Raw genomic sequence first — 55,034 nt, 5'->3', positions numbered from 1 at the left:
CGGTCATCTTCCAGATTTCGGGCGAAGGTGAGGTCTTGCGCGCTATTCACGCCATGGTGCCTGCCCACGCTCGCGAGCTGGACAAGATCGACGATTGGCGGGTGAGCGCGGAAGCAATCCCGGAAGGAGCAATTCTGAAGGTCAGCACGGAAAACGCCGCTGAACAGGAAAAGGTTGCGGCCCTCGGCTTTTTCGGCCTGATGGCCACGGGCTCCCACCACCAGCCGCATCACATGGCAATGGCCAAGGGCGACATGATGAGCCACTGAAGCGGGAGCGGCGCTTGGAAAGGGTCCGCGCGATGTCTTTGCACAAGCGCTGCATACTTAAAAAAACGGCGTTTGAGCGCTGTCCATACGAGATTTGCCGCCAGACAAGACCGGCTTCTGTCTTGCCCAAACACCTCTGCAAGTCCTATACCGGGACTCATTGTCGATGGAGATCCGGACATGACCCTGAAAACACTGATTCTTGCCATGGCGCTTGCTTTCGCGGGATTTGCAACGCCAGCTTCAGCTTTCAGTGGCGGCAGCTTCCCCGCGTGCGATGCGCCGCAGGTGCTCAATTACATCCAGAAACGCTTTCACTGGACAGACCGGGTGCTGCTCAAGCGCGGGCTGGCGATCGAAAGCATCGAACGTGCGCACCAGAATCGCAGCCGCTATGGCAACGAGTACTGGTCGATCCCGCGGCTTTACTGCCATGGCACCGCACATATGAATGATGGCCACAAGCGGCAGATCTGGTGGCTGATCGAAGGCGGCCAGGGCTTTGCCGGACTGCGCGACAATCTCGAATTCTGCATATCCGGGCTTGATCCGCTCAAGGTACACGGCTCCTGGTGCCGGTCGGTGCGCTGATTGCCGCCATGGCCAGGTCCGGCGCCATTGTATTTCTGACAGCGCTGCCATTGCTGGCGCTGTTGTCTGGTTGTTCGGAGGAGTCCGGACCTTTCGCCAATGACGGCCAGACCGCCTTTCCGGTTTCGAGCGCCGCCGCGGCGGGTGAGCTGCCTTTGGGCGAGGGTTTTGATTTCTATGTTCTGGCACTGTCCTGGTCGCCAGCCTATTGCCTGGTCACAGGCGAGCGCGCCAACAAGCAGCAATGCGCCGAAGATCGGGACCTCGCCTTCGTGGTGCATGGGCTCTGGCCGCAGAATGAGACCGGCTACCCCGAATTCTGCCGCTCGCGCGAACCGGAACGTGTGCCCTCGCAGCTGGGCCGGGACTATCTCGACCTGCTGCCCTCAATGGGGCTGATCGGGCACCAGTGGCGCAAGCATGGCTCATGCTCCGGGCTCACCCAGAGAGACTATTTCGAAGTCACCCGCGCAGCGCGTGAACGGATCTCGATCCCAGAGCAGTTTGCGCTTGAAAGTTTGCCAGGCGAAATCGATGCCGTTGAGGCCGAAGAGGCTTTCATTGAGGTCAATCCGGGGCTTTCGCGCGACGCCATCGCGGTCAAGTGTGAGCGCGGTATGCTGCGTGAAATTCGCATCTGCATGACCTCGACGCTCGATTTCCGCGGTTGCCGGGAGGTCGACCGCAAAGGCTGCAAGCTCGATAATCTTGATGTCCCCGAGCCAGGCTAGACCCGGCTCAGGCGTCCCCCTCCATTCCCACTCCGTGCTCTGTGCACAATTCAGGAAAGATCTCCCGATGAAAATTCTCTACTCACCCGCCTCCCCCTATTCGGCCAAGGTGCGCATGGGTGCCCATCTTGCGGGTCTTTCCGCAGATGCCGTGTTGACCGACTCCAACGCCGCGCCTGCCGAGCTCATCGACAACAATCCGCTCGGCAAGATTCCCGTTCTTGTCACCGATGACGGCCTGTCGGTCTATGACAGCCGTGCGATCATGCAATTTCTCGATCGCAGCGGTTCAAAGCGGCTTTATCCGCGAAACGCGGCCAAGCGCACCGAGGTCGAAGTGTTCGAAGCGCTTTGCGACGGGACCTGCGATTGCCTTCTGGCGATCATGTATGAACGCCGGTTCCGGCCCGCGGAGATCGTTCACCAGGAGTGGATCGACAAGCAGTGGGCAAAGGTTGTCCGGGCGCTTGACCATCTTGAGGCGAACCTGCCGCGGCTGACCAAGGCGCCCAATGGCGGACATCTGGCGCTGGCGGCGCTGACCGGATACCTAGCCCTGCGGTTTCCGGGCCAGTGGGAACGTGGCCGGCCAAAGCTCAAGCGCTGGAGCGCGAAGTTTGCAACCAGCTTCCCCGAACTTGATGAAATGCGGCCCAAAGCGTGAATGAACGGCCCGAAAAACAGCATGGCATCGGACACGTGTTCGCCGCTGCGCGTTATTCGCTCGGCGGTGTTCGCCGGCTGTGGGGCGAGACCGCGTTTCGCCACGAAACACTCGCCTTCGTCATCATCATGGTGCTGTTCCTCTATGAGGGCGTGGCGGCATGGGCCTATGTCGGCGCGGTGCTGCTCTATCTCCTGACCGTGTCCATCGAGGCGTTGAACACGGCTGTCGAGGAAATGGTCGATCACGTCTCACCCGGCTATTCGGAAATGGGCAAACACGCCAAGGATCTGGGATCTTTTGCTGTGTTCTGCCTGCTTCTGGCAAACGGCGTCTGGGCGGCTTTCGTGCTGGCCGCCAGCTGGGGTTGGATCAGCAACTGACGCTTTTCCATAAAACGTGACAGTCCTTTTGCGCATTGGCCGGCGCGAGGCTATGGCCCAATGGAAAAGGCCCGGACAGTTTCCTGCCCGGGCCTTGGCGAGAGTTCTGATCAGGATGGGGAAATGATCAGAACTTCATGCCTATACCGAGGCGAACCGAGTGGTCGTCAAAGCCTGACGACACATTGGTGCCGCCAAGATTGTAGGTTTCCGAACCGTAGTCGGTGTAGCGGTACTCGAGCCGGGTGGTGATGTTCTCGGTCACGAAAGCTTCCGCGCCCGCGCCGGCGGTCCAACCGAGGTGGGTGTTGGTGTCAGAACCCGCAGCACTTGTGACCTCGGCGCGCGTTGCTGCAAGACCACCGGTGGCATAGAGCAGGAACGGATTGATGTCATAGCCGAGCCGGGCGCGCAGCGAACCGTTGAAGCCCTGCTCCCCGGTCACGCCGCCGAGACTGGCATCTGCGCCCGAGTAGCCCAGATCGCCTTCAACACCATAGACGATGTTGTCTGACTGCCAGTTGTAGCCGCCATAAACACCGCCGCCAAAGCCATCGGCGTCGTCACCGGCGAGAGCGTCGAATTCGCCCCATTTGTACTCGCCATAACCACCGACATAACCTCCGGTCCAGATAAAGCTCTGCGGCAGGGTTTCGGCCACCGGCGGCACCGGAGGTTGCTCGAGGATAGCGTCCGCGGCCAGCACGGGGGTGGCGAGCGGTACGGAGAGAGCTGCGGCCAGCAGTGCCAGTTTACGAATACGCATGTGTTACTCCTTGTTGGTTCCGATCCTGCCTGCGGGATGAGGCATCAAGCCTTTGACCCGTGCATGCCGGAACGATGTGTTTGGGCGCCCCCAACAACCTCAAGATGGAGATCGAATGCGGCGTTGCAGCAGCGGGAATGTGAAAACACAGCGGCGGAAACATGGCGTGGTGTGTTGTTGCTTTTCAGCAACAAATTCGCATCAGGCTCCGCCCGGCTCCATTGCGCACCACCCATGCACACCTATATGAGATCAGGTACGATCTATCTTGCGAGTGTTGATTCCCCGGTATGTTGAGCATCCTGACCCTGATTGCGGGCCTCGTCGTCCTTGTGTTCGCAGGCGACTACCTGGTTCGTGGTGCTGTTGCGCTCGCAGAGAAACTCTGTATCGACCCACTCATCATCGGCCTGACAATTGTGGCATTCGGGACATCTGCGCCGGAATTGTTCGTCTCGTTGCAGGCCGCTTTTGATGGCGTGTCCGGAATCGCGATCGGCAATGTGGTCGGTTCCAACATTGCCAATGTGCTGCTGGTGCTCGGTGCGCCCGCACTTTTGATGACCATCAATTGCCGTGAGGATGGGATCGGCAAATCGCTCGCGGTGATGATCGGCATGACGGTTGTGCTGATGGCGATGATGGCTTTTGGCAGCCTGAGCCGGCTCGACGGAGCGATTTTGCTCTCGATGATCGTGCTTTATCTTGGCTGGCAGATCAGGACCGCACGCAGCGGAGACGCGGTGGAGGTTCATGACTATCATGATGATGTCCCCGAAGTTCCCCAGGAAACCTGGAAGACAGCGCTGTTCATTGTCGGCGGTTTGATTGGCCTGCCGATCGGCGCCTGGCTGACCGTTGAGGGCGCATCGCATCTCGCACGTATGCTGGGCGCCAGCGAGACGGTGATCGGCCTGACGATCGTGGCCATCGGCACATCGCTGCCGGAACTGGTCACCTCGGTGATGGCGGCGTGGCGCAGATCGGCAGCCGTTGCGATCGGCAATGTGGTTGGCTCCAACATCTTCAACATGGGCCTCATTCTCGGCGGCACCGCCGTCATCCTGCCGCTTGATGTCGACAGCCGGATCGTCAGCATCGACATGTGGGTGATGCTGGCCGCAAGCCTGTTGGTTGTGGCGCTGGCCCATTGGAACGTACCCATCAAAAAGCTTGGTGGCGCCGCTATGCTTGCGGTTTTTACCGCCTATATCCTCTCGGTGTTTTGATGTTTGCCTTGCGCGGCCAAAACCGCCGCGCAGGTAAACTCATTGTGTGTGCCATAACTCACAATGTCTCGCGTCAGCTCTGACGCCGGGCATTGCGGGACAACGCGCCGTTCACCGGAAGACGGCTGCAAACCGGGATATCGATGACTGCTACCAACAAAATTGCACTTGTTACCGGCGCCGCGCGCCGGATCGGCGAAGCCATTGCGCTTGATCTTGCCGCCCACGGCTTCAGCGTGGCGGTTCATGCCAATTCCAGCCGCGCGGAAGCGGAAGCGGTGGCCGGCACCATCCGGACTCAGGGCGGCACGGCAGAGGTGTTCACCGCAGACCTGTCGGAGACGGCGCAGGTGCGCAAGCTGTACGCCGATGTGGTAGCGCATCTGGGCTCACCGGAGCTGATCGTCAACAATGCTTCGGTGTTCGAGGATGATGAGGTGAGCCGTTTCGATGAGGATCTGTTCGATCGGCATTTCGCGATTCATCTGAAGGCGCCGGCGATCCTTGCGGAGGCCATGGCCAACGGCCTGCCAGACGGACGCGAGGGCCTGATCGTCAACATCATCGATCAAAGGGTCTGGAGACTCACGCCGCGGTTCTTTTCCTACACGCTGTCAAAATCAGCGCTCTGGACCGCAACGCAGACCATGGCACAGGCGCTGGCGCCACGCATCCGGGTCAACGCGATCGGACCAGGTCCGACGCTCGCAAACGAGCGCCAGAAGGCCGATGACTTTGCCCGACAGGCGGAGGCGGTGCCGCTCGAACGAGGGCCCGACCTCTCGGAATTCGGCGCCACCATCCGCTATCTCCATGCGGCGCGCTCGGTGACCGGACAGATGATCGCGCTCGACGGCGGCCAGCATCTGGCGTGGGAAACGCCGGATGTGAGCGGTGTTGGGGAATAAATGTGTCAATCCGTGTCAGCAGCCTGAGCGGAGACGGAACAGATGTTCAGGAACCGTCTTCGACGCGCGTTGAAGACCTTGCCCTGCCGCTACGGGACGTTGATAAGATCGCTTAATGACTCGCACGCCGCCCACCTCGCCCAGAAAACCATCCAAGGCCGAAAGCCCGGTTGATGGCGGCGTTCTGTATGATGATACAGGTACGGATGAGGACGAGACTACCGAGATCTTGGAAGGTTCCTCCTCCCCCTCACCCGCCGATGTCGCAAATGTCGCGGGCATCGAGTGGAACGAAAGCCCTGTCGCCACGCCTGGTCTGAAAGGCGCGGAGGTCATTCAGGCTTTCGTCAAGCACCTTCCCAATCAACCCGGTGTCTACCGGATGATCAACGAGGCCGGTGACGTCCTCTATGTCGGCAAGGCGCGCAGCCTGAAGAAGCGGGTGACGAATTACGCGCAGGGCCGCGGGCACTCCAACCGGATCACGCGGATGATCGCGCAGACGGCGAACATGGAGTTCGTCACCACCCGCACCGAGACCGAGGCGCTGCTGCTTGAAGCAAACCTCATCAAGCGGCTGAAGCCGCGCTTCAATGTGCTGATGCGCGACGACAAGTCGTTTCCCTATATTCTGGTGACAGCAGACCACGAGGCGCCCGCGATCTTCAAGCATCGCGGTGCACGCTCGCGAAAAGGGTCCTATTTCGGCCCCTTTGCTTCTGCGGGTGCGGTCGGACGCACCATCAATGCGTTGCAGCGCGCGTTCCTTCTGCGCACCTGCACCGACAGCGTTTATGAAAGCCGGACAAGGCCCTGCCTGCTCTACCAGATCAAGCGCTGTGCCGGCCCGTGCACCGGCGAGATCGATGCCGAGGGCTATGCGCGGCTGGTGAGCGAAGCCAAGGATTTTCTCTCGGGCCGCAGCCAAACGGTGAAGGCGCAGCTGTCGAGGGCCATGCAGGACGCCTCCGAGGATCTCGATTTCGAACGCGCCGCTGTCTATCGCGACCGCCTTTCGGCCCTCAGCCATGTGCAGAGCCACCAGGGCATCAATCCGCAAACGGTTGAAGAGGCCGATGTGTTTGCCATCCACCATGATGCGGGCATGGCCTGCATCCAGGTGTTCTTCTTCCGCACCGGGCAGAACTGGGGCAACCGCGCCTATTTCCCCAAGGCCGACCCATCGCTGGCGCCGGGCGAGATCCTGGGCGCCTTCATCGGCCAGTTCTATGATGACAAGCCGACGCCGCGGATGATCCTCGTCTCGAACGATTTTGAGGACAGGCCGCTGCTGGCGGAAGCACTTTCGGTGCGCATGGAGCGCAAGGTCACAATCAGCGAGCCGCAACGCGGCGAAAAGCGCGAGCTCGTCGACCAGGTTCTCTCCAATGCGCGCGAAGCCCATGGACGGCATCTGGCCGAGACCGCAAGCCAGGCACGGCTTCTCGAAGGACTGGCCGAAACCTTCGCCCTGCCCCGGCCGCCCAGGCGCATCGAGGTCTATGACAACTCCCACATCATGGGCACCAATGCGGTGGGCGGCATGATCGTCGCGGGACCCGAAGGGTTCGTGAAAAACCAGTACCGGAAGTTCAACATCAAATCGACGGACATCACCCCGGGCGACGACTTCGGCATGATGCGCGAAGTCATGCAGCGCCGCTTCTCGCGGCTGATCAAGGATCATGGCGAGGAAGGCCCGAACCAGCCCGACAGCGCGGATGACGCCGATACGGACGCCGCGGCCCAGGCTGGAATGCCGGCCTGGCCGGACCTGGTGCTGATCGATGGCGGCAAGGGGCAGATGAGCGCGGTCCGCAAGATCCTCGAAGAGCTTGGCATCGCCGGCAAGATTACCGCCATCGGGGTGGCCAAGGGCATGGACCGTGAAGCCGGACGCGAGCGGTTCTTTGTCGAAGGCAAACCCGATTTCACGCTGCCGCCGCGCGATCCGGTGCTGTACTTCGTTCAGCGCCTGCGTGACGAGGCGCACCGGTTTGCCATAGGCACCCACCGGGCGCGGCGCAAGAAGGAGATGATCAAGAACCCGCTCGACGAAATCGGCGGGATCGGCCCGTCGCGCAAGCGGGCACTGCTGCACCATTTCGGCACGGCGAAGGCGGTCTCGCGCGCCGGTGTCGATGACCTGATCAAGGTCGAGGGGATCTCTGAGGCCGTGGCGGAACTGATCTACAATCATTTCCACGAAGACAAGCGGTGAATGCCCGCTGAATTTCGCCCATTATCTGCGATAAACCGCCGCGAACCGGCTTGTTGGCGGTTGACCTGACAGGCCGCTCCCGCGCATCTTGCAGCACATTCTCCAACGGGGCATCCCATGGCATCGCCAGCACTCAATATCCCGAATCTGCTCACCTATGGCCGTATCCTGGCGGTCCCCCTGATTGTGCTGTGCTTCTTCATCGAAGGCCGGCTGCACGGGTCGGACGCAGCACGCTGGTGGGCGCTGACAATCTTCTTCATTGCCTCAGTCACGGACTTCCTGGACGGCTATCTGGCCCGCGCCTGGGACCAGACGTCGAACATCGGCCGCATGCTCGATCCGATAGCCGACAAGCTGTTGGTGGCCTCGATCCTGTTGCTGGTCGCCGCGGACGGAACCATTGCCGGCTGGACGATCTGGGCCGCGATCATCATCCTGTGCCGTGAAATCCTGGTCTCGGGCCTTCGCGAATATTTGGCGGCGCTCAAGGTTTCGGTCCCGGTGACATGGATCGCCAAGTGGAAAACCGCATTGCAGATGGTCGCACTCGGCTTTCTGCTTGCGGGCCCCGCGGGCGACAAGGTTCTGCCCTACACGACCCAGATCGGCATCGGGCTTTTGTGGGTTGCGGCCGTCATCACGATTTACACCGGTTACGACTATTTCCGCGCCGGGCTGCGCCATGTGGTGGATGAATGAGCATGCGAGTTGTCTATTTCGCCTGGGTGCGCGAACGCCTCGGCAAGGGATCGGAAGAGCTTGAGCTTCCCGAAAACGTCAAGACCGTGGGCGATCTGATCGCCCACCTTGCGACGCTTGGCGAAGAGTACGAAGCGGTGTTTGCGGTTCCGCAAGTGATCCGGGCCGCGATCGACGAGGAACATGCCGATCATGATGAAGCCATCGGCGCTGCGCGGGAAATAGCACTGTTCCCGCCTATGACGGGTGGCTGAGATGAGCGGCGGCGTTCGCGGCGACAGTGACAAACATTCGGCGGCAACTGTCACGGTCCGCATTCAGGCTGAAGACTTTGACATCGCCTCGGAAATCGCCGCCCTTGCCGAAGGACGGGCGGATATTGGCGCGGTGGCGACTTTCACCGGGCTTTGCCGCGATGAAGGCGGGCGGCTGTCGAGCCTTGAACTCGAGCATTATCCCGGCATGGCCGAGCGCGCGATCCGCACCATCGCCAATGAGGCGGCAAAGCGCTTCGCTCTGACAGGCATTACCGCGATCCACCGCTATGGCAAAATCGCGCCGGGCTGCAACATCGTGCTGGTGGTCGCCACAGCACCGCACCGGCAGGCAGCCTTTGACGGCGCGTCCTTCCTGATGGACTACCTCAAGACCGAGGCACCGTTCTGGAAGAAGGAACATCGCAAAGGCGGCGGCGCGGGCGAATGGGTTTCGGCCAAGGATTCCGATGACCGGGCCAAGGCGCGCTGGGACAAGAGGTGACGAGATGCCGGTGCTGACAACGATGCGATCCGCAGCCTTCGGCTTGGCCTTGTGCGTTGGCACAGCGGTGCCGTTGCAGCCCGGACTGGCCCAAACCGAATCCGAGCAGGCAGGCCCGGCAACCGATTTCGACATCGCGCTGAGCAACATCATCCTGATTCTGCATCACGAGATCGGGCATGCGTTGATTGACCAGTTCGCACTCCCGGTGATTGGCCAGGAAGAAGATGCGGTCGATGCTTTCGCCACGCTGATGGTGCTTGAAACCTATGATGATCCTGCTCCAATCCTGCTCGATTCCGCAGCGATGTGGTTTGCATTTGACCGGATCTTCAAGGCGGATGGCGGTGAGCACGCCTATTACGGCGAGCACGATCTCGACATTCAGCGGGCTTACCGGATCCTTTGCATTGCCCATGGGTACGACCCGGACAGCTATGCCGAGGAGGCCCGAAAGCGCGCCATTCCCGATGAGCGTCTGGAGACTTGCGAATATGATGCTGAACTGGCGCTCGATTCGTGGGACGTTCTGCTTGAAGACGCCCTGCGCGACAGCGACAAACCCCAGGGCATGGTTTCGGTCGAGCTGAAGCCGAGCGATGATTTCGACGATCTGCGCATCGGCCTCGAAGACAGCGGCGTTCTCGCCGACATCGCGGAATGGATCGACACCCACTACAACTGGCCCAATCCGGTGATGCTGGAAGCCGCTGAATGCGGCGAGGTCAACGCCTTCTACGATCCCCAGGATGTCAAGATCACCATGTGTTATGAGATGGTGGACGAGTTGCTCGTGGTGGCGGAAACGCTGGACCGGTAGTCGTCGGCTGACGATCGTCTGGCAGTTGGCGACACTCAAAACAGAAACGGCCCCCTCTCGGGAGCCGTTTCGCATTCAATCGATGTGCAGAAGGTCTCAGCCGACGATTTCGGTGCCGGAGAACCAGTAGGAGATTTCCTGGGCTGCGGTTTCGGGAGCGTCCGAACCGTGCACCGAATTCTCGCCGATCGACAGCGCGTAGGTCTTGCGGATGGTGCCTTCAGCAGCGTCGGCAGGGTTGGTGGCGCCCATGATTTCGCGGTTCTTGAGGATCGCGTTTTCGCCTTCGAGAACCTGAACGATGGTCGGGCCGGAGGTCATGCCTTCAACCAGTTCGCCGAAGAAAGGACGTTCCTTGTGGACAGCATAGAAGCCCTCGGCTTCGCGCTTGCTCATCCAGACGCGCTTGGAGGCGACGATGCGCAGGCCGTTGTCTTCGAATACCTTGGTGATGGCGCCAGTCAGGTTGCGCTTGGTGGCATCGGGCTTGATCATCGAAAATGTGCGTTCAATCGCCATGGTCTTGTTCCTTTAGCGGTTACCCGCAAACAAGCGGGAGAAATCGGGTGCAAAAATCCGGGCAGAAGCGGTTCCGGCCCGGAGTTGCGGCCTAAATAGCCGCATGCCCTGTCATCCGCAAGAGGCGATGCGCGTATCGGGCCATCCCTCTTCGTCCGCAAGCGTTTTGCGCAGCCATTGCGCCACACGCTCAACTGGCCTGCGCCGCGCGGTTGCCGGATTTTCAATCAGCCATATCGAATCCGGCAAGCTGATCGACTTGTCGCCAAATGGAGCGACAAGCAGGCCGGCAGTCAAACTGTCGCGCGTCTGGGAAAGCCGCGCCAGAGCCACCCCTTCCCCGCATTCCGCCGCCCGCAAAAGAATGTCTCCTGAATTGTAGCGCGGACCTTGCTCGCAATCGGCGTCCGCCGGACCATGAAGACCAACCCATTGGCGCCACTGGGCGCATGGATCGCGATCATGCAGCAACCGCATTTCCGTAATCATGCGCACCGGCCCGATCGACCGCAGATAACCGGGGCTTGCCACCGGCAGCAGCCAGTCGTTGCACAGGGCGGTGGCACGGCTTTCAGACCAGGGTCCATTGCCCATTCGAACCACCAGGTCAGCGCCCTGGGACTGAGGCGGCGCCACTTCCCGGCTGACTTTGACCGACACATCAAGGCCATCAAGCATCCCCTTCGCTTCATTCATGCGCGGAAACAACCAACGGGCGGCAAAGGATGCGGTGGTGGCAATGACCACGCCGTTGCGGCTCTGCGGACTGGATATGTCACTCACCGCGGCCTCAAGCCCCGAGATCGCGGCTATGGTAGCCTTGCCCAGGACCCGCCCCTCGGGCGTCAATTCGAGCTTTCTTCCCTGCGTCTGGCGCTGGATCATCGCAACACCGGTCGTCGCTTCAATCTCGCTCAAGGAACGGCTGATGGCGGAGTGTGAAATGCCCAGCCGCTTTGATGCGGCGCGAACGCCGCCTTCTTCCATGACAGCGGCGAGCGCGCGCAAATGTACAAAGCCTGGCAACATGGTCTCTCTATTAGACCACTTTTGCTGTTTTTTGAACCAGTCAACTGGAGAGTTTTTTGATATTCAAGACCCTACTCTAACGCTGGTTTTGACACACGAAATCAATCAGGTATCGCAATGGGCTTATTGATCAACGGAAAATGGCAAGATGCGGCACAAAAACTGCCAGCCGGTGTTAATGCCGGATCACGTCCGTACTGGTCATCATTCGGCACCAATGATGACCATGGTTTTGAACCCGGCAGACATGTTCTTGTGGCCTCCCTGAGCTGCCCATGGTCCCACGCCACTCTTGTTGCACGCGCCATACTGGGCTTGCAGGAAACCGTTCCGCTTCATATCGCGGGTGGGCCGCGCATCGAAGGCTACGGGCTCCTGCCCGAAGGCCCGCTCAACGGCCAGACGTACGAAGACCCGGTCTTTCGCCATGTGCATCAGCTCTACACGGCCACCAATCCGCACTATTCCGGAAGGGTGACTGTCCCCGTCCTTTGGGACAGGTTCAGCCAACGCCTGGCCCTGGCTGATTCATCGGATGTTCTGCACTGGCTCGACAATCAGCCCGGTCAGCCGGCATCCCGGTTGCATCCGGAGAGGTTTCAAGACGGCATGACGAGCACGCTTGAATTGCTCAAGAGCGATCTGATTGAACCGATCTACCGGGCCGGACTGGCCAGAAGGCAGGCAGACTATGACCAATCGGTCGGGACCGTCTTTGCCACACTTGCGGAACTTGAAACCCGATTGAGCGCGCAGCGCTTCCTGCTCGGCCCCACGCTGTCGGTCTGCGATATCCGGCTGTTCTGCATTCTGGTGCGGTTCGATACGGTTTACGGGCCGTTTTTCCGCTGCATCCGCAAGCGCCTGTGTGATCATACAGCGCTGTGGGCCTACGCACGCGACATCATGTCGATGCCGGGAGTGCGCGAAACGGTCAATATGCGGGTCATACAGGAGGGCTATTACCTCAATGACGGCGACACCAATCCACATGGCATTGTTGCGGAAGCGCCCGAACTGGACTGGACTCCGGATGCGTCACGCCTCGCTTTTTCCCAGAAGGCTCCACTGGAGTGGATGTCATGAAAGAACCTTTGGCAGAGTCTCATTTTAGGTTAGGATCAGCCCATGTCTGAAGCCATCGTTACTTCAGGAGTGATTGCCGTCGTGGCTCTCGGGTTTGGCACCCAGAACCGCGCCATGCTGGCTGCGGGCGCCGCAAGGTCGCTGCGTCCGGTGGTCGACGGTATGGTTGCCAGCATCGGCGGCGAGGTGATGCTGTTTGCGCTGGCCTTTGGTGCCCTTCACCTGTTTGCGCCCTGGGTGAGCAGCACAACAATGATCATCGCGGCGCTGCTGCTGGCCTTGTCGGGCCTTGGGCGCTATGTCGCGGCACCGCCAGGAGGCAGCGGTCCCGGCCAGGCCGATGAGGCAGACATGGCGAGAGTGCTCGCCTTCAGGCCCAATGCTGCCCTGCTGCCGATGGGCCACTTCAAAAGCGCAGAAAGCTGGGCGCTGGCGCTTTTTCTGGCCGGCGCCGCCAGCAGCGGGTCGGTTTCGCTGTCCGGCGCTTTTGCCGCCCTCACACTGCTCAGTGCCGCAGGCCTCGCCATATGGGCGCTCGCCGGCTGGTCAGGCTGCCTGCATCTGGCATCCAGCTGGCACCGGCGCCACCTCGACTGGGGGCTGGGATTGCTGATGTTTTTCGCAGCCACTGCGGCCATTTTTGCAGGAGGCTAGGGTCTGAACCTAGAGGGCTTAGCCCGCCGCAGGCGCAGAGCGGCCCAACCCGCCATGCAGATCAAGGCAGCGCTCGAACCAGTCGGTCACTGCATCGCCCTCCTCAAGCAAACGTGCGGTGGAGACCAGCCGGACCCATTGCAGCGCCCCAAAGACGATATAGTCGGCAAACAGCGGCGATGACCCGCCAATCCAGGGCTGCGACTTGAGCATCACCCGCAATGGCGTCAACTTGGCCGAAAAGCCCGCGATCTCCGCGTCGCGAAGCGCGGCCACCTCATCAAAGCTCTTGCCCAAACGGGCTTCGCGGCTCGGTATAAAATAGGCCTGATCCTCAGGCGCCAGCCGATCGTGGATCTCCTGGAGCGCGATCACGTTAAGGGCGGCGTGCAAAGTTGACTGCGACCAGGATTCGACGAAACGGGCCATGGCCTGACCGCCCTCCCCGCCAAACAGCGATGGCCGGTCGGGATAGGTTTCCTCGAGATAATCGGCAATCAGAAAACTATCGGCGACCACTCTTGAGCCATCACGGATCACCGGCACCGTCTTGGAGACACCGCCCTCGACTTGTGGGACCTGTGTAACAGACACCGTCTTGCGGTCGAAATCGAGCCCCTTGTGGGCCAGCGCCATTGCGGTCTTCCAGCAATGGGGGCTGAAGGGACGGGAGAGATCTGTGCCGGCAAGTTCATACAGGGTGATGGTCATTTGAATTCGCGCTTTCTGGGAAACATCTAAACAGGATTATGATTTTCGCACTGATTAAGGATCGCGACGCTAATCGGTCGAAACTGCCGAGAGCAACCCCAATTCACGCTCCATGACGGCAAAATCGCGATCATTGTGCAACAGCTTCACGGAACTCTCGAGACACCAGGTGGCAATAACCACATCCACCGTTCCCCGTGGCGTAAATCCTGACCGGCGCAGTTGGCGGTAATTGGCGGCAGCTCTTGGCGCGACAGCGGGACCGCAAAGCGTTTCGACCGGCAATTGCGAGAGGGCCTGCTCAATCCGCAGGATATCACGCTGATGCTTTGGGCCTTGCAGCAACTCAACCAGGATCAGGTCTCCGATCAGCACCTGTCCGGAACTGGCCGCATGCTTTAGGCAATCCACATGAACTGATTGCCGGCCAACAAAGAAATCGACCCACACAGAGGTGTCGACAAGGATCACCTGTCAGACCGCAGACTGCCGGGATCTTCTTCCCATTCGACTGTGCCCTGCAAATCCAGGATGGCCTGCGCGGCACGGCGTCGGCGCAAATGATCGCGCAACGCATCATCAACCACCTGACGCTTGGTCTTGCGGCCAGTCAGCTTCATCAGTTCAGTGACCAGCTCGTCATCGATCTCGATATTGGTGCGCATTCGGACATCCGATGTGTATAAAGATGACAATTATACACCTTTGGGTGCATCTGCGCAAATTCTATGCCTTGCCATTTGCATGAAACCCAGCCAGAAGCGCGGGCATGCTTACGATTACCGACCTTTCGGCCCGCATCGCCGGGCGGCTTCTGATTGACAATGCCTCGCTGGCGCTGCCCGCTGGCGTCAAGGCAGGGCTTGTGGGGCCCAATGGCGCGGGCAAGTCGACCCTGTTTAAGATCATCACCGGCGAGATGGCGAGCGAGACCGGCCATGTCTCTATCCCGAAGAACACCCGGATGGGACAGGTGGCGCAGGAAGCGCCTTCGGAAGAGACCGCGCTGGTCGAGATCGTGCTTCGCGCCGATCTCGAGCGGACGAAGCTGATGAAGGAAGCCGAGACTGCGACCGACCCGAACCGGATCGCCGAGATCCAGACCCGGCTGGTCGACATCGACGCCCACTCCGCCGAAGCCCGTGCTTCCTCGATCCTTGCGGGCCTGGGCTTCGACCAGGACGCACAGCTGCGCCCCGCCTCGAGCTTTTCGGGCGGCTGGCGGATGCGTGTGGCGCTGGCCTCGGTGCTGTTTGCCGAACCGGATCTGCTGCTGCTTGACGAGCCGACCAACTATCTCGACCTTGAAGGCACCTTGTGGCTGGAGGATTACATCCGCCGCTACCCGCACACGGTGCTGATCATCAGCCATGACCGCGATCTGTTGAACACCGCGGCAAATGCCATCGTGCATCTCGATCAGAAGAAGCTGACCTTCTACCGCGGCGGGTTCGACCAGTTCGAGCGGCAGAAGGCCGAGCGTGACGAGCACCAGATGAAAGTGCGCGAGAAGAGCCTGGCAGCGCGCAAGCACATGGAAGCCTTCGTCGAACGCTTCCGCGCCAAGGCCTCAAAAGCGCGGCAGGCGCAGTCCCGGCTCAAGGCGCTTGAGAAAATGGGAACCGTGGACGCGGTTATCGAGACCAATGTCCGCGGCTTCTCCTTTCCGCGGCCCGACCGCGGCGTCGCTTCTCCGATCATTGCCATCGAAGACGGCGCGGTCGGCTACACACCGGGCGCACCCGTTCTGTCACGGCTTGATCTGCGGATTGATGCCGATGACCGGATTGCGCTGCTGGGTTCAAACGGCAACGGCAAATCGACATTTGCGAAATTCATCGCCGGCCGGCTCGAGGCCGAGGACGGCAGGCTGCGGCTGGCACCACAGCTCAAGACCGGCTTCTTCGCCCAACACCAGATGGATGATCTGAGACCCAATGAGTCCGCCGTGGCGCATGTGCGCGCACTGATGCCCGATGCCCAGGAGGCGCGGGTGCGCGCCCGGGTGGCTCAGATGGGGCTTACGGCTGAAAAGATGAACACCCCCGCCAAGGATCTCTCGGGCGGCGAGAAAGCCCGGCTGCTGATGGGTCTGGCCACGTTTGACGCGCCGAACCTGATCATTCTCGATGAGCCGACCAACCATCTCGACATCGACAGCCGCGCGGCACTGATCCGTGCGCTCAATGATTTCCCGGGCGCGGTGATCCTGATCAGCCACGACCGGCATTTGATCGAGGCCACCGTCGACCGGTTGTGGATCGTGCGCGATGGCACGGTCAGTTCATTTGACGGGGATCTGGAGGATTACCGCCAGGAAGTGGTGGGCGCCTCAAGCAGGGGCAAAAAGGGCGGTTCGGGCGATGGCGGCTCAAAGGCGGAGAAGCGCAAGCAGGCCGCCGAGCAACGCGCCAGCCTCGCGCCCCTGAAGAAGAAGATCAGCGACCTCGAAGCGATGGTGGCACGGCTGACCAAACAGGTTGAGTCGCTTGATGCGGAGCTTTCAAACCCCGAGCAGTTTGCCGACGCCCCCTACAAGATCGCGCAGAAATCCAAACAGCGCGCCGAACGGGCTGCCGAACTTCAGACCGCCGAAGAGCAATGGCTGGAGCTGACCAGCCAGGTGGAAGAGAGCGAAGCGGCGGAATAACCCCGCGGGCTTTCACCCGGTCGAGGTTGATGCGCCGCAGGAGCGCAGGAAACTTACGCCAGACAGACCAGCTGTTACTGGGCGGCCCTTGGAACAGCCACCTGCCCCTGCAAAAACGCTTCAAGATCCTCAAGGCTGTAAAACAGACGCGTTTTGGCCGGCAGTTCGGCGCGTATGGCTGCGAACCCGGCGCCGCCGACCCACAGCTCCACGCTCCGGGGGAGTATCGCGCGCAAATCACCAACCCAATTGACAAGGTCGGGGCCGCTTAGCCATGTGCTGCCCAGACAAACCGCATTTGCACCCAGCTTTCTGACGACCTTGCTGATTTCCATGACAGGCAGCTGCGCGCCGAAATAGTGGATTTCCACGCCGGATTCCTGCGCCAGCAGTGCGGCGATCAGTGTCCCGAGTTCGTGAATATCTCCTTCCGGCGTGCAGAACACGGCAGTCAGGGCAGCTTCACGTCCCCGCCCGAGCTTTAATGCCGAACCGAGTAGCGATCGAACTGCTGCCGAAATCAGGTGTTCGGAGCCGACCGAGAGGTCTCCCCTTTCCCAACGATCACCAACAATTTTCATCAATGGGGCGACATATTCAACAGCAAAAGCCGACGGACCGAGAAGCAGGAAGCGCTCAACCAGGATCTGATCAACCGCGTCATTGTCCAACATCTGTATCCGGTCCAGAATATCGGAGAACCTGGTCTTGCCCCCGCCCGAGCGTTCAAGAAGCCTGTTCAACTCGTCATCGCTCTTTTCGAAAATGGACCCTATGCGATGACCCGCGTCGATGCATTGCTTGAGCAACACAAGGCGCGCGAGATCCGCATCCGAAAAGAGCCGCCGATTTGATTCCGTACGCCCGGACGAAATAGCGCCAAAACGGCGTTCCCAAGCATGGAGTTGCTGCTTGGAAATCCCTGTTATGCGGATAACCTCTTCAATCCTGAAAATGTCGCCGCTCCCTCAGCCGCAAATCCTGTCTTGCATCCGCACATGCGTCCTGCACCGGCTCCTCAAACGCGGCCGGTGACACTCGCCTACGACAAATGACTAAGAGAAAATAACAAAAATCTTTGCTGCACGCCAGAGTGATGATGTCTCAAAACGACACCACTTTTGCCGATTTATGCTTTATGCATACATTTATTTGCCACTTTTATATTAAAATATAGTCTTTGTATATATTTGCACAGACCAAGATAAATTATATGGAAACTTGAGTTATTAAGCGATTTTAAACACCACAATGCCAATATTGACCACGAAATAGTGAACCCTGAACGCAGCAAGGCAAGGAACAGATCAGATCCTATTTATGCATGAGATTTCGCAAATCTCCGATACGAACTGGTTCTGGACTGCCCCTTGAGAGGAGACTTTTATGATCGGCAACCTTCTCAACAATGATGCAGAGAATGTCATCGCGGCACTCGGAAGATCTATGGCAATCATCGAATTTGACCTCAAGGGCAATATTCTGACCGCCAATGATCTGTTCTGCCAGGCTGTGGGCTATGAGCTCTCTGAAATCAAAGGCAAGCATCACCGGATCTTTGTTGATCCCACCGAAGCAGCCTCTGCTGACTATGCCGAATTCTGGAAGCGGCTTGGCCAAGGCACTTTCGACCGTGCGCAGTACAAGCGTTTCGGCAAGGGCGGCCAGGAAATCTGGATCGAGGCCAGTTACAATCCGATCTCGCGGAACGGAAAACCCTACAAGGTGGTGAAGTTTGCGACCGACATCACGGAGGCCAAGCTCAAGTCGGCAGAAGATTCGGGAAAGATCGCGGCTATCTCGCGCTCACAGGCGATGATCGAATTCAAACCCGATGGCACCATCCTCAACGCCAACGAGAACTTTCTCGGCGCGGTCGGCTACAGCCTCGAAGAGATTGTCGGCAAGCATCACAGCATTTTCTGTGATGCGGACTATGCCAAGGGGGCGGATTACGCCACCTTCTGGAACCGTCTTGAAAGTGGAGAGTTTTTCTCGGATGAGTTCATGCGCGTCGGAAAAGGCGGCAAGATCATCCATATCCAGGCCACCTACAATCCCATCCTGGATGCTGACGGCAAGGTCTTCAAGGTGGTCAAATACGCGACCGACATCACCGAACGCGTCCGCAACGTGTCGTCGCTTTCCAATGGGCTGGAACAGCTGGCCGAGGGTGACCTCATCACCGAGATTTCCGAGCCCTACATCGCAGCGCTCGAACCGCTGCGGACCAATTTCAACAAGGCCAAGACACGGCTGCGGGCGACCATGCAGTCCGTCGCGCAGAACGCGGAAGCAATCACATCCGGCTCCGCGGAAATCCGGTCTGCGGCCAATGAATTGAGCAAGCGGACAGAAAGCCAGGCCGCATCGGTTGAAGAGACCGCGGCAGCGCTCGAACAGGTCACCAAAACAGTGGCGGAATCGAGCAATCGCGCCGATGAAGCGGGCTCCCTGGTCAACAAGACCCGGGAGGATGCCGAAAAGTCAGGTCAGGTTGTCACCAGGGCGGTGTCCGCCATGGCCGAAATCGAGAAATCGTCCCACGCCATCACCAACATCATCAATGTGATCGACGACATCGCATTCCAGACCAACCTTCTTGCGCTCAACGCCGGTGTTGAAGCTGCCCGCGCAGGCGAGGCAGGCCGGGGTTTCGCAGTCGTGGCCCAGGAGGTGCGTGAACTTGCACAGCGCACCGCAACGGCTGCAAAGGAAATCAAGGTGCTGATCACCCAATCGGGCGAACAGGTCAAATCCGGCGTCTCGCTGGTCGACGAAACCGGTGAATCTCTCACTGCCATTGTCGAGCAGGTCCAGCAGATCAGCACCAATGTCCAGGCTATCGTCATCGGTTCGCGCGAGCAGGCCACAGGCCTTGCCGAGATCAACACCGCGGTCAACACGATCGATCAGGGCACGCAGCAGAATGCGGCGATGGTCGAGGAATCAACGGCCGCAAGCCACAGCCTGGCCCAGGAAGCCGCGTCGTTGTTCGAACTGCTCAGCCATTTCAAGACCGGCGAACATCAGCAGGGTAGCAAAGCCAGCGGTCCGCGATTGGCCACCAGCAATGCCACATCAAGCGCGACCAAGCCCGCTTCGTCGCAACGGCCAGTCGCCCATGGCAATGCCGCTGTCGATATGGATCAGTGGGAAGACTTCTGACAATCGCGAAAGACCGGGATGAACATTTCCGGTTTGGATCAAGCCTCCCGGAGCATACTCCGGGAGGCATTTTTTTGCCGATGCCCCTACCCGCCGGAGTGCCGGATCAGGCTTTCTTCTGCCAGCGGCGATCCTCGGTCTGCTGCCAGTAGGTCAGCTCGTGACCATCGGATTTGAGGCGCTTCCACTGGGCCCGTGCGGCTTCAAGCTGATCCTGGTCGTGGCCATCGAACATCAACACCAGCCGCTCTACGCCTGCCAGTGCCGGCAGGTCCGCGCCATCAGCAACGAAACGCACCGTTGCCGCGTTGGCAGCCTCTTGCGAAAGCGTCAGCAACACCGGCTGCCGGTCGGCATGAGCTGCCATGTCGCTGCCATGGGGCAGGAAGCTTTCTTCACGGAAGGTCCACAGATGCGCGTCAAGCGCAGCCAGGCGTTCCTCGCTACCAAGATGCACCGAGACCCGCCAACCGCGCTCGAGGCTTTTTTCGAGCAAAGGTGGCAGCGCGTCCTCAAGCCGGGATTCAGTCAAATGATAAAACAGAATCTCCGCCACGCCGCCTCCCCTCAGGCTTCGTAGTTGGCGCGCACCAACTCATCGAGAAGCCGCACGCCAAATCCCGAGGCCCATGACTGGTTGATATCGCTCGAGGGCGATCCCATCGCGGTGCCGGCAATGTCGAGATGCGCCCAGGGGGTTTCACCGACAAAACGCTTGAGGAACTGGGCGGCTGTGATCGAGCCCGCATAGCGTCCGCCGGTGTTCTTCATGTCGGCGAATTTGGAATCGATCATTTTGTCGTAGGCCGGATCAAGCGGCAGACGCCAGACCCGCTCCTGTGTCGTCTCGCCAGCAGCTCTCAAGGCCTGGGACAGATCGTCATCATTGGAGAACAGACCCGCGTGATGCTGGCCGAGCGCCACCATCACGGCGCCGGTCAGGGTGGCGAGATTGATCATCACCGCAGGTTTGAACTTCTCCTGGCAGTAGGTCAGCGCGTCACACAGAACCAGTCGGCCTTCCGCATCTGTGTTGATGATCTCGATGGTTTGACCGGACATCGAGCGGACAATGTCGCCGGGGCGCTGGGCTGCGCCATCGGGCATGTTCTCGACCAGTCCGATGATGCCGATGGCGTTGACCTTGGCCTTTCGGGCGGCAAGCGTGTGCATCAGGCCGGTCACGGCGGCCGCACCGCCCATGTCGCCCTTCATGTCTTCCATGCCGCCGGCGGGCTTGATCGAGATGCCACCGGTGTCAAACACCACACCCTTGCCGATGAAGGCCACCGGCTTGTCCTTGGGCTTGCCGCCCTGCCAGCGCATGATGGCGAGGCGTGGCGGACGGACCGAGCCGAGCGAAACACCTAGAAGCGCCTCCATCTTGAGCTTCTTCATCTCCTTCTCGGTGAGAATCTCCACCTCCATGCCGAGCGCTTCAAGCGCCTTGGCGCGGGCAGCAAACTCAACCGGGCCCAGCACATTGGCAGGTTCATTGACCAGATTGCGCGCCAGAATGACCCCTTCGGCCACTGCCTGACGGCTCACAAACGCCTTCTTGCAGGCGCTCGAATCCGCATGCTGGAAGATGACCTTGACCTTGCGCGACTCCTTGTCGTCGTCATCGCCTTTCTTGGTCTTGTAGAGGTCGAAACTGTAGGCGCGCATCAGAAGTCCAAGCGCCATGTCGGCGGCGGCATCGGCGGACAGAGCATCCGCCTCCCCCAGCAGCACTGTCACCTTGTCGGCCTTGCGGATCAGGGTGAAGATCTTGCCGCCAGCGCGCATCCATTCATGGGCGGTCATCTTTTCCGGCTCGCCGGCGCCGAGGATAGCGATCCGGTCCACTGCCGCAGCCGCGGGCGCCAGCAAATCGAGGGTGGATAAGGACTTGCCGGTAAAGGCAGAGACCTTGGCGGCCTTGTCGAGCTGGTCAGAGGCGTCCACAGAGCGGGCGGACGCAGAGATCGGCTCGGCAAGCGTGCCGATGGCGACAACCAGCCCGCCTGATATTTTTGCGGGCTTGGAAAAACTGACTTCAATGCTCATCGACATGACGGCTCCGTAGGTATTTCAGATGGAATTTCGGATGATCTTGCGTTGGTGGCGATCTTGGCGTTTTCGTGACAGAAGGCAAGGCCCGCAGAAAGGGTCGGCAGAATCGAGGCAGGCATTGGAAGGGCATTGCATTTGCGACACATGAGGGCAAGAAACGATTAACCGTGTTCGTTTGCCGCAGATTATCCATTTTACGTTTGGATAGGAGTGGTGCAATGGTCGCAGGTGTCCGCAAATGACACACCTACGCCGCGCGGTTCACCCCGCACCGGAAAAAGGCGCAATGAATCAGATAGAACGGTACATATTGCGGCGCATGGCGTCCTTGACCTTCTGGTCGCTGACAGCAGCCACACTTCTGGTTATGACCACCCAGGTGCTGATCCGCGTCGATGTGCTGACCACGACCGGCCAGGCCTTTGGCGCGTTCATGCTGCTGGCGGCAACCATTATTCCCTCGGTGATCTCCGTGGTAGCGCCTTTCGCGCTGCTGATTGGTGTCAGCCAGGTGCTCTCCGGCATGAATTCCGACAGCGAACTCGTGGTCATCGAAGCCGCAGGCGCAAGGCCCGCAACCGTGCTCAGGCCGGTCATGGCGCTTTCCGTCGCGCTATCAATCATGGTGCTGCTGGTGGCCAACTTCGTCGAGCCCTGGTCCAACCGCAAACTCTACGATGTGCTTGCTCAGGCGCAGTCGGATCTGTTTTCGGTCGCAGTGCGCTCGGGCACCTTCATGAAGCTTGAGGACGGGCTCTATGTGCAGGTCAACGAGAAGCTCCCCGGTGGCGCATTGAGCGGGATTTTTCTCTCCGACACGCGGACCGATGGCACTGAAGCCATCTATTACGCCAAGAGCGGCGTGATCCAGCCCGAGGGCGATACCAATATTCTGCTGCTTCTTGATGGTGAACTCCAGCAGCGCGACACGTCAAATGACCAGATCTCGATTGTGACCTTCTCATCCTATGCGCTCGACATGGCGGCCTTCGTGCCCGCCGGACAGAACGCCGCGCGACGGCCCAAGGAGCAGTCGACCGGCTATCTGCTCGCGCCCCCATCCGACGACTACTATGCCGGGAACGCACCCTATATCATCAAGGAGGAACTGGTTCAGCGGTTCAGCACGTGGCTGTATCCGCTCGCCTTCGGCCTGATCGCCTTCGCCTTTCTTGGAAAGGCCCGTTCAAACCGGCATGAGCAATTCCAGAACGGGGCATTGGTCGCAGGCATTGCGCTTGGGGCCCGCGGCTTTGGCTTCTACAGCGTTGAGGAAGCCGGCGCGAGTTCAGCCATGGAGGTCCTGTCCTACCTGGTGCCGGGAATGCTGATCGTTCTGTTCGGCGCGCTCGCAGTGACGGGACATACCCTGACCATCCCGAAAGCCTGGGCGCGGCTCAATGACCGCATTATCGAGACCGCAAGCGCCAGACTGGCGCGCTGGAACCGGCCTCAGAAAGGCGGCCAATCGGCATGACGGTGTTCCCGCCTATCCTGTCACGGTATTTTTTCCGGCGCTACGTGATGACATTCCTCACCTATTGCCTGGCCATTCTGGTGATCATTCTGCTGGTGGATTTCAACGAATCGGGCCGCCGGCTTTCCGCCGCTCCGGAATACACCGTTACGACGGGTCTGCTGGTTTCGGCGCTTCGTGTGCCAACCATCCTGCAGGCGGCCATCCCGTTCGTGGTGCTGATCGCATCGATTGCCACCCTGTTGCAGCTCAACCGCAAATACGAGCTGGTGGTGGCCCGGGCCGCCGGAATTTCCGCCTGGCAGTTCCTGGCGCCGCTGGTTGCCGCCAATCTTCTGATCGGGTTCATCGCGGTCGCCGGGCTCAACACCTTTGCCGCATCAGCAATGCAATGGGCTGAAACCATCATTGTCGAGCGAAACCTCGGCAGCGCGCAATCGTCAGACAGCGCGCCATGGCTCAGGCAGCGAACGGAACAGGGCGACACGGTTCTTGGCGCGCGCGCCAGTGCCGCCGGGGGCACCCGGCTGTCCGGCGCCACATTCTTCCTGTTTGATGAGGATCAGAACATAAAGGAACGGCTGGAAGCCGAAACCGCCGTGCTCGGCGACGGCGAATGGGTTCTCACGAATGTCCGCCGGATCCGCGGTTCGGAGCCGGTCGAACAAGTGGAATCAGCCTCTGTGCCAACCTCCCTGAAGGCAGAATTCGTCGGCGAATCACTGACTTCGCCGGACACCGTGCCGTTTTTCGAGTTGCGGGACAAAATTGCGGTTGCCAAATCCTTCGGCCTCTCGGCCACCAGTTATGAGATGCAATTCCATCGTTTGGTGGCCCAACCCGCACTTTTGGCGGCTATGACGCTGATCGCGGCGATTGTCTCGTTGAAATTTGTTCGCTTTGGCCAGTCTTTAACGGTCATCTTGGGTGGAATCCTCGCGGGCTTCGTGCTTTATGTCGTTTCCGAGTTGATCCAGGCATTTGCCAATGCCGGGACCATCCCGCCTATAGTGGCGGCATGGCTTCCGGTTCTGGTAGCCTCAGCATTGGGGACGACAGTGCTTCTCCACAAGGAGGATGGTTAGTGGCGAGTATGCGCCGGTCAAAAGTTCATGCGTTCGCTGGCGTTTTGTGCGCCGGTGCGGCCATTTGCTCTCTGCTGGCAGCGATGCCCTCCGAGGCGTCGGCACAAACAGCCCTGCCCGGTGGCCTTTCGGTGCCGGAAGACCAGAAAATGCTGCTTGCATCCGATGAGCTGACCTACAACAATGATACCGGGGTGGTGATCGCAACCGGTGGCGTGCAGATCGATTACGGCAGCTACAAGCTGGTTGCGGATCGCGTTGAATACGATCAGAACACCGGCCGCATGCGCGCGATCGGATCGGTGGAGATGATCGAACCCACCGGCAACCGGATCTATGCGGACGAGCTTGATGTCACTGATGATTTCGCCGACGGCTTCGTCAATGCGCTCAGAATCGAAACACCGGACAACACCCGCATTGCGGCCGAAAGTGCCGAGCGCAGCGACGGCACCGAGACCACCTTCAACAATGGTGTCTACACGGCCTGTGAGCAGTGCGAAAAGAACCCGGAACGCCCGCCCTTGTGGCAGGTGAAAGCCGAACGGGTGATTCAGAACGGCGAAACACAGACCATCCGGATGGAGCGGGCAACCTTCGAGCTGTTCGGCATGCCGATTGCCTACCTGCCCTATCTCGAATTGCCGGACCACAACAAAAAGCGCAAGACCGGTTTCCTGACCCCCTCCTATCGGACAAGCGAAAACCTGGGATACGGCGTGTCGGTGCCGTTTTACTGGGCGATCTCACCCTATATGGACGCGACATTCACCGGCACCGCCTACTCGAAGCAGGGTTTTCTGGGTGAGGCTGAGTTCCGGCGAAACTTCGCCGATGGTGAAGTGACGTTGCGCATTGCAGGCATCTCGCAGCTCAAGCCCGAGCAGTTTACCGCCAACACATCCGATGCGCTCGAGACCGAACGCGCCATGATCGCCTCCACGGGCCGGTTCAGGATCAATCCGCGCTGGACCTTCGGCTGGAATGTGATGGCCCAGACCGACAACAATTTCGCGCGCACCTACAATATCGAAGACTACAATGCTAGCACGGTGAAATCAGAGGTCTTTCTGACCGGGGTTTCCAACCGCAGCTATTTCGATTTGCGCACATACCGTTTTGACGTTCAGGATGCCGACGAAAACAATACCACCGAGAAGCAACAGGCCTTGGTGCATCCGTCGCTTGACTATCAGCGCACGTTCTCCGATCCGATCGCAGGCGGCGAGTTGGCGCTTAACGTCAATGGCTATTCATTGTCGCGGCGGGCGGATGACATCAATCCCCGCGCCGGCCTGGCAGCGGTCGATCCGCTCAACGCAGATCGCTACAAAGGCTTTGAAGGCAACAATTCGCGGCTGAGTGCCGAACTGGAGTGGAAGCGTACCCTCACGACCATGAACGGCCTGCGGCTGACCCCGATCCTGGCGGCACGCGGCGATCTCAACTCCGTCGATGTCGACAATGCACCGACCGATTATGACGGCACATTTGCCGGCAATGGAACGCATTCCCGCGGCATGGTGACTGCGGGTCTTGAAGCCAGCTACCCGGTTCTGATCACGGCGCCCAATTCCAGCCATGTGATTGAACCCATCGCCCAGGTCTTTGTGCGTCCGGATGAGCACCTTGCCGGCGGGATTCCCAATGAGGATGCCCAAAGCTTCGTTTTTGACGCGACGTCGCTGTTTGAGCGCGACAAATTTGCGGGATTTGACCGCACCGAGGGCGGAACACGGGCCAATGTCGGCCTGCGCTATTCCGGCAACTATTCCAATGGCATGACGACCTATGCCACCTTTGGGCAGTCCTATCATCTGGCCGGATTGAACTCCTTTGCCACACCTGACCTTTCGCAGGCAACACGCAATTCCGGTCTTGAAGATGATGTGTCCGACTTCGTCGGTGCGGTCGGCCTGGCTACGCGCCGAGGGTTTTCATTTGCCGCCTCGGCACGCTTTGACAAGGATGATTTCCGCGCCGAGCGCACGGACATCACCACCGGCTACTCCAACACCCGTTTGAGTCTGAGTGGCACCTTCAGCGAAATCAAGGCGCCCCGGCCGAACACCTACTCGGAGCCAGATCGTCGCGAAGTCACCGGCTTCGCATCGCTCAAAATACACGACTACTGGCGTGTGGCAGGTTCGGCGAGCTACGATCTGGCAGACAATGAGTTCGACCGCTATGCGTTTGGTGTGCTCTACGAAGACGAATGTTATGCATTCTCGTTCTCCTATCAGGACATTCGTGACGACAACAACACGAGCGGGCGCGACTGGAGTGTGGGGGCGCGGTTGAGTTTCCGTACACTGGGAGATATCAACGCAGGTGAAATAGATCCCCTGCTTGAACCCAGCTTCTGACGCTGGCGATCAATTCAAAGGCTGGCCGCTGCCGCAGGAACAAGTATTGGGCGCCTCGTTTTCGCCGTATCGTGGGGGCATTTACCAGCTTGCATTGATTTGCAACACTGTGCGAAGCATTGCGCACAACAAAGGATCTTAACGCATGAAAGTCTCTGCGATACTTCGCCTTACCGGGCTACTGGTAGCAGCCACCATGGCGTTTTCCAGCGCCCCGGGCCTTTTGCCGAACGCAATGGCAGCAAGCGAAATCAAGATCGTGGTCAACAAGCAGGCGATCACCAGCGTCGACATTGCCCGGCGGGTCGCCTTCTTGCGTTTGCAGCGCACAGGCGGCAATCTGCAGGCCAAGGCGCGAGAGCAGTTGATCGAGGAATCGTTGAAGTATCAGGAAGCGCTGCGCATTCGTGCGGTTGTCTCACAGGCACAAATTGATGCCTCATACGCGCGCTTCGGAAAATCCAACAATCTTTCGGTCAAGCAACTCAATCAGGTTCTCAACCAGGCCGGCGTGACGCCTCAGCACTTCAAGGACTTTATCCGGGTGCAGATGAGCTGGCCGCGCGTCGTCCAGGCCCTTGAGGGAACCTCAGGCGGCGGCATGTCGACACAGGATCTGGTGTCGAAAATGCTTGAGCGCGGCGATGACAAGCCCTCAACCACGGAGTACATCCTGCAACAGGTCATTTTCGTGGTTCCGTCCAACAAACGCTCCAATGCGACGCTGAACGCGCGCAAACGCGAAGCCGAGCAGTTGCGCGGCCGGTATCAGGGTTGTGAAAATGCCGCGGCCGCTGTGACTGGCCTGCGTGACGTGACTTTGCGCAATCTTGGACGCATCATGCAGCCGCAGTTGCCGCCAGATTGGAAACCCCTGATTGAGAAAACTGAGGCCGGCGCCACCACCCCCACCCGGATCACTGACCGGGGTGTAGAGTTCATTGTCATTTGTTCGTCCAAGACAGTCAGCGATGACAGGGCGGCTGAGCTCGTGTTTCGTGCCGAAAACAGTGATGCCGGCGATAGCGAGACGGCCAAGAAGCATCTCGCCAAACTGCGCGAGAGCGCCGTTATCGCCAATCGTTAGAGGCCATCGCACATGACCGGAGGCAACGCTGCGCTTGCCCTGACCATGGGGGATCCGGCCGGAATCGGCCCGGATCTGTCGCTTGTGGCCTGGCACAACCGCGCAAATCTCCGTCTGCCAGCCTTTTTCCTGCTTGGTGATCCAGACATGCTTGGTGCGCGCGCCAGGATGCTGGGGCTCGACATTCCATTGGTCGACACCACGCCGGAACGCGCGGTTTCCGATTTTGCGCGGGCCCTGCCCGTCCTGCCGGTGAGGCTCACGGCTGACGTGCATGCTGGTGAGCCAGATACCGCCAATGCGGGCGCGGTGATCGAAGCCATTCGCCAGGCTATCGAACTGACTATGGCAGGCCGCGCTCAAGCTGTTGTCACCAACCCGATCGCCAAGTCCGTGCTTTACGGAGCCGGTTTCGGGTTTCCAGGCCATACCGAATATCTGGCGCATCTGGCGGGAGACGCTCTCGGCCGCACGGTCACCCCGATCATGCTGCTCGCCGGGCCGGAGCTGCGTGTTGCGCCGGTAACCATCCACATCCCGCTTGCCGATGTGCCCCGCGCCCTGACCACCGAGGCAATTGTGGAAGCCGCGCGGATCATGTCGCATGATCTGTCGTTGCGCTTTGGCGTTGCCCGGCCACGGATCGCCATATCGGGGCTTAACCCCCATGCCGGCGAGGACGGATCGCTGGGAGCCGAAGACGGGACCATCATCGCTCCTGCAGTTGCCGAGTTGCGCGCAGGCGGCATTGATGCTGTCGGGCCGCTGCCGGCCGACACCATGTTTCATGCCGAGGCGCGCGCCACCTATGACGCGGCGCTGTGCATGTATCACGATCAGGCGCTGATCCCGGCCAAGACGCTGGGCTTTCACGATTCGGTCAACGCCACGCTGGGCCTGCCCTTCGTGCGCACCTCGCCCGATCACGGCACGGCGTTTTCACTTGCGGGAACCGGGACCGCGCGTCCCGACAGCCTGATCGCGGCACTCCGGCTCGCCAACACCATGGCCAGCGCCGAAGCCCGGCACACATCGAGCGCTGCCTGATGGCCCTTGCCCATGACGGCCTGCCTCCATTGCGCGACATTGTCGCCACCTACGGGCTCGCGCCGAGGAAGGCGCTGGGTCAGAATTTCCTGTTCGATCTCAACCTGACCGGCAAGATCGCCCGCGCGGCAGGCCCTCTGGAAGGCTTCACCATCTTCGAGATCGGTCCCGGTCCCGGCGGCCTCACCCGCGCACTGCTTGAACAGGGCGCCGAGCGTGTCGTTGCCATAGAGCGGGATCAACGCTGCCTTCCGGTGCTTGAGGAGATCTCAGCGCACTATCCGGGCAAGCTCGAGGTGGTGGAGGCCGATGCGCTGGACGTCGATCTGGCAGCTCTTGCCGGCGGCGCACCCGCCAAGATCGTCGCCAACCTGCCCTACAATGTCGGTACGCAGCTTCTGATCAACTGGCTGACCGTCAACCCCAAGGCACCGTTCTGGACTTCGATGACACTGATGTTCCAGAAGGAAGTGGGGCAACGCATCATTGCCGCTCCGGGTTCGAACCATTTTGGCCGCCTGGGGGTTCTCGCCGGATGGCTGACCCATGCCGACATTCTGTTTGACGTGCCGCCGCAGGCTTTCACGCCACCGCCGAAAGTGACCTCGAGCGTGGTGCAACTGGTGCCCCGCGCCGATCCCCTTCCCTGCGAGCTGGCAAAGCTCGAGCGTGTCACACAGGCTGCCTTCGGCCAGCGCCGCAAGATGCTGCGCCAGAGTCTCAAACCCTTGGGTGGCGAGGCGCTACTCGAAAGCGTCGGCATCGATCCCGCACGGCGGGCGGAAACGCTCAGTGTCGAAGAGTTCTGTGCGCTGGCGCGGGCAATCTGAAACCGCCAGCCATGGCCCAGCGGCGCCCGTTGCCGCGGCCAGGCCGGCTCCCAGAGGAGCATCAAAGCCATGAAGACAATCGGCATTCTGGGCGGGATGAGCTGGGAAAGTACGACCACCTATTACCAGTTGCTCAACCAGATGGTCCGGGCCAGGCTCGGTGGTTTGCATTCGGCGGATATCCTGCTGCGTTCCTTTGACTTCGCGCCGATCGCCGAACTTCAATCCGAGGGCAACTGGGCGCATGCAGCAGAGGTGATGACCGAGGCTGCAATTGCGCTCGAGAAAGCCGGTGCAGGCTGCCTGCTGATCGGAACCAACACGATGCATATCTGCGCCGATGCCGTGCAGGCGGCGCTGTCGGTCCCGCTGCTGCACATTGCCGATGTCACCGCTGCTTCGATACAGGCGAGCGGTTCGAAGTCGCCACTGCTGCTTGCCACCCGTTTCACCATGGAAAAGGATTTCTACAAGGGCAGATTGAGCGACAAACATGGGATCAAGGTCCAGATCCCCGATGCGGTAGAACGCCAAGACGTCCACAGCATCATCTATGAGGAGCTTTGCCAGGGCGCGATCAGCGCAGTCTCCAGGGCCCGGTATCTCGACATAATCGCAGCAGCCAAAGCGCGCGGCGCAGACGGGGTGATTTTCGGCTGCACCGAAGTCGGTCTGTTGATTTCGCCCGAGGACTTCGACATGCCCGCCTTCAACTCAACCGAGCTTCATGCCCAAGCCGCCGTTGATTTTGCGCTGGCCGGCGATGCCTAGAGCGTTTCACGTTTTGACGGAAGCATATCCTGCGTTTTGGAAATAGTTGGCGCATTCTTTGGGCTCGATGGTTGAGACGAGTGTGCCGATGTGGCGCCAAGTGTCGTCAATGCTACGTTTCTGGGCTGCGCGCATCCAGTGTTTGATCTTTGCGAAGGCTTGTTCGATCGGGTTGAGGTCGGGGCTGTAGGGCGGCAGGAACCAGAGCCTTGCTCCGGCCGATTTGATCAACTGGCGAATGATGGCTGCCTTGTGGGAGCCAAGATTGTCCAGAATGACGATGTCACCGGGTCTGAGAACCGGCAGGAGCTGTTGCTCGACATAGGCGCGGAAGCATTGGCCGTTGATCGGACCATCGAAGACGCAAGGTGCGGCGAGGCCATCACAGCGCAGCGCACCAAGGAATGTCAGTGTGCGCCAGTGGCCATGCGGAGCAAAGCCGCGCAGGCGCTTGCCCTTCGCACCCCACCCGCGTAGCGGGGCCATGTTGGTTTTGATCCAGGTTTCATCGATGAAGACCAGCCGCCTGGGGTCGAGATTGCCCTGAAAGGACCGCCATCGCTGTCGCCTGCGCGCAACATCGGCACGGGCCTGTTCAAGGGCGAACAGGGTTTTTTTTGAAGCGCAAACCCTCACGGCGCAAGAACAGCCAGACCGCGTTGTGTGAGACCTTCACACCGCGCGCCGCAAGCTCTTTTCTCAGCCCATGCAGGGTCAGATGCGGCGTTTGGCCGATCCGCTCGATGATGAAGTCACGATGCGGTTGAAGAAGCGGCTTGCGGTGGCCACCAATCTTGCCAGGCGCAACACAGCCAGTCGAGCGATAGCGCTGCGACCACTTCACGACCGAGGAAACCGCAACGCCAAACCGAGAAGCGACCCTTCGGCTGGGTTCGCCGGCCAATACCGCGGCAACAACGCGTTCACGCAAATCATTGGAAAGGGGTGCTGTCATCCGATGCTGGCCTCCAATCCCAGCCAGCATCTTGAATCACAATTCCGAGAAAATGGGAATCCCATCCGATTCTCTCAAAACGTGAAACGGTCTAGTTTTCGAACCCAGGCAGAGCTGGCACCAGACTAAACAGGTGTTTGCAAGCTCCAGGCACACCGGAAACTGTCACCCCTCCAGAAGTTCCTGGACAAACTCGAACAGGCCGGGCCGGCGGTCGCGGCGCAGGCGTTCGGCCTGGACGATGGCGCGGACGGCGGAATAGGCCCGGTCGAGATCATCATTGACGACGACGTAGTCATATTCGCGCCAGTGCTCGATCTCCGACCGGGCGTTGGCGAGCCGTTGCTCGATCACATCATCGGCGTCTTCGGCACGGCGATGCAGGCGGGCCCGGAGTTCCTCCATCGAGGGCGGCAGAATGAAGATCGAGACCACATCGGCGCTCATTTTATCCTGAAGCTGCTGCGCGCCCTGCCAATCAATATCGAAGAGCATGTCACGCCCCTCAGCCATGGCGACCTCGGCGGCCTCGCGCGGCGTGCCGTAGTAGTTGCCATGCACTTCGGCCCATTCAAGCAGAGCCTCGGAATCGCGCATGCGTTCGAACTCACGATGCGATTTGAACTGGTAGTGCACACCCTCGATCTCGCTGCCACGGCGCTGCCTGGTGGTGACGCTGACCGAAAGGCTCAACCCGGTATCATGCTCCAGCAGATTGCGGGCAATGGTGGATTTCCCGGCTCCAGAGGGAGACGAAATCACCAACATGAGGCCCCGCCGCTTGATGCGAGCTGAAGGCAAGTGTGCGGGCGGCTGGCTCATCGCTACTCCAGATTCTGGATCTGCTCGCGAAACTGATCGATCAGGACCTTCAGATCAAGGCCGATCGCAGTGACGGAAGCCGCATTCGACTTCGAGCATATGGTATTGGTTTCACGGTTGAACTCCTGGGCAAGGAAATCGAGACGGCGGCCCGCCCCTCCTTCGCCTTCGATCAGCGTGCGGGCCGCCTCGACATGGGCCTTGAGCCTGTCGATTTCCTCGCGAAGGTCGGCCTTGGTGGCGATCAGCGCCGCCTCCATGTGCAGCCGGTCACGGTCAAGCCCGGCGCCGGTGTCCATCAACGCCGAGACCTGGTCCGCAAGACGTGCGCGGATCGCTTCGGGAGAGCGCGACGGATCGGCTTCGACCGCAAGTGTAAACGCTTCAATGCGGTCGATCTGGTCGCGCAGAACACGGTTCAGCGCCGCGCCCTCGGACAACCGCATTGCCTTGAGTTCTCCAAGTGCTGCCACAAAGCCCGCAAGCACGGCTTCATCACGCGTTGTGCGGTCGGCATCCGAGAGTTCGGGATCGCGAAACTCGAGCACGCCACGGATGTTGAGAAGCCCATCAAGCGCAGGTTTGCGCGCATCTATCCGCTCGCCAAGCCGGTTTACCAGCTCAATCACAGCCTCGAGTGCGGTCTCGTTGACCACAGCCTCCATGGCGGGAGCTGTGCCGCTTACAGACAGTGTGATCTGCACATTGCCGCGGCTCAATTCAGCGGCGGCCGCCTTGCGGACAGGTTGCTCAAGCGCCTCAAAACCCGGCGGCAACCGCAGCCGCAAATCAAGGCCCTTGCCGTTGACGGAGCGAAGTTCCCAGACATAGCGGCAGCCGGGGGCCTCTCCCTCATGGCGTGCAAAACCTGTCATCGACTGGATTGCCATTGCCTTGCCCCCTTCCGATTCCCCAACTCACGCAGCATAGCCTGCCGCGCCGTCAGTTCAATTGCCTTCGGAATTTTCTGTTGCGGCTTCGGCCTCGGCGGCTTTGCGGCGCTCCGCCTCAATCCTCCGCCAGCGGGCAACATTGGAATTGTGCTCATCCAGCGTCTCTGCGAAAGCATGCCCGCCGGTGCCATCGGCCACGAAGAACAGGTCCTTGGTGCGCGACGGGTTGGCCACAGCCTCCATCGCCTCACGCCCCGGATTGGCAATCGGGGTGGGCGGCAGCGCATCGATCACATAGGTGTTGTAGGGCGTCGGCTTGTCGATGTCGGAGCGGTAGATCGGGCGGTCGGACGGTTTGCCCTCACCGCCGAAAAGACCATAGATGATGGTCGGATCCGACTGCAGCCGCATGCCGAGATTGAGGCGATTGATAAACACGCCAGCCACGCGTGGGCGTTCATCTGCACGCGCGGTTTCCTTCTCCACGATAGAGGCCAGGATCACCAGTTCCTCAGGTGTTTCAAGCGGAAGGTCGGCAGCGCGGCGGGCCCAGATCTGTTCGAGCGCCCGGGTCTGGGCCTTTTCCATCTGTTCCAGGATTTCAAGCCGTGTGGTGCCGCGCGAGAACTTGTAGGTCTCGGGTAGCAATGCGCCTTCAGGGGGCATCTCGTCGGGAAGATCGCCTTCAAGCACAGGGGCTTCCCGCAGACGGTTGAACACCTGCACCACGGTCTGCCCTTCAGGCACCGTGAACGCATGCAGGATCGACTTGCCAGATTGCATCAGGCTGACGATCTCGCGCATCGACGATCCAGCCTTGATCTCGTATTCGCCAGCCTTGAGCGTGTCGTCACCCAGCACGCTCTTTGCACCCAGGGAGAAAATACGTTGGTCAGAGATGATGCCCTGACGCTCAAGGCCTGCCGCGATCTGATTGAGGCCCGCGCCCTCGCGCACCATGAAGTCGGTGGTCCGGTCCAGCGGACCGCGGCCTTCAAATTCGGTTTTGCCATACCAGAAGATCCCGACCCCGATAATCAGGACAAAGATCACCATCGACAACATGAAATTCAGGAACACGACGACCTGGTTGCGGGCGCGACGCGACCGCTTGGGTGGCGGCGGCGCATTTTCGGGCTTGAGCGCCTGCGAAGGCGAAACCGGAACAATCGGGCTTGAATCGCTGCTTTTTTTGTCTGCTGCGCGCCCGAAAACACCGCTGTTCTGGCTGTTGCTGTCGTTCAATTGGTCAACCTCCAGAGGAGTTGTGCGGGGCTCGTCCGCGATGCATGTTCTGTCTGTTCAATGTGGCGAAATGCCGGTTGTCGGGTGCCGCGCAGGAACAGCGACCGGACATCAGGCCTCAAAACGCCGCAAAACAAGCGATGCGTTGGTGCCGCCAAAGCCGAAAGAATTTGACAGCGCCACATCGATCTTGCGCTTGCGTGCCACCTTGGGAACCAAATCGATCCGGGTTTCGACCTCGGGGTTTTCAAGGTTGAGCGTGGGTGGTGCGATGCCGTCGCGGATGGCCAGGGCCGAGAACACGGCTTCCATCGCTCCGGCTGCGCCCAGAAGATGGCCGATCGCCGATTTGGTCGATGACATCGACACATTGGCAGCGGCATCACCGAGCAGCCGCTCGACCGCGCCAAGTTCAATCGTGTCGGCCATGGTCGAGGTGCCATGGGCGTTGATGTAGTCGATGTCAGATGGGTCCAGACCAGCGCGCTTGAGGGCCATCTTCATGCAGCGATAGGCGCCATCGCCGTCCTCGGAAGGCGCGGTGATGTGATAGGCATCACCGGACAGCCCGTAGCCAACAACTTCGGCCACGATGTTGGCGCCGCGCGCCAGTGCATGGTCAAGCTCTTCGAGCACCATGATTGCGGCGCCCTCGCCCATGACGAAACCGTCACGATCGCGGTCATAGGGGCGCGAGGCTTTCTCGGGGGTGTCGTTGAAGGACGTCGAAAGCGCCTTGCAGGCTGCAAAGCCCGCCAGGCCGATTCGGCTGATGGCGGCCTCGGCACCACCGGCAACCATCACATCCGCATCCCCCAATGCAATCAACCGGGCCGCATCGCCAATGGCATGGGCGCCGGTCGAGCAGGCCGTTACGACCGAATGGTTGGGACCACGCAGCTTGTTGCGGATCGAGACATGACCCGAGACAAGGTTGATCAGGCGTCCTGGAATGAAGAAGGGCGAAATGCGCCGTGGGCCCTTGTCGCGCAGGGTGTAGCCCGCCTCGACAATGCCCTGCAGACCACCGATGCCGGAGCCGATCATGACGCCGGTTGCAATCTGGTCTTCGTCGCTGGCCGGATGCCAGCCGGCATCCTTGAGCGCCATGTCAGCGGCCGCGATGCCGAACACGATGAACGGATCAACCTTGCGCTGTTCCTTGGGTTCCATCCAGTCATCGGCGATGAACGCACCCTCGATGGCCGGATCGGTCGGCACCGAGCAGGCAATCTGCGCGGCGATGTCGCTGACATCGAAGGTGTTGACGCGGGACGCGCCGTTTTCACTGTTGATCAGGCGGGACCAGGTAATCTCGGTACCGCTTCCCAAAGGCGAAACCACACCCATACCTGTGATGACGACTCGGCGCATCGCTTCAAATCTCCGTCAGGTCAAAAAAGCAACAAACCGGCGCAAATCTTGCGCCGGCCGCTTGAATGGGCCGTTTTAAAGGCCAGACGATCGATGAACTCAGGCCTGAGCCTTCGAGATGAACTTGATCGCATCGCCAACAGTCAAAATTGTGTCGGCAGCATCATCCGGGATTTCCACGCCGAATTCTTCTTCGAACGCCATTACCAGCTCGACGGTGTCGAGTGAGTCCGCACCAAGATCGTCAATAAAGCTCGCGCTTTCGGCCACCTTCTCTGCGTCAACGCCCAGATGTTCGATGACAATTTTCTTTACGCGGTCTGCGATGTCGCTCATGTCGGTTTCCTCGACCTGTTATACGTTGGACTTGCGCCTCGTTACCTGCACAAGCACGGGTAATCAAGCATGTGGCGCGCTTTTATGCGCTTGGCCCGCTTCCGTCAAAGCCCAAACTGTGGATTTCGGCATTTTCTGATCCCGGCTGGAACACCCTGCCGTGCTCGAGCGCAGCGACCTACCACGGTTTTGGAAGCGGGCAAACCCAAAAAATCGCCTTGGCTGCGATTTCCGGCCAGCGGAAATCGCTTGCAGCACCACTGCATCCCACTGATAGCGTTTTGAAACCATCGCTGATGCCGGACTCTTTGGGCTGGCCTACTGAGCCGGCCTTAGACCATCAACATGCCGCCATTGACGTGGATTGTCTGCCCGGTGACGTAGGATGCTTCATCGGACGCAAGCCAGGTGACCGCGGAGGCGATCTCGTTGCCGGTTCCCATGCGCCGCATCGGAATGGCCCCCATGATGCCGTCTTTCTGCTTGTCATTGAGCTTTTCGGTCATCGCGCTTTCGATGAAGCCGGGGGCCACGCAGTTCACGGTGACATTGCGCGGCGCGATTTCCTGGGCGACGCTCTTGGTAAAGCCGATCATGCCGGCCTTGGAGGCGCAGTAATTGGCCTGGCCAGGATTTCCGGAGACACCGACCACCGAGGTGATGTTGATGATGCGGCCCGAGCGGCGCTTCATCATCGGATGTGCGAGTTCACGGGTCAGACGGAAGACTGATGTGAGGTTGACCTCAAGAACCGAGTCCCAGGCATCATCGTTCATGCGCACGAACAGACCGTCCTTGGTGATCCCGGCATTGTTGACCAGGATGTCCACGCCCTCAAGGTCCTGTTCAGCCTTCTTGCCCAGGTCCGAGACGGCATCGCGGTCCGAAAGGTTGGCGGGAAACAGCATCACCCGCTCGCCAAGATCCTTGGCCAGGGCCTCGAGCCGCTCAACACGGGTGCCGTGAAGGCCGACAGTGGCACCGCGGCTGTGAAGCTGCCTGGCGATAGCTTCGCCAATGCCGCCGGAAGCGCCGGTTACAAGGGCCTTGCGGCCGGTCAGATCGAACATGGAGGGTCCTTTCGGAAGGTTATGTCAGGTCAGTTGGTCTGACCGGAAATTGCGGCCAGAAACGGATCGATGTCAGCCGGTCCGGTGACATTGAGCGCACTCACCGAGCGGTCGATGCGCCGGGCAAGGCCGGTCAGCACCTTGCCGGCGCCAATTTCCGCAACGGTGGTCACGCCGTTTCTGGCGAACCATTCAATGGTCTCGCGCCAACGCACCTGGCCCGTCACCTGCTCGACAAGCAATTGCACGATCTCATCAGGATCGGACACGGGCGTCGCGCGGACATTGGAAATCACCGGCACCACCGGAGTGTTCTTGGCAACGCCGGCCAGGGCCTCGCGCATGGCTTCGGCAGCCGGCTGCATGAGGCTCGAGTGGAACGGGGCGGACACACTGAGCAACAGCGCCCGTTTGGCGCCCTTCTCAGTGGCAGCCGCTGCCGCGGCCTCGACGGCAGCCTTGATGCCGGAAATCACCAGCTGACCGCCGCCATTGTCATTGGCGATCTGCACGGCGCCGTGCGCCCTGCTTTCGGCGCAGGCGGCCTCGACATCGGCAATCTCAAGACCAATGATGGCTGCCATTGCGCCCTCACCGGCCGGGACCGCTGCCTGCATGGCATTGCCACGGATGCGCAACAACCGTGCGGTGTCGGCAATCGAGAACATGCCAGCCGCACACAGGGCAGAGTATTCGCCCAGCGAGTGACCGGCGACATGGCTCGCGGTGTTCTCTAGCTTGAGACCGCGCGCTTCAAGCACGCGCATCAGAGCCATCGACATGGCCATCAGCGCCGGCTGCGCATTGGCGGTGAGTGTCAGCGTGTCTTCCGGTCCTTCGAAAATCACCGCGGAGAGCTTTTCACCCAGCGCTTCATCAACCTCGTCGAACACTGCCCTGGCTTCTGGATAGGCATCGGCAAGGTCCTTGCCCATGCCAACGGCCTGGCTGCCCTGCCCCGGGAAAGTGAATGCTGTTGCCATATCGCGGTTCCGTTTGCTGCTTGACTGTTTGGACAGTTGCGCCCTGTTGGCTGATCATCGTCAGCGCCGGATCACAAAGCCGTGTTGGCGCTTCAATTCACATTCCATCCGCCGGTGTCAAGCACAGGTGCCCCATCCCGGAGCGTTAACGGCACCAAATCAGGCCTGGATGAGGCCTGTTTTGTAGTTCCATGCCGCATCGTGATCAGCGCGGGAAAGCCTTCGCGGATCAGCCAATTTATGTTTGCCGAAGGGCCCCCGAGGTCTTGAATTTGCTTTCTGCGGGGTGCATCTGTGTAGGGCAGCGCTCAAACTGGAAGCGCATTTTGAAAGCCAAGACGATGTCAAGCACTGACACTTCAGATCCGGCACAGGCCCGGACAGCAGCCTCCGCAGCACCCGTTTCGAATTTCACCTTCGCAGCCCTGTCCACAGCAATGGGCGCAATCGTTCTGATAGCGTCCGAAATCTGGCTTGCGGCGCTGGCCACGATCTGGGCAGCCGATGGCGTTCTCGGCCTTTCGGTAACCGGCGACATCATTCTGGCCGCTATTCTTCTCCCATTGGCGATCTGGGCTACATGGATGACCGTGAAGCTCGCGATCAATGCGGAAATGGACCCCGACAACGCGGGCTGATCGCGCCACATTTTCCATAAAACCTGAGTGCTGTCCCGAAAGAGCGGGCAAGAGGAACGATTTTCGCCCGTCATAGAAATTGGCGGCGGAAAGGTGCTTGCTGTGACCGCAGACGATGAGGAATAGCCTCTGGCACCGCGTCAATTGCGCGCCCATGATACCCCAATAGGCTGAGGAGCCGTCACATGCTCATGAATATTCTGATGCTGGCCGCTGGCTTGGCATTGCTGACCTTTGGCGCGGATTATCTGGTGCGTGGCGCTGTATCGCTCGCCAACCGGCTCGGCATGCCGCCGCTGCTGATCGGGTTGACGGTCGTCGGCTTCGGCACCTCGATGCCGGAGTTGCTGGTTTCGCTGCAGGCAGCCCTTGGCGGGGTGCCGGCAATCGCAATCGGCAATGTTGTGGGCTCCAACATCGCCAATATTCTGCTGATCATCGGGCTTGCGGCTTTGATATCGCCGATGGCCGCGCGCATTCCCAATCTCGGCCGGGATATGGTGATGATGCTGGCGGCAGCAGGGATCATGCTCGGTCTTGGTTATCTGGGCATCATCGGCTTCTGGTCCGGACTGGCGATGTTCGCTTTGCTTGCCGCGTATCTCGCCTGGGTCACCTATAGCGGCCATGGCACCCATGACGCCTCGGATGAGGGGCTGAGCGTCAAGCTTGCCGGCTGGAAGGAAGCGCTGTTCATTGTTGGCGGTCTCGCCGGCCTGTTCATCGGCGCAGACCTGCTGGTCAAGGCGGCAACATCGATCGCCCGTGAGTTCGGCATCTCCGAAGCGGTGATCGGCCTTACCATTGTTGCAGTCGGCACCAGCCTTCCCGAACTCGCCACATCGGTGGTTGCCGCCTTTCGCCGCAATGCCGAAATGGCGCTGGGCAATGTAGTGGGTTCCAACATCTTCAACATCCTGGGGATCCTCGGCATCACCGCAATCATCATCCCGGTGCCGGTGGATGCTTCCATCGCGGGCTTCGACATTCCGTTCATGCTTGGCGTCTCGCTTGCCTTTGCAGCGTTGATCATGCTGTCCGGGCACATCGGCCGGGTTGCCGGCCTTGCTATGCTTGTGATTTATGCGGGCTATGTCGCCTGGCTGTTCTGACGACAACCCGAACCGATGACAGACTGTTTGCTGGCCAGCCGGGTTGCACCTTCATGCGCCGGCGTTATGGTGCCGCAAACTCAAATCGAAGGATTGCGCGCATGAAAATGAACCCGCTCGGACGCACCGGAATGATGGTGAGCGAAATCTGCCTGGGCACCATGACCTGGGGCGAACAGAACACCGAGGCCGAGGGGCATGAGCAGATGGACTATGCGCTCGCCGAGGGTGTGAATTTTGTCGATACCGCCGAAATGTACTCCACCGTTCCGCTGCGGGCGGAAACGCAAGGCCGGACCGAGGAAATCATCGGAACCTGGCTTGCGGGTTCGGGCCGCCGGAAAGACATCATCCTGGCCACCAAGATGACCGGCGACGGCATTTCCTGGGTGCGCGGCGGCCAGGGCTTTACCCGCGCCTCGGTGATGGAGGCGGTCAACGGCAGCCTGAAACGGCTTCAGACCGACTACATCGATCTTTACCAGTTGCACTGGCCCAATCGCGGCTCCTACCATTTCCGCAAACACTGGGCGTTCGATGCCAGCAAGCAGGACAAGAGCAAGGCCAAGGACGACATTCACGAGACCCTGCGCGGGCTTGATGACGCGGTCAAGGCCGGCAAGATCCGAGCCGTAGGCTTGTCCAATGAAGGTGCCTGGGGCACGATGCAGTTCGTCCGTATGGCGGAAGAGCACAATCTGCCGCGGGTCGCCTCGATCCAGAACGAATACAATCTGATTTGCCGCCTGTTCGACACAGACATGGCCGAAGTCGCCCATCACGAAGACGTCGGACTGCTGGCGTTCTCGCCGCTGGCGGCGGGCATTCTGAGCGGCAAATACCAGGGTGGCGCAGCCCCTGCCGGCTCGCGCCGCAGCGTACAGGCGGACCTCAACGGCCGTTGGCGCCCTGCCACAGAAGCCGCCACTGCAGCCTATCTTGAGGTCGCCAAAAAGCACGACCTTGACCCGTCACAGATGGCGATCGCCTTCTGCTCATCTCGGCCGTTCATGACCTCGACCATCATTGGCGCCACCAAAATGGACCAGCTCCGGATATGCGTTGGCGCCAAAGACGTCTCCTTGTCGGATCAGGTCCTGGAAGACATTGCAATCGTTCGCCGCGAACATCCGATGCCGATTTGACATGTAAGATACTTGTTGTCCTCCCGCCTCCGACATGGCGGGAGGATCTGACCGCCGACCTCCGTTCCTTCAAGCTTCCTCATGTATCCATGAGCCAGCCGCAAAGGTGTCGGCTGCCTCGGCAACGCAGCCGCTGACAGCATGCCGTCACTGGTCGATGAGATCAAAGATGCTCTGTCGTTTGCCAGTGTGGACAGCGAGCATGCCGTCGAGCATCTGAGCGTATCTCTCCTCTGAATAGGTGGCCCGAAGCAGCGCGTAATAGGCCTGTACACGCTCGTTGTTGTTGATCTCCGGCGGAGCCAGAAGTCCTGGCCTCACCTTTAGAAGTCCTGCAGCTTTGAGGATTTTCTCTTCTTTTTTGAGGCGCACGTCACTGGCTTTGTGACGTCTTTCGGCAGCTTGCAGCAGCCCTTCAATAATTTCCTCCTTTTCCTCTTCAGTTTTGGCCCGTTCGAGGCGTTCGATCAGGCGTCTGGCCCTGTCGGGCTGATGTCGCACTGCTGTGGCGATATCCCGGCCGTAGTAGATCTCCAAAGGACCTGTGATCCTGAGCGTGGTACCGCGGATCCCCAGGGAAACATCGAGCAGTGTATCTTTGTTCAAACGCAGCAACTGGTCTGTCGTGAGAACCAGTCTTTGGGGCCGGTCTCCTTGCCCGCCGCGGTCACCATCGCCACCAAAGGTGGCGAAAGCGGGCTGGGGAAGCGCCAGGGCACACGTCAGGCCGATCAGAGCCGGCAATATCACCGTCAGGCTCCGGGTTGTTCCTGCAAACTTCATCATCACATCGCTCCATCTTGCATGTTGCCATTTGGGAGGAGCGGCCTGATCGTTGACCGGCAGGTCTCCCCGTCTTGACAAAGGATGCAGGGCGCACCCCCTGAAGTAATCATCAGATGTGATGACCCGCCGGCTGGATTGAGAAATCTGGAAAGGATCGAACATATCGGCAGGTTATCCACCAGGACAGGTCGGCTCATCATTGCACCGCGAACATCCGATGCCGATTTAGATGCCCGGGGCATCAGCCCTGCCGCGTTCGATCAGTCCATTTGGGAGAGTTGCCAGCTTGCAGCACGCAGAAGATTGTTGAACGCCCGTTGCGCGGTGTATTGATCATGCATCCTGTAGAGGTCTTGCACTGCTGGATCGCTACTTCTCTGCCCGAACACGCCGATCATGCGGTAATTGACCAGGTGCCCCTTTTTCCGCAACTCTGCGGCCCTTATTTGGATGTTATAGTCCAGCTTCGAAGCCTTATGAACGTCTTGCGATAGAATCCTCCACGTCATGACTCGCTTTTCCTGCGTGGATTTTGCCCGCGCGAGCCGCTGGAGGAAGCGGCGCGTTTTGTTGGGAGCATAGATCAGGGCATTGGCCAGAGTGTCGAGGTGCCTCTCCGCCAGTCTGGGATGTTTCAACCTGTAAGCGCGGGGATTGTTCCGGACGATCACAAGCCCGGGTTCGCTCATGCTCAGGAGCGTGTCGAATGTGATGGTCTCGACATCGGAACGCTCTCCCGGACCGGTGTCGTCCGAACCGGTTATGGCATGGACCGGAGAAGGTGCGATCACGGCCGTGGCGCAGCCCCCAGCCAGCGCGATCACGATGCCGAGAGACTTGAGGGCGGACATCGAAGGTAGCATTTGGGTTCTCCTGACTGTTTTCGAAACGGTCAGAAATGTCTTCAAGAATGCCGGATCGGTAATCATCAGATGTGATGATATCAGCCTTCGATTTGGATGCAGTCAGGCTCAAGGCTGGACATGCGCCTTGCGGATCAGGTCAAGCTGTCCTGTGCTGCCGGTTTTTTCCAGAAGCCTTCGCATGTGCGTGCGTGCTGTGTTGACCGATATACCTGCCTTTTCGGCATGGGCCACCACGGTCTGTCCATCAACCAGGCTTTCGAGCAACTTCCGCTCGGCCGACGAAATCCCGAACTCAGCTGAAAACCTGTCGAAATCAGGCTCTTTCTCCGCGGACAAAGATTCCAGCCGCTTGGACAGATTCAGCACGGTCTGATCCGGAAGCTGTTCAAATATCTGCTTCATGCGCGCAAGTTCTCCGGGGTCATAATCGAGATCGAACAAGCCGCTGTCGCGGATCAGGCCTGGCAAAGCCGCGCGCGCGTCAAACAGCTTGTCGCTGTCGTGTGATGACTGCGGCTCTGCCGATCCGTTTTTCCTGTCAGTTCGCTTCTCCGCCATTTCTTCGGATGCTCCCCAAACCCCGTTTTACAAACACGGCGGCGCTCTTTAGTGTGCTCGAAGCAATGCGCTGCCGTGTTGATCAAATGGATGTGTGTGGGTGATAGAATGTCACAATCAGGGATCACCGCCAATTCCGATATGCTGAGCAAGCTCATGGGGCCGCGGCTTGCAATGCTGGAAGCCACCGATCTGGCCAGGCGGTACACGGTTGATTCCAGCCTGATCGCGCGGAATCTGGAACGTCTGGCTGCCCGGATCGAAAACCGGGTGATTGAACGCATCCTGATTTCAAGGTTGAAATTCGCGCTCCGGCAGACGGGAAGCCTTGAGGCCGCCGAATTGCACATAGCCCAAATGCGCGGGGGCTATGAAAGCGGCACGCTTGAAACCTTGCCAAGCTTTATACCTCGCGGCCTGAGCGCACAGGGTTCCGCGCGGCCGCCTCAGCCCGGCGCAGATCCCGACAGGAGTGAAGGTTCCGCAGCCAACCGGCCGGTGGTTCTTTACGTGGCGGGCGGAGGCTTCCTCATGCCGCCATCGCGCAAGCAGAAGACCATGGTTCAGCGGCTCGCGGAAGCGATTGAATGCGAGGTCATGATGGTGGCGCACAGACTTGCACCGGAACACCCGTTTCCCGCTGCTCCGACCGACTTTGCCGCGCAGTATCTTGGCCTGATCGAACAAGGGCACCGTCCCGAAAACATCTTCTTTGCAGCCGATACCGCGGGCGCATCGATTGTGCTTGGGGCCCTGCAGATGCTGCAGCAGGACGAGAGCGCATTGCCTGCGGGCATCGTGCTGTTTTCGCCATGGTGCGACCTCAGCCTCAGCGGCTGGTCCTACATCACGTGCTCAATGTCTTCGCAGAGTCCGTTCCGGATGGAAACGGCCGCATTCTGTGCAAGGCTTTATCTGCAGGATGAACCGGTGACGTCGCCGCTCGCCTCGCCGGTTTTTGCCGATCAGGCCGGATGGCCGCCGGTGCTGATCCACACCAGCGAGCACGATCTTCATTTCGATGACGCGATTCGCATGGCGGAAAATGGCCAAAAGCACGGATGTGATGTGCGTCTCAATTACTGGGATTCGCCGCGCCATCACCTGGAAAGACTGTCATCGCAGGCCGCAGCGCAGTCGTTTCGGGAGGTCAACGCCTTCATCAACCGCCACTGGAAACCAGGGCACGCCTGACGGCTCCCGGACTTCGCATCTGGATTCCGCTGTTCACCGAAACGAATTGGCCGGATCAGTGGCTGGCTGTGGATCGTGCGAGTTGCACAGCTTGCAGGCTCAAGCCAGCGCTGTTCCAACCCAGCTTCTGGGCGGTGGCGAAACCATGCAGGATAGACGCATGAAGCTCGTCGCCCGGCACCGGGCGGCCAAAATAGAACCCCTGCACCGTGTTGCAGCCCGCGCGTCGCAAAGCCTCGACCTGGCCCACCGTTTCAGTTCCTTCCGCCGTGACGGGAATACCCAATTTGCGCGCCAGCGAGGTGATCGAACCAATCACGGCACGCGCGCGCATGTCGCCCTCGATCTCGAAAACGAAGCTGCGGTCGATCTTCAATTCATCCCATTCGAAACGCTGCAGATAAGACAGGGCAGAATAGCCCGTGCCAAAATCATCGAGCGCGATGGAGACGCCAAGCGCCTTCAGCTCGGTCAGCACTTCTATCGCTCTGTTGGCATCACAGATCATCAGAGATTCCGTCACCTCAAGTGTCAGTTGCTCCGCCGGGAAGCCTGTGGCCTGGAGAACCTCACGAACGGTCTTGACCACATCGTCTCGCGCAAACTGACGTACGGAGAGATTGACCGAGACATTGAGGCGGCCGGGAAAACTCAGCGTGTCGATGCAGGCGCGCTCGAGAATCTTGCGTCCAAGTGAAACGATATGTTCGGAGCTTTCCGCGATCGGCACGAATTCGGCCGGTGAAATGTGCCCCAGCTCGTGATGATGCCATCGGGCCAGAGCTTCAACGCCGACCACCTGGCCGGACGCCAGATCCATCTTGATCTGATAATGCGGCCGGATATCGCCATTTTCTATGGCTGACGCGAGTTCGGACTCGATGAGCGCATGCCTTAAGAAGCCATCGCGCATGGCAGGATTGAAACCGATCACCCTGCTCTTGCCTTCGGATTTGGCATGGGACAGCGCCATGTCTGAATCCACAAGCAGGTTGTGAGGGCTCTCACCGGGAGAGTTGAAGGCAAAGCCAATGGTGGCGCCCACCACCAGCGAGCTGCCTGATACAGAATGGAGCTGGGTGATTTGCCTGCGGATAAATTCCGCCTGTTCCGCGATGTCATCCTGATATCCGGTCGCATTCAGAATGATGACGAATTCATCCCCGCCGATACGGGCCGCCATGATGCCATTGGGAAGGCTTGCACAGGCTTCCGACATGCGCTTTGCCACCTCTACCAGAAGTGCATCGCCACTGGCATGACCCAGCCGGTCATTGATGTCCTTGAAGCCGTCAAGATCGATAGCAAGTATGGCGATCTGCCGGTCTGTTGAATTGACGCATTGCGTTACAAGCTCTTCGAACCGATTGTTGAATGCCATCCGGTTGGGCAGACCCGTCAAGCTGTCATGGTGCGCGAGATAGGAGAAATCCCTGGCAGCGCGCATCGTCTTTTTGTTGGCTTTGCCGAGAAAGCGGTTCTGGATGGCCGCCAAGCCCAGGAGCAAGGCGATCAGCACGAAAAGGCCCGTGGCGAGCCATTTTTGCAGGCTCTGTTTGTCATGCAACTCGCGCCGGTTTGCGGCCGCCTGATTGACCGCTTCGGCATGCGCCTCGGCGCCGACCCGGTCCATCGCCTTTAGAACCTGCTCGAATTCGGACAGGAGCATGAGGCTCCTGTCCTTTCCAAGGGTTTCAATCCGCTTGAGCTCAGGCACTATCCGGTCAAAGCGGCTGGTGGCTTCATCAAGGCGTGCACGGCGCGCCGGCTTGGAATCCACAAAAGCCCTGAAGGCTTCGGTGTCAAAAATCCCGAACCGGCCAACGACAATGTCGGTGAACAACATGGCCTGCCTGGCGTCTTCCGGGCTTCCGGTCAGAGCGTATCTGGCGAGCGATGTTTGCAGTGCATAGGCTTCCAAACGCCCCCCGGCCCCAACCCAGGCGACATCAAACCGAGAGGAGCGCTCCATGGCATTTTCGGTCGCTTCAACCAGATTGGTGTGCACGACGACAATGGCGAGAAATGCCGCCACAACGCCGAGACCAAACAGATTGAAGATATTGAAGACGGACCGCATGCCACTCACCATTTTCAGACCGGATCATTCGACCGTAATCGAGCGAACCTGCCATGCTGAGCGGGCGAAGAAGACTTCGTCGTGAAGTTCGGCGTGGGCGTCAAAGGGATAGACGACAAACAGCGGGCCTTTGTCGCTGACCGGCATATAGGCTCCATCCTGTTTGTAGGCGAGAATAACCCCGTATTTCCGCAGATCGGCGACCGGTATCTCGGAATAATAATTGTTGAGAGCCATCACGGAGAGCGTCTCGCCCGTTGCACCGAGCCTGTCGATGAGGTCGGCAATCGGGACGCCTTCAAAGGCCGTGGGAGAATCATGCCAAGGTGTCTTGGTAACCACCGTCTCGCTGCCCAAGGCCTCGACATCCTGAATGGACAATTCGACAGGGGTTTGGCTGGCGATCTTTCCATCAATTGTCAGAATGGTTCCTGCAACAGACACCGGAAGCGGCAAAACGAAAACTGCGGCTGTGATGATGGCCGCAAAAGTCCAGACTTTCTTGAACATGATGAATTCCCTCGATTGTTTGGATAGCAAGCCCGAAACCTTACGGTCTGAGCAGCAACATCTTGCAATGCATCATTTACCAGCCGCCGGTTGCACAGCCCTAAACCAACTCGTTAAAATTTTTCGCAATCCCTTTCCGGGGCTGTCTGGCGTTACCATGAGGGCTGCCGGTTCGGGCTGGCTGGCTTGCGTGTTGGCCCTGGGACTTGCAATGCGTAGAAAAGCGCGTATAAGCGCGGCTGTTCGAACACCCGGTCATCTGGCTGGTGGCTGAACGGAGGGTGCGATCTGAAAGGATCCTAGGGGCAACAGCGCTCCGGCCTCCCGTGTCTCCGCTCACGACCGTCTCGATACCACGTCTTTCTTGCCCGGCCTCAAGCGCCGCCAGGACAAGTCGCTGGGGCTTAGCGCCGGATCCGGGTGATGTTAAAGCAAGAAAGGCAAGTCAATCATGGCTCTTTATGAACATGTATTCCTTGCCCGGCAGGATGTTTCCAGCCAGCAGGTCGAAGCCCTCGTAGAACAGTACAAGGGTGTGATCGAAGGTCTGGGCGGCAAAGTCGGGCGCATTGAACACTGGGGCCTGAAGTCCCTCACCTACCGCATCAACAAGAACCGCAAGGCGCATTACGCGCTGATGGACATTGATGCCCCGGCTCCGGCCGTGAAGGAAATGGAGCGCCAGATGCGCTTCAACGAAGACATTCTTCGCTTCATGACCGTTTCGGTTGATGCCCATGAGGAAGGCCCGTCGGCCATGCTTCAGAAGCGTGATCGTGATGACCGTCCGCGTGGCGGCGATCGTGACCGTGGCGACCGCGGTGATCGTGGCGACCGTGGCCCGCGCCGTCCGCGCGAAGACCGCGAATAGGAGTTTAGACCATGGTTGATATCAATCAGATCCCGACGCGCCGTCCGTTTCATCGCCGCCGCAAGACCTGCCCGTTCTCGGGTGCGAATGCGCCGAAGATCGACTACAAGGACGTTCGTCTTCTGCAGCGCTACATTTCCGAGCGCGGCAAGATCGTTCCTTCCCGCATCACGGCCGTGAGCCAGAAGAAGCAGCGCGAGCTCGCCAAGGCGATCAAGCGTGCCCGTTTCCTCGGCCTGCTGCCTTACGTGCTGAAGTAAGACACAACCGGATCCGGCGTTCCCGCGCCGGATCCATTTCCCATCCCGCGACGGGCGCGGGGTCTGGGCCGCAAAATCCCGGGTTGGGGCAGATGCCTCTAACTGCTTGAAGCAGGACAGCGAAAGATGACACAGCAAAGAACATCGCTCCTTGTGGGCCTGCTCGCCGGCATTTCAGCCGCGTTCCTGCTTGTCAGCGCCGGTTCACCTTCCGGGCTTTCTTTCTTTCTGTTTGCCGCTGCGGCGCTGCCTGTTCTGATCGCCGGGCTTGGCTGGTCGAACCTCGCCTCAGGCGTGGCAGTACTGGTGGCCATGGTCGTGCTTGGGCTGACAACCAGCCTGCAGGCAGCCGTGGTGTCATCGATCACCACCCTGGCGCCGGCAGCGTGGATCGCACATCTGTCCAACCTTGCGCGCCCGGCAGAGGAAATAGGCGGGCCCAAGGGCGCGGTCGCCTGGTATCCGCTGTCCGACATCGTGCTGAGCCTCAGCGGTGTCGTCTGCATCGGCCTGTTCGCCGTCGGTCTCGCCATGGGCTACGGGCCGGACTTCGTCGATGATCTGGTCAATCTGTTCGTCACGGCCATCCAGCAGAACAATCCCGCCTACCAGCCGTCGGCGGAAAACCTCGAGGAAATGAAACAGTTCTTCCTGTTCGCTCTGCCGGCCATTCAAGCCTCGATCTGGGTGCTTATCCTGCTCGCAGGCTGGTATGTGGCTTCGGCGATCGTGCGGGCGTCGGGGCGTTCCAAGCGTCCCAAGGATGATATGCCATCACAGCTGCGCATGCCGCGGACGGGCGCCCTGGCTTTTGTTGCCGGCGTGGCGCTGAGCTTTGCACCGGGTTCCATCGGGCTGGTCGGCTGGACCATTATCGGCGCATTCGGCGTCGGCTTCGTGACTGCGGGATTTGCAATCGTCCATGACCGCACCCGCGGAAAACCGGCGCGCGGACTGATCCTGTGGGCGGCTTACACGACCACGATCCTGTTTACCCTGCCCTTGGGCTTCTTCTTCTTTCTCGGGCTGTTTGAAACCGCCCGTTCCACGACCGCGACCGGTCCTGGTTCAGGCCCTGGAACGGGGTCAGGCCCAGGCGCCGGTCCAAACTCCAACACATGATTTCAACGACACACCCGAAAGGACACTACAATGGACGTCATTCTTCTTGAACGCATCGCCAAGCTCGGCCAGATGGGCGAAACCGTTAAGGTTCGCGACGGCTACGCCCGTAACTTCCTGCTGCCTCAGGGCAAGGCACTGCGCGCCAATGCCGCCAACAAGGCCCGCTTCGAAGCCGAGCGCTCGGTGCTCGAAGCCCGCAACAACGAACGCAAGTCTGAAGCCGAAAAGATCGCTGAAAAGCTCGACGGCCAGAGCTTCGTGGTGGTTCGCTCGGCTGGCGAAACCGGTCAGCTCTACGGTTCGGTTGCAGCCCGCGACGTGATCCAGGTGCTGGCCGACAACGGCTTCACAATCGGCCGCAGCCAGGTTGACATGAACAACCCGGTCAAGACCATTGGCCTGCACACCGTGCCGCTGGCGCTGCATGCCGACGTCAATGTCACCGTGACCTTCAACGTTGCCCGCTCCGCCGATGAAGCCGAACGCCAGGCCAAGGGTGAAGACCTGTCCTCTGCCGACGCGATCTACGGCGTTGATGAAGACGAAGCGGAGGCAGCGGCAGAAGCCGCAGCCAATGATCCGGATTTCCTCGACGATGAAGAAGCGGCAGAAGCCCGCGCCATCGAAGGCGAAAGCGACGAGACTGCCTGATCATCCCGATCTGCTGATCGTGTATCATGCCAACGCCCGGGAACGTCTCCCGGGCGTTTTTTGTTCTCTGCCTGGCTCGCCGTTCCGGCAAAGGGCGGATTTCTGTCCTTCAGGGCCAGAGCAGCTTTGCGCATACAGCTTCCCTCAGCCTGCGCTTTGAGCTAGAGCTGGGACATGGCTGACACCGCCTCCGACATCCCGCCGCAAGCGCTCGCGGCGCTGCTTGGCTTTTACGCCGAAAGCGGCGTGGATGGGGTGTGTGAAGAGGTTGCCATCGACCGGTTTGCGCAAAGCGCGGAGATGGCGCAATCGCGCAAGCAAAACGCTTCCCGCAACACCCAGGCGCCGGTGACGGCGGGGGCCTTTGGGGAGCAGAGCCGAAGCGCATCAGACGGACCTGGTTCACGCCCCTCGCCCGCAATGGCTGCGCAACGGGCGCCTGCTGCCAGCGGGGCGTCGGCAGGCACAACTCCAGCGCAAGCATCGCAACTCACCGTGCCCGGCGAAGCTGTCTTCAAAGACGCCCGCGCGCTGGCCGAGAGCGCCAGCACGATTGACGAATTGCGCGCCGCTCTTGAAGGCTTTGGCGGCTGCAATCTGCGCCACAGCGCCAAATCGCTGGTGTTTGCCGATGGAAACCCGGAGGCCGAAGTGATGTTCATCGGCGAGGCGCCGGGCCGCGAGGAGGATCTTCAGGGCACTCCATTCGTCGGCCGCGCCGGGCAATTGCTCGACCGGATGCTGGCGGCCATCGGGCTCAATCGCCAAACGGCCTACATCACCAACATGATCCCCTGGCGACCACCGGGCAACCGGACTCCCGCGCCCCACGAAATCGAGTTGTGCCGGCCCTTCATCGAGCGCCATGTGACACTGGCCGCGCCAAAGATCGTCGTGATGCTCGGCAATGTTGCCACCAAGTCCCTGCTCAATACCGACAAGGGCATTCTGTCGCTGCGCGGCGACTGGATGGAGTATACGTCAGGAACGACATCTATCCCGGCAATGCCCACACTGCACCCGGCCTATCTGCTGCGCAATCCGGCTCAGAAACGCCTGGTCTGGGCCGATCTGCTTTCGCTGCAACAACGGCTCGAGGACATGAACGGAACCTGATGAATTCAAATCCGCTTGGGACGGCGTCAGGTTCTCTGATTGATAATGGCGCGTTGAGCGAGAGGCAGGACCCTGTTGTACTTCCATGGACACTTCGGAACGAAGCTGCGAACCTGGTTCGGTTCCAGATCTGCGATTGAAGCTACGAGACTGCCAGGCAAGATTTCATCAAACTCGACACCGGCTGTAACAGTGCCTACACGCATGACCCTGCCACCAAAACACTCGTTAATCCACGGCAAATAGATCATGCATCTTTTTGACAGAAGATCGAAAATCTTCGTTTCTATTTTCACTATATCATTGTTTTTCCAAGGCATATTCTCACTCAGAAAAAGACATCCAGATGAGGAGATATTTACAAGCTTCCCGGTAGCAGCCACGTAGGACGGTTTGTTGAGAAATGTGAACTCAACAATGGCGGCGCAATTTGCGTCATATCTGATCTCTGATCTGCGTTCCGACATTGGTACCCACCAACAAATTCGAATTAAATTTGGCTAAAGTATAATATATGCTGCGTAAATAACGGGTAAATTCCTGTATGAGAGACGTCATTTTTCACCTGTTACTTTCCCAGAAACGGTCAATCCGATTTTTGACAGAAACGGTTGGGCCGCGGGGGATCCAAAGGCCGGTGACAGATCCGGACAATCGGCGGCTGCGCAAACAAATCTCTCCGAGGTCGCAATCGAGCCTTCCCCTGTCAGGTCGCAATGGCATCGTGTCTGACAGAATCACGATCACAATCAGGTCTGCATAATCCGGGGGACCCGGGCTTTGGGCAGGCCGCGCTCCGTTGGCAGGGAGAGCCGCCATGTTCCAGTCCGTTCGATCGGTGGCGTCACTGCTGCTTTCAACCTTCTTCCTGCTGACTGCCATGGGGCTGTCGGGCTATCTCATTCCTGTCAGGGCGGTGGCCGAAGGCTGGTCTACCTTTACAATTTCGCTGATTGCCACGGGCTATGCCATCGCGTTTACGGTCAGCTGCGTCGTAACACCCAGACTTGTGCTGCGGGTCGGCCATGTGCGGGTATTCGGCGCACTGACTACGCTGATGGCAATGTCATTTCTTCTGCATTCGCTGATGGTTCATCCCGTTGTATGGGTCCTGACCCGGGCGATGGCTGGCTTCTCAATCGCAGGTGCCTACATGATCATCGAAAGCTGGCTCAATGAAAGGGTCAGCAATGAGAATCGCGGTGCCCTGTTTTCAGTCTATATGGTTGTCAGCATGTCGGCGGTGATGATCGGCCAATACATCGTACCTTTCGGTGATCCACTGGGCGCGAGCCTTTTCATGGTCTGCACACTGATCTGTTCGATGGCAGTGATGCCGACCGCCTTGTCGAGCGCGCAGACGCCACAGCCCCTCACCCAGGTCAAATTCGACGTGCCAGCGCTTTACCGCCGCTCTCCGGCGGCGGTGATCGGGACGTTGCTGGCAGGACTGATTGCCAGTGCATGGGGCGGGCTGGGACCTGTCTATGCGACCCAGCTCGGCCTCACGACGACGGAAGGCGCGACCATGCTCGCCATAGCGATGGTCGGTGGAGCCATCTTCCAATATCCGCTGGGACGGGCGTCGGACCGGATGGATCGCCGCAGGGTCATGATTGTTGCCGGGTTCATCGGGATCGCCGCATGTGCGATCACCATCAGCTTCGGAGTAGAAAACAGAATCATTTTCTTCGCCGGAATGCTGTTTTTGGGAACGGTGCTGTTTCCGATCTATTCGCTCAATGTGGCGCATGCCAATGACCACGCACAACCCGACGAATTTGTTGAAGTCTCGAGCGGGCTGATGATCACCTATGGTGTGGCGACGATGATCGGCCCGGTGGTTACTGGTGCGGCGATGGACTGGTTCGGTCCGCAGGCGCTTTTTGCCGTGATTGCTATCTGTTTTGCTGCCTACTCGGCCCATGCAGCATGGCGCATCAGCCGCCGCGAGCAGCCGCCGGAAGAGATGCGCTCGGACTTCCTGGCGATGGCAGCCATGCCCGACGTTACCCCACAGACCGCAGAGCTCGACCCGCGTTCAGACCCTGAATATGGCGTGGACTCTGAGGAAGACACCGCGGGCACATCGGCAGGCGTGGTTTGATATTGGATCCTTGATCAGCCCTGAGGCGTGACCAGCTTGCGCTGGTCACGGCGCTCAAGCCCCAGCCGGTGCTCGCGCATGATCACGAACAGCCCTGCCCCCACAACGATCGTGGTGCCGGTGAGCATGGTCCAGGTTGGCACATCGCCGAACAGAAAATAGCCGATCAGGATGCCAAGAATGATCGATGTGTACTCGAACGGGGCGACGGTGGAGACATCGGCGTGGCGGTAGCTCTGGGTAAGCAGGATCTGGCCCAGACCGCCGCAAAAACCCGCCAGTGCCATCATCAACAGCGTCGGCCAATCCGGCACGACCCAGCCAAATGGTACCGTGACAAGCGACAGCACCGTCGCCGTGAGTGAGAAATACAGCACGATGGTCGGCGTCTTTTCGGTCAGCACAAGCTTGCGCACGAGGATCATCGCGGTGGCGCCGAGGGTGGCCGATGTCAGCACGGCCAAGGCCCCGAACGCCTCTGTCGAGCCGAAACCATCTCCAAACAGGTTGAGCCGGGGCCAGCTGATGATCAGCACCCCGCCAAGCCCGACGACAACCGCACTCCATCGGAAAATCCGGACCTTTTCGCCGAGGAACAAAGCTGCAAAGACCACCGCAAGCAACGGCATCGCATAGCCTATGGCAATGGCATCAGGCAGGGGCAAATGCATGATGCCATAAAACCCGCATCCCATGGCAAGCACACCGACAAGGCCACGGCGAAAATGCGACAGCGGGTTGGCGGTTCGCCATGCGGTATCAAGCTGGCCTCGCAGTGCAAGATAGGCAAGGATCGGCAGGATCGCAAAAGCCGAGCGGAAGAACACTATCTGGCCGGCCGGCAAGGCCTCGCCGCCAGATTTGATCAGCGTCGACATGGTGACGAACACGCTGACTGAAGCGACCTTGAGCAAAATGCCGGTCATGGGTGAACCAGCTTGGGTTGGCAACGTGGCTTGCGTGCCGGAGCCTGCCCGTCCCGGTTCGGTTGGCGCGGTTTTGGCGGGTGTCTCTGGGGTGGATTGTGTCAAAGGGCTTCTCTTGTGGCCTGAAAGGGAACAGGCAGGTCGTCATGATGTGCATGGAACCGCAAACTGATGCGATTCCCACTCCAGCAACATAGCCGGAGCCGTCGCAGCCGTCCGGTCAAAAACGCTGATGGAGAGTTGTTCCACGTTGATGCGAGAGAACTGCGGCGGATCAATGGGAATGCGTGACCGAATCCCAAACGATCATTTTCCCCCTAAGCCAGGTCAGCCATTGAGGGCTTCCCAGACACGCAGCGGCGTGGCCGGCATTTCGATCTCGCCAACACCACAGGCGCGGTAAAGCGCGTCGATGAGCGCGTTGACCACCGCAGGGCAAGCCCCGATGGTGCCCGCCTCGCCGGCACCCTTGATCCCAAGTGCATTGGTGATGGATGGCACATTGCGTGTCTCGAAATCGAAGAACGGAGCATCATCGGCACGCGGCATGGCGTAATCCATGAAACTCGCGGTCAGCAACTGGCCATCTTCGGAATAGACCACACCCTCGGTCAGGCACTGACCGATGCCCTGCATGACGCCGCCATGGACCTGGCCCAGCAACAGCACCGGGTTCACCGTCACACCGAAGTCATCGACAATGGTGTAGCGAATGATTTCTACATCGCCGGTCTCCGGGTCGATCTCGACCTCGCAGATATGCGTGCCATTGGGATAGGTCGCCTCATCCTGCACCACATCCGCATCTCCGGTGCGATCCTCCTCGGTCTTGG

At 59.7% G+C, this 55,034-nt stretch carries 57 protein-coding genes (2 of these 57 running past the window's edge); 33 read left to right on the top strand and 24 right to left on the bottom strand.

Annotated features, from left to right (window positions below; all coding sequences use genetic code 11):
- The 5 genes from HPDFL43_RS08290 to HPDFL43_RS08270 form a co-directional block, all read left to right on the top strand.
- Positions 1-269: the final stretch of a hypothetical protein gene (locus tag HPDFL43_RS08290; RefSeq protein WP_007196857.1), read on the top strand. The gene continues 343 nt to the left of window position 1, outside the view; only the last 269 of its 612 coding nucleotides appear in the window; the start codon falls outside the window, past its left edge; the stop codon is at positions 267-269.
- 180 nt (positions 270-449) lie between these two features.
- Positions 450-860, top strand: a complete 411-nt coding sequence (locus HPDFL43_RS21365; protein ID WP_007196856.1) for a hypothetical protein — start codon at positions 450-452, stop codon at positions 858-860.
- 8 nt (positions 861-868) lie between these two features.
- On the top strand, positions 869-1,591 hold the full coding sequence (locus tag HPDFL43_RS08280; protein WP_040449992.1) for a ribonuclease T2 family protein: 723 nt from the start codon (positions 869-871) through the stop codon (positions 1,589-1,591).
- Positions 1,592-1,658: 67 nt separating this feature from the next.
- Positions 1,659-2,255 (top strand): glutathione S-transferase, encoded by a 597-nt coding sequence (locus HPDFL43_RS08275; RefSeq protein WP_007196854.1) that lies wholly within the window; start codon positions 1,659-1,661, stop codon positions 2,253-2,255.
- Positions 2,252-2,638, top strand: a complete 387-nt coding sequence (locus HPDFL43_RS08270; RefSeq protein WP_007196853.1) for a diacylglycerol kinase — start codon at positions 2,252-2,254, stop codon at positions 2,636-2,638. Before HPDFL43_RS08275 ends, HPDFL43_RS08270 begins: the two co-directional genes overlap by 4 nt.
- Positions 2,639-2,765: 127 nt before the next feature.
- Here HPDFL43_RS08270 and HPDFL43_RS08265 read toward each other — a convergent pair whose 3' ends face one another.
- Positions 2,766-3,404, bottom strand: a complete 639-nt coding sequence (locus tag HPDFL43_RS08265) for an outer membrane protein (RefSeq protein ID WP_007196852.1) — start codon at positions 3,402-3,404, stop codon at positions 2,766-2,768.
- A gap of 290 nt (positions 3,405-3,694) precedes the next feature.
- On the opposite strand from HPDFL43_RS08265, the gene HPDFL43_RS08255 reads away from it, so the two are divergent.
- The 7 genes from HPDFL43_RS08255 to HPDFL43_RS21360 all read left to right on the top strand — a co-directional run bounded on the left by HPDFL43_RS08255 (position 3,695) and on the right by HPDFL43_RS21360 (position 10,043).
- Positions 3,695-4,633 carry a calcium/sodium antiporter gene (locus HPDFL43_RS08255; RefSeq protein ID WP_007196851.1) on the top strand — a complete coding sequence of 313 codons (939 nt, stop codon included), beginning with the start codon at positions 3,695-3,697 and terminating at the stop codon, positions 4,631-4,633.
- 143 nt (positions 4,634-4,776) lie between these two features.
- Positions 4,777-5,541 (top strand): SDR family oxidoreductase, encoded by a 765-nt coding sequence (locus HPDFL43_RS08250; protein WP_007196850.1) that lies wholly within the window; start codon positions 4,777-4,779, stop codon positions 5,539-5,541.
- 115 nt (positions 5,542-5,656) lie between these two features.
- Positions 5,657-7,762 (top strand): excinuclease ABC subunit UvrC, encoded by a 2,106-nt coding sequence (gene uvrC / locus HPDFL43_RS08245; RefSeq protein ID WP_007196849.1) that lies wholly within the window; start codon positions 5,657-5,659, stop codon positions 7,760-7,762.
- 117 nt (positions 7,763-7,879) lie between these two features.
- Positions 7,880-8,464 carry a CDP-diacylglycerol--glycerol-3-phosphate 3-phosphatidyltransferase gene (pgsA, locus tag HPDFL43_RS08240; protein ID WP_007196848.1) on the top strand — a complete coding sequence of 195 codons (585 nt, stop codon included), beginning with the start codon at positions 7,880-7,882 and terminating at the stop codon, positions 8,462-8,464.
- Entirely contained in the window at positions 8,461-8,718 is a 258-nt protein-coding gene (gene moaD / locus HPDFL43_RS08235; protein WP_007196847.1) for a molybdopterin converting factor subunit 1, read from the top strand. The genes pgsA and moaD overlap by 4 nt, the downstream gene beginning before the upstream one ends.
- 1 nt (position 8,719) lies before the next feature.
- Positions 8,720-9,223 carry a molybdenum cofactor biosynthesis protein MoaE gene (locus HPDFL43_RS08230; RefSeq protein WP_052093177.1) on the top strand — a complete coding sequence of 168 codons (504 nt, stop codon included), beginning with the start codon at positions 8,720-8,722 and terminating at the stop codon, positions 9,221-9,223.
- Between the two features lie 4 nt (positions 9,224-9,227).
- The gene (locus HPDFL43_RS21360) at positions 9,228-10,043 is read left to right on the top strand and encodes a DUF4344 domain-containing metallopeptidase (RefSeq protein ID WP_007196845.1); all 816 of its coding nucleotides are present in this window, start codon (positions 9,228-9,230) and stop codon (positions 10,041-10,043) included.
- A gap of 96 nt (positions 10,044-10,139) precedes the next feature.
- Here the strand turns inward: HPDFL43_RS21360 and ndk are convergent, their stop codons facing one another.
- On the bottom strand, positions 10,140-10,562 hold the full coding sequence (ndk, locus tag HPDFL43_RS08220; RefSeq protein WP_007196844.1) for a nucleoside-diphosphate kinase: 423 nt from the start codon (positions 10,560-10,562) through the stop codon (positions 10,140-10,142).
- 111 nt (positions 10,563-10,673) lie between these two features.
- Positions 10,674-11,591, bottom strand: a complete 918-nt coding sequence (locus HPDFL43_RS08215) for a LysR family transcriptional regulator (RefSeq protein ID WP_084594599.1) — start codon at positions 11,589-11,591, stop codon at positions 10,674-10,676.
- Between the two features lie 255 nt (positions 11,592-11,846).
- Here HPDFL43_RS08215 and HPDFL43_RS08210 point away from each other — a divergent pair, with 255 nt between their 5' ends.
- Both HPDFL43_RS08210 and HPDFL43_RS08205 read left to right on the top strand, forming a co-directional pair.
- Positions 11,847-12,677, top strand: a complete 831-nt coding sequence (locus HPDFL43_RS08210; protein ID WP_169743240.1) for a glutathione S-transferase C-terminal domain-containing protein — start codon at positions 11,847-11,849, stop codon at positions 12,675-12,677.
- A 42-nt stretch (positions 12,678-12,719) separates the two neighbouring features.
- Complete coding sequence (locus HPDFL43_RS08205) at positions 12,720-13,331, top strand: hypothetical protein (RefSeq protein ID WP_007196841.1); 612 nt, start codon at positions 12,720-12,722, stop codon at positions 13,329-13,331.
- An 18-nt stretch (positions 13,332-13,349) separates the two neighbouring features.
- On the opposite strand, the gene HPDFL43_RS08200 is transcribed toward HPDFL43_RS08205, so the two are convergent.
- The 3 genes from HPDFL43_RS08200 to HPDFL43_RS08190 form a co-directional block, all read right to left on the bottom strand.
- Entirely contained in the window at positions 13,350-14,042 is a 693-nt protein-coding gene (locus HPDFL43_RS08200) for a glutathione S-transferase family protein (RefSeq protein ID WP_007196840.1), read from the bottom strand.
- 69 nt (positions 14,043-14,111) lie between these two features.
- Entirely contained in the window at positions 14,112-14,513 is a 402-nt protein-coding gene (gene vapC / locus HPDFL43_RS08195) for a type II toxin-antitoxin system VapC family toxin (RefSeq protein WP_007196839.1), read from the bottom strand.
- Positions 14,510-14,707, bottom strand: a complete 198-nt coding sequence (locus HPDFL43_RS08190) for a type II toxin-antitoxin system VapB family antitoxin (RefSeq protein ID WP_007196838.1) — start codon at positions 14,705-14,707, stop codon at positions 14,510-14,512. Before HPDFL43_RS08190 ends, vapC begins: the two co-directional genes overlap by 4 nt.
- Positions 14,708-14,811: 104 nt before the next feature.
- Between HPDFL43_RS08190 and HPDFL43_RS08185 the strand changes: the two genes are divergently transcribed.
- Positions 14,812-16,692: an ABC-F family ATP-binding cassette domain-containing protein gene (locus tag HPDFL43_RS08185; protein WP_007196837.1), complete on the top strand. Its 1,881-nt coding sequence runs from the start codon at positions 14,812-14,814 to the stop codon at positions 16,690-16,692.
- 74 nt (positions 16,693-16,766) lie between these two features.
- Here HPDFL43_RS08185 and HPDFL43_RS08180 read toward each other — a convergent pair whose 3' ends face one another.
- A complete protein-coding gene (locus HPDFL43_RS08180; RefSeq protein ID WP_425348857.1) occupies positions 16,767-17,639 on the bottom strand; it encodes a MerR family transcriptional regulator in 873 nt (290 codons plus the stop codon).
- Between the two features lie 439 nt (positions 17,640-18,078).
- On the opposite strand from HPDFL43_RS08180, the gene HPDFL43_RS08175 reads away from it, so the two are divergent.
- Positions 18,079-19,860, top strand: a complete 1,782-nt coding sequence (locus tag HPDFL43_RS08175) for a methyl-accepting chemotaxis protein (protein WP_007196834.1) — start codon at positions 18,079-18,081, stop codon at positions 19,858-19,860.
- Positions 19,861-19,966: 106 nt separating this feature from the next.
- Here the strand turns inward: HPDFL43_RS08175 and HPDFL43_RS08170 are convergent, their stop codons facing one another.
- Both HPDFL43_RS08170 and HPDFL43_RS08165 read right to left on the bottom strand, forming a co-directional pair.
- Positions 19,967-20,416 (bottom strand): DNA polymerase III subunit chi, encoded by a 450-nt coding sequence (locus HPDFL43_RS08170; protein ID WP_007196833.1) that lies wholly within the window; start codon positions 20,414-20,416, stop codon positions 19,967-19,969.
- Positions 20,417-20,427: 11 nt separating this feature from the next.
- The gene (locus HPDFL43_RS08165) at positions 20,428-21,915 is read right to left on the bottom strand and encodes a leucyl aminopeptidase (RefSeq protein WP_007196832.1); all 1,488 of its coding nucleotides are present in this window, start codon (positions 21,913-21,915) and stop codon (positions 20,428-20,430) included.
- A 286-nt stretch (positions 21,916-22,201) separates the two neighbouring features.
- Here HPDFL43_RS08165 and HPDFL43_RS08160 point away from each other — a divergent pair, with 286 nt between their 5' ends.
- From HPDFL43_RS08160 to HPDFL43_RS08130, 7 genes are all read left to right on the top strand, one after another.
- Entirely contained in the window at positions 22,202-23,392 is a 1,191-nt protein-coding gene (locus HPDFL43_RS08160) for an LptF/LptG family permease (RefSeq protein WP_169743239.1), read from the top strand.
- A complete protein-coding gene (lptG, locus tag HPDFL43_RS08155; RefSeq protein WP_040449132.1) occupies positions 23,389-24,477 on the top strand; it encodes an LPS export ABC transporter permease LptG in 1,089 nt (362 codons plus the stop codon). The genes HPDFL43_RS08160 and lptG overlap by 4 nt, the downstream gene beginning before the upstream one ends.
- A gap of 8 nt (positions 24,478-24,485) precedes the next feature.
- Positions 24,486-26,843: an LPS-assembly protein LptD gene (locus tag HPDFL43_RS08150; RefSeq protein ID WP_007196829.1), complete on the top strand. Its 2,358-nt coding sequence runs from the start codon at positions 24,486-24,488 to the stop codon at positions 26,841-26,843.
- Between the two features lie 145 nt (positions 26,844-26,988).
- Positions 26,989-27,930, top strand: coding sequence for a SurA N-terminal domain-containing protein (locus tag HPDFL43_RS08145; RefSeq protein WP_040449131.1), 942 nt, complete (start codon positions 26,989-26,991; stop codon positions 27,928-27,930).
- A gap of 12 nt (positions 27,931-27,942) precedes the next feature.
- On the top strand, positions 27,943-28,977 hold the full coding sequence (gene pdxA, locus HPDFL43_RS08140) for a 4-hydroxythreonine-4-phosphate dehydrogenase PdxA (protein ID WP_007196827.1): 1,035 nt from the start codon (positions 27,943-27,945) through the stop codon (positions 28,975-28,977).
- Positions 28,977-29,807 (top strand): 16S rRNA (adenine(1518)-N(6)/adenine(1519)-N(6))-dimethyltransferase RsmA, encoded by an 831-nt coding sequence (gene rsmA, locus HPDFL43_RS08135; protein WP_007196826.1) that lies wholly within the window; start codon positions 28,977-28,979, stop codon positions 29,805-29,807. The genes pdxA and rsmA overlap by 1 nt, the downstream gene beginning before the upstream one ends.
- A 69-nt stretch (positions 29,808-29,876) precedes the next feature.
- Positions 29,877-30,578 (top strand): aspartate/glutamate racemase family protein, encoded by a 702-nt coding sequence (locus tag HPDFL43_RS08130; protein WP_007196825.1) that lies wholly within the window; start codon positions 29,877-29,879, stop codon positions 30,576-30,578.
- 6 nt (positions 30,579-30,584) lie between these two features.
- On the opposite strand, the gene HPDFL43_RS08125 is transcribed toward HPDFL43_RS08130, so the two are convergent.
- The 8 genes from HPDFL43_RS08125 to fabD form a co-directional block, all read right to left on the bottom strand.
- Positions 30,585-31,533, bottom strand: a protein-coding gene (locus HPDFL43_RS08125; protein ID WP_156970227.1) for an IS630 family transposase whose coding sequence is annotated in 2 segments (ribosomal slippage) — positions 30,585-31,196 and positions 31,198-31,533 — 948 coding nt in all. Because the reading frame shifts where the segments join, the coding sequence is not laid out codon by codon here.
- Positions 31,534-31,698: 165 nt separating this feature from the next.
- On the bottom strand, positions 31,699-32,355 hold the full coding sequence (gene gmk, locus HPDFL43_RS08115) for a guanylate kinase (RefSeq protein WP_040449130.1): 657 nt from the start codon (positions 32,353-32,355) through the stop codon (positions 31,699-31,701).
- A gap of 2 nt (positions 32,356-32,357) precedes the next feature.
- Positions 32,358-33,245 carry a YicC/YloC family endoribonuclease gene (locus tag HPDFL43_RS08110; RefSeq protein ID WP_007196821.1) on the bottom strand — a complete coding sequence of 296 codons (888 nt, stop codon included), beginning with the start codon at positions 33,243-33,245 and terminating at the stop codon, positions 32,358-32,360.
- Positions 33,246-33,302: 57 nt separating this feature from the next.
- Positions 33,303-34,493 carry an endolytic transglycosylase MltG gene (mltG, locus tag HPDFL43_RS08105; RefSeq protein ID WP_007196820.1) on the bottom strand — a complete coding sequence of 397 codons (1,191 nt, stop codon included), beginning with the start codon at positions 34,491-34,493 and terminating at the stop codon, positions 33,303-33,305.
- Positions 34,494-34,604: 111 nt separating this feature from the next.
- Complete coding sequence (fabF, locus tag HPDFL43_RS08100; protein WP_007196819.1) at positions 34,605-35,867, bottom strand: beta-ketoacyl-ACP synthase II; 1,263 nt, start codon at positions 35,865-35,867, stop codon at positions 34,605-34,607.
- Positions 35,868-35,966: 99 nt separating this feature from the next.
- Positions 35,967-36,203 (bottom strand): acyl carrier protein, encoded by a 237-nt coding sequence (locus HPDFL43_RS08095; protein ID WP_007196818.1) that lies wholly within the window; start codon positions 36,201-36,203, stop codon positions 35,967-35,969.
- 332 nt (positions 36,204-36,535) lie between these two features.
- A complete protein-coding gene (fabG, locus tag HPDFL43_RS08090; RefSeq protein WP_007196817.1) occupies positions 36,536-37,273 on the bottom strand; it encodes a 3-oxoacyl-[acyl-carrier-protein] reductase in 738 nt (245 codons plus the stop codon).
- Between the two features lie 29 nt (positions 37,274-37,302).
- Positions 37,303-38,256, bottom strand: a complete 954-nt coding sequence (gene fabD / locus HPDFL43_RS08085; RefSeq protein ID WP_040449129.1) for an ACP S-malonyltransferase — start codon at positions 38,254-38,256, stop codon at positions 37,303-37,305.
- Positions 38,257-38,597: 341 nt separating this feature from the next.
- Here fabD and HPDFL43_RS08080 point away from each other — a divergent pair, with 341 nt between their 5' ends.
- The 3 genes from HPDFL43_RS08080 to HPDFL43_RS08070 all read left to right on the top strand — a co-directional run bounded on the left by HPDFL43_RS08080 (position 38,598) and on the right by HPDFL43_RS08070 (position 41,151).
- Positions 38,598-38,894: a hypothetical protein gene (locus tag HPDFL43_RS08080; RefSeq protein WP_007196815.1), complete on the top strand. Its 297-nt coding sequence runs from the start codon at positions 38,598-38,600 to the stop codon at positions 38,892-38,894.
- Between the two features lie 185 nt (positions 38,895-39,079).
- On the top strand, positions 39,080-40,006 hold the full coding sequence (locus HPDFL43_RS08075) for a calcium/sodium antiporter (RefSeq protein WP_007196814.1): 927 nt from the start codon (positions 39,080-39,082) through the stop codon (positions 40,004-40,006).
- Between the two features lie 101 nt (positions 40,007-40,107).
- A complete protein-coding gene (locus tag HPDFL43_RS08070) occupies positions 40,108-41,151 on the top strand; it encodes an aldo/keto reductase (RefSeq protein WP_040449971.1) in 1,044 nt (347 codons plus the stop codon).
- 147 nt (positions 41,152-41,298) lie between these two features.
- Here HPDFL43_RS08070 and HPDFL43_RS08065 read toward each other — a convergent pair whose 3' ends face one another.
- From HPDFL43_RS08065 to HPDFL43_RS08055, 3 genes are all read right to left on the bottom strand, one after another.
- A complete protein-coding gene (locus HPDFL43_RS08065) occupies positions 41,299-42,099 on the bottom strand; it encodes a hypothetical protein (protein WP_007196812.1) in 801 nt (266 codons plus the stop codon).
- 98 nt (positions 42,100-42,197) lie between these two features.
- Entirely contained in the window at positions 42,198-42,800 is a 603-nt protein-coding gene (locus HPDFL43_RS08060) for a hypothetical protein (RefSeq protein WP_156970226.1), read from the bottom strand.
- Positions 42,801-42,908: 108 nt separating this feature from the next.
- Positions 42,909-43,361: a helix-turn-helix transcriptional regulator gene (locus tag HPDFL43_RS08055; protein ID WP_007196810.1), complete on the bottom strand. Its 453-nt coding sequence runs from the start codon at positions 43,359-43,361 to the stop codon at positions 42,909-42,911.
- A 108-nt stretch (positions 43,362-43,469) separates the two neighbouring features.
- Between HPDFL43_RS08055 and HPDFL43_RS21355 the strand changes: the two genes are divergently transcribed.
- Positions 43,470-44,555: an alpha/beta hydrolase fold domain-containing protein gene (locus HPDFL43_RS21355; RefSeq protein ID WP_007196809.1), complete on the top strand. Its 1,086-nt coding sequence runs from the start codon at positions 43,470-43,472 to the stop codon at positions 44,553-44,555.
- 55 nt (positions 44,556-44,610) lie between these two features.
- On the opposite strand, the gene HPDFL43_RS21350 is transcribed toward HPDFL43_RS21355, so the two are convergent.
- On the bottom strand, positions 44,611-46,635 hold the full coding sequence (locus tag HPDFL43_RS21350) for a putative bifunctional diguanylate cyclase/phosphodiesterase (RefSeq protein WP_052093175.1): 2,025 nt from the start codon (positions 46,633-46,635) through the stop codon (positions 44,611-44,613).
- Positions 46,636-46,659: 24 nt separating this feature from the next.
- Positions 46,660-47,145, bottom strand: coding sequence for a putative pterin-binding protein (locus HPDFL43_RS08040; protein ID WP_007196807.1), 486 nt, complete (start codon positions 47,143-47,145; stop codon positions 46,660-46,662).
- 451 nt (positions 47,146-47,596) lie between these two features.
- Between HPDFL43_RS08040 and rpsF the strand changes: the two genes are divergently transcribed.
- The 6 genes from rpsF (at position 47,597) to HPDFL43_RS08005 (ending at position 53,275) form a co-directional block, all read left to right on the top strand.
- On the top strand, positions 47,597-48,016 hold the full coding sequence (gene rpsF, locus HPDFL43_RS08035; RefSeq protein ID WP_007196806.1) for a 30S ribosomal protein S6: 420 nt from the start codon (positions 47,597-47,599) through the stop codon (positions 48,014-48,016).
- An 11-nt stretch (positions 48,017-48,027) separates the two neighbouring features.
- Entirely contained in the window at positions 48,028-48,276 is a 249-nt protein-coding gene (gene rpsR, locus HPDFL43_RS08030; RefSeq protein ID WP_007196805.1) for a 30S ribosomal protein S18, read from the top strand.
- A 126-nt stretch (positions 48,277-48,402) separates the two neighbouring features.
- Positions 48,403-49,398, top strand: coding sequence for a YybS family protein (locus HPDFL43_RS08025; RefSeq protein WP_007196804.1), 996 nt, complete (start codon positions 48,403-48,405; stop codon positions 49,396-49,398).
- Positions 49,399-49,428: 30 nt separating this feature from the next.
- Positions 49,429-50,052, top strand: a complete 624-nt coding sequence (gene rplI / locus HPDFL43_RS08020; protein ID WP_007196803.1) for a 50S ribosomal protein L9 — start codon at positions 49,429-49,431, stop codon at positions 50,050-50,052.
- Between the two features lie 174 nt (positions 50,053-50,226).
- Positions 50,227-51,168, top strand: a complete 942-nt coding sequence (locus tag HPDFL43_RS08015) for a uracil-DNA glycosylase (RefSeq protein WP_007196802.1) — start codon at positions 50,227-50,229, stop codon at positions 51,166-51,168.
- 817 nt (positions 51,169-51,985) lie between these two features.
- Positions 51,986-53,275, top strand: coding sequence for an MFS transporter (locus HPDFL43_RS08005; RefSeq protein ID WP_007196800.1), 1,290 nt, complete (start codon positions 51,986-51,988; stop codon positions 53,273-53,275).
- Between the two features lie 14 nt (positions 53,276-53,289).
- Here HPDFL43_RS08005 and HPDFL43_RS08000 read toward each other — a convergent pair whose 3' ends face one another.
- Both HPDFL43_RS08000 and HPDFL43_RS07995 read right to left on the bottom strand, forming a co-directional pair.
- Positions 53,290-54,201 carry a DMT family transporter gene (locus HPDFL43_RS08000; protein ID WP_007196799.1) on the bottom strand — a complete coding sequence of 304 codons (912 nt, stop codon included), beginning with the start codon at positions 54,199-54,201 and terminating at the stop codon, positions 53,290-53,292.
- 327 nt (positions 54,202-54,528) lie between these two features.
- A protein-coding gene (locus HPDFL43_RS07995; protein WP_040449127.1) for a xanthine dehydrogenase family protein molybdopterin-binding subunit crosses the window boundary here: on the bottom strand, positions 54,529-55,034 show its 3' portion. Its footprint extends 1,792 nt past the window's final position; only the last 506 of its 2,298 coding nucleotides appear in the window; its start codon lies off the right edge, out of view; it ends in the stop codon at positions 54,529-54,531.

It is taken from the genome of Hoeflea phototrophica DFL-43 (assembly GCF_000154705.2).
In the GTDB taxonomy this organism is placed as follows: Bacteria; Pseudomonadota; Alphaproteobacteria; order Rhizobiales; family Rhizobiaceae; genus Hoeflea; species Hoeflea phototrophica.
The sequence above is the reverse complement of the archived record's forward strand: the minus strand, read 5'-3'. Positions and strand labels throughout refer to the sequence as shown.

Excerpts from the sequence above, each read along its gene's own strand:
- HPDFL43_RS21365 (WP_007196856.1), top strand. The coding sequence starts at position 450 with ATGACCCTGAAAACACTGATTCTTGCCATGGCGCTTGCTTTCGCGGGA.
- HPDFL43_RS08280 (WP_040449992.1), top strand. The coding sequence starts at position 869 with ATGGCCAGGTCCGGCGCCATTGTATTTCTGACAGCGCTGCCATTGCTG.
- HPDFL43_RS08275 (WP_007196854.1), top strand. The coding sequence starts at position 1,659 with ATGAAAATTCTCTACTCACCCGCCTCCCCCTATTCGGCCAAGGTGCGC.
- HPDFL43_RS08265 (WP_007196852.1), bottom strand. The coding sequence starts at position 3,404 with ATGCGTATTCGTAAACTGGCACTGCTGGCCGCAGCTCTCTCCGTACCG.
- HPDFL43_RS08255 (WP_007196851.1), top strand. The coding sequence starts at position 3,695 with ATGTTGAGCATCCTGACCCTGATTGCGGGCCTCGTCGTCCTTGTGTTC.
- HPDFL43_RS08250 (WP_007196850.1), top strand. The coding sequence starts at position 4,777 with ATGACTGCTACCAACAAAATTGCACTTGTTACCGGCGCCGCGCGCCGG.
- uvrC (WP_007196849.1), top strand. The coding sequence starts at position 5,657 with ATGACTCGCACGCCGCCCACCTCGCCCAGAAAACCATCCAAGGCCGAA.
- pgsA (WP_007196848.1), top strand. The coding sequence starts at position 7,880 with ATGGCATCGCCAGCACTCAATATCCCGAATCTGCTCACCTATGGCCGT.
- moaD (WP_007196847.1), top strand. The coding sequence starts at position 8,461 with ATGAGCATGCGAGTTGTCTATTTCGCCTGGGTGCGCGAACGCCTCGGC.
- HPDFL43_RS08230 (WP_052093177.1), top strand. The coding sequence starts at position 8,720 with ATGAGCGGCGGCGTTCGCGGCGACAGTGACAAACATTCGGCGGCAACT.
- HPDFL43_RS21360 (WP_007196845.1), top strand. The coding sequence starts at position 9,228 with ATGCCGGTGCTGACAACGATGCGATCCGCAGCCTTCGGCTTGGCCTTG.
- ndk (WP_007196844.1), bottom strand. The coding sequence starts at position 10,562 with ATGGCGATTGAACGCACATTTTCGATGATCAAGCCCGATGCCACCAAG.
- HPDFL43_RS08215 (WP_084594599.1), bottom strand. The coding sequence starts at position 11,591 with ATGTTGCCAGGCTTTGTACATTTGCGCGCGCTCGCCGCTGTCATGGAA.
- HPDFL43_RS08205 (WP_007196841.1), top strand. The coding sequence starts at position 12,720 with ATGTCTGAAGCCATCGTTACTTCAGGAGTGATTGCCGTCGTGGCTCTC.
- HPDFL43_RS08200 (WP_007196840.1), bottom strand. The coding sequence starts at position 14,042 with ATGACCATCACCCTGTATGAACTTGCCGGCACAGATCTCTCCCGTCCC.
- HPDFL43_RS08190 (WP_007196838.1), bottom strand. The coding sequence starts at position 14,707 with ATGCGCACCAATATCGAGATCGATGACGAGCTGGTCACTGAACTGATG.
- HPDFL43_RS08185 (WP_007196837.1), top strand. The coding sequence starts at position 14,812 with ATGCTTACGATTACCGACCTTTCGGCCCGCATCGCCGGGCGGCTTCTG.
- HPDFL43_RS08175 (WP_007196834.1), top strand. The coding sequence starts at position 18,079 with ATGATCGGCAACCTTCTCAACAATGATGCAGAGAATGTCATCGCGGCA.
- HPDFL43_RS08165 (WP_007196832.1), bottom strand. The coding sequence starts at position 21,915 with ATGTCGATGAGCATTGAAGTCAGTTTTTCCAAGCCCGCAAAAATATCA.
- HPDFL43_RS08160 (WP_169743239.1), top strand. The coding sequence starts at position 22,202 with ATGAATCAGATAGAACGGTACATATTGCGGCGCATGGCGTCCTTGACC.
- lptG (WP_040449132.1), top strand. The coding sequence starts at position 23,389 with ATGACGGTGTTCCCGCCTATCCTGTCACGGTATTTTTTCCGGCGCTAC.
- HPDFL43_RS08150 (WP_007196829.1), top strand. The coding sequence starts at position 24,486 with ATGCGCCGGTCAAAAGTTCATGCGTTCGCTGGCGTTTTGTGCGCCGGT.
- HPDFL43_RS08145 (WP_040449131.1), top strand. The coding sequence starts at position 26,989 with ATGAAAGTCTCTGCGATACTTCGCCTTACCGGGCTACTGGTAGCAGCC.
- pdxA (WP_007196827.1), top strand. The coding sequence starts at position 27,943 with ATGACCGGAGGCAACGCTGCGCTTGCCCTGACCATGGGGGATCCGGCC.
- rsmA (WP_007196826.1), top strand. The coding sequence starts at position 28,977 with ATGGCCCTTGCCCATGACGGCCTGCCTCCATTGCGCGACATTGTCGCC.
- HPDFL43_RS08130 (WP_007196825.1), top strand. The coding sequence starts at position 29,877 with ATGAAGACAATCGGCATTCTGGGCGGGATGAGCTGGGAAAGTACGACC.
- gmk (WP_040449130.1), bottom strand. The coding sequence starts at position 32,355 with ATGAGCCAGCCGCCCGCACACTTGCCTTCAGCTCGCATCAAGCGGCGG.
- HPDFL43_RS08110 (WP_007196821.1), bottom strand. The coding sequence starts at position 33,245 with ATGGCAATCCAGTCGATGACAGGTTTTGCACGCCATGAGGGAGAGGCC.
- fabF (WP_007196819.1), bottom strand. The coding sequence starts at position 35,867 with ATGCGCCGAGTCGTCATCACAGGTATGGGTGTGGTTTCGCCTTTGGGA.
- HPDFL43_RS08095 (WP_007196818.1), bottom strand. The coding sequence starts at position 36,203 with ATGAGCGACATCGCAGACCGCGTAAAGAAAATTGTCATCGAACATCTG.
- fabG (WP_007196817.1), bottom strand. The coding sequence starts at position 37,273 with ATGTTCGATCTGACCGGCCGCAAGGCCCTTGTAACCGGCGCTTCCGGC.
- fabD (WP_040449129.1), bottom strand. The coding sequence starts at position 38,256 with ATGGCAACAGCATTCACTTTCCCGGGGCAGGGCAGCCAGGCCGTTGGC.
- HPDFL43_RS08080 (WP_007196815.1), top strand. The coding sequence starts at position 38,598 with ATGTCAAGCACTGACACTTCAGATCCGGCACAGGCCCGGACAGCAGCC.
- HPDFL43_RS08075 (WP_007196814.1), top strand. The coding sequence starts at position 39,080 with ATGCTCATGAATATTCTGATGCTGGCCGCTGGCTTGGCATTGCTGACC.
- HPDFL43_RS08070 (WP_040449971.1), top strand. The coding sequence starts at position 40,108 with ATGAAAATGAACCCGCTCGGACGCACCGGAATGATGGTGAGCGAAATC.
- HPDFL43_RS08065 (WP_007196812.1), bottom strand. The coding sequence starts at position 42,099 with ATGTTCGATCCTTTCCAGATTTCTCAATCCAGCCGGCGGGTCATCACA.
- HPDFL43_RS08060 (WP_156970226.1), bottom strand. The coding sequence starts at position 42,800 with ATGCTACCTTCGATGTCCGCCCTCAAGTCTCTCGGCATCGTGATCGCG.
- HPDFL43_RS08055 (WP_007196810.1), bottom strand. The coding sequence starts at position 43,361 with ATGGCGGAGAAGCGAACTGACAGGAAAAACGGATCGGCAGAGCCGCAG.
- HPDFL43_RS21355 (WP_007196809.1), top strand. The coding sequence starts at position 43,470 with ATGTCACAATCAGGGATCACCGCCAATTCCGATATGCTGAGCAAGCTC.
- HPDFL43_RS21350 (WP_052093175.1), bottom strand. The coding sequence starts at position 46,635 with ATGCGGTCCGTCTTCAATATCTTCAATCTGTTTGGTCTCGGCGTTGTG.
- HPDFL43_RS08040 (WP_007196807.1), bottom strand. The coding sequence starts at position 47,145 with ATGTTCAAGAAAGTCTGGACTTTTGCGGCCATCATCACAGCCGCAGTT.
- rpsF (WP_007196806.1), top strand. The coding sequence starts at position 47,597 with ATGGCTCTTTATGAACATGTATTCCTTGCCCGGCAGGATGTTTCCAGC.
- rpsR (WP_007196805.1), top strand. The coding sequence starts at position 48,028 with ATGGTTGATATCAATCAGATCCCGACGCGCCGTCCGTTTCATCGCCGC.
- HPDFL43_RS08025 (WP_007196804.1), top strand. The coding sequence starts at position 48,403 with ATGACACAGCAAAGAACATCGCTCCTTGTGGGCCTGCTCGCCGGCATT.
- rplI (WP_007196803.1), top strand. The coding sequence starts at position 49,429 with ATGGACGTCATTCTTCTTGAACGCATCGCCAAGCTCGGCCAGATGGGC.
- HPDFL43_RS08015 (WP_007196802.1), top strand. The coding sequence starts at position 50,227 with ATGGCTGACACCGCCTCCGACATCCCGCCGCAAGCGCTCGCGGCGCTG.
- HPDFL43_RS08005 (WP_007196800.1), top strand. The coding sequence starts at position 51,986 with ATGTTCCAGTCCGTTCGATCGGTGGCGTCACTGCTGCTTTCAACCTTC.
- HPDFL43_RS08000 (WP_007196799.1), bottom strand. The coding sequence starts at position 54,201 with ATGACCGGCATTTTGCTCAAGGTCGCTTCAGTCAGCGTGTTCGTCACC.